40 protein-coding genes (2 of these 40 running past the window's edge) are annotated in these 57,671 nt (G+C 38.7%); 26 read left to right on the forward strand and 14 right to left on the reverse strand.

The annotated features are described in order from the left end of the window. A protein-coding gene (gene dnaJ / locus NPX99_RS00410; RefSeq protein WP_329957921.1) for a molecular chaperone DnaJ crosses the window boundary here: on the reverse strand, positions 1-421 show its beginning. The gene continues 725 nt to the left of window position 1, outside the view; the window shows 421 of its 1,146 coding nt (coding positions 1-421); the start codon lies at positions 419-421; its stop codon lies beyond the left edge, outside the window. A 159-nt stretch (positions 422-580) separates the two neighbouring features. Then, positions 581-2,473 carry a molecular chaperone DnaK gene (dnaK, locus tag NPX99_RS00415; RefSeq protein ID WP_269029793.1) on the reverse strand — a complete coding sequence of 631 codons (1,893 nt, stop codon included), beginning with the start codon at positions 2,471-2,473 and terminating at the stop codon, positions 581-583. 854 nt (positions 2,474-3,327) lie between these two features. On the opposite strand from dnaK, the gene NPX99_RS00420 reads away from it, so the two are divergent. Continuing rightward, positions 3,328-3,888 (forward strand): copper chaperone PCu(A)C, encoded by a 561-nt coding sequence (locus NPX99_RS00420; RefSeq protein ID WP_269029794.1) that lies wholly within the window; start codon positions 3,328-3,330, stop codon positions 3,886-3,888. Between the two features lie 119 nt (positions 3,889-4,007). On the opposite strand, the gene lysM is transcribed toward NPX99_RS00420, so the two are convergent. Further along, positions 4,008-4,463 (reverse strand): peptidoglycan-binding protein LysM, encoded by a 456-nt coding sequence (gene lysM, locus NPX99_RS00425; RefSeq protein WP_269029795.1) that lies wholly within the window; start codon positions 4,461-4,463, stop codon positions 4,008-4,010. 380 nt (positions 4,464-4,843) lie between these two features. Here lysM and NPX99_RS00430 point away from each other — a divergent pair, with 380 nt between their 5' ends. The 6 genes from NPX99_RS00430 (at position 4,844) to thpR (ending at position 9,829) form a co-directional block, all read left to right on the forward strand. After that, complete coding sequence (locus NPX99_RS00430) at positions 4,844-5,566, forward strand: response regulator transcription factor (protein WP_015398691.1); 723 nt, start codon at positions 4,844-4,846, stop codon at positions 5,564-5,566. A gap of 39 nt (positions 5,567-5,605) precedes the next feature. Then, the gene (locus tag NPX99_RS00435; protein ID WP_269029796.1) at positions 5,606-7,390 is read left to right on the forward strand and encodes a sensor histidine kinase; all 1,785 of its coding nucleotides are present in this window, start codon (positions 5,606-5,608) and stop codon (positions 7,388-7,390) included. A 23-nt stretch (positions 7,391-7,413) separates the two neighbouring features. Further along, a complete protein-coding gene (locus tag NPX99_RS00440; RefSeq protein ID WP_269029797.1) occupies positions 7,414-7,878 on the forward strand; it encodes an HPr kinase/phosphatase C-terminal domain-containing protein in 465 nt (154 codons plus the stop codon). A gap of 131 nt (positions 7,879-8,009) precedes the next feature. Next, a complete protein-coding gene (locus tag NPX99_RS00445; RefSeq protein ID WP_126602227.1) occupies positions 8,010-8,399 on the forward strand; it encodes a PTS sugar transporter subunit IIA in 390 nt (129 codons plus the stop codon). Positions 8,400-8,423: 24 nt separating this feature from the next. After that, positions 8,424-8,720: an HPr family phosphocarrier protein gene (locus NPX99_RS00450; protein WP_010704553.1), complete on the forward strand. Its 297-nt coding sequence runs from the start codon at positions 8,424-8,426 to the stop codon at positions 8,718-8,720. 569 nt (positions 8,721-9,289) lie between these two features. Beyond that, positions 9,290-9,829, forward strand: a complete 540-nt coding sequence (gene thpR, locus NPX99_RS00455; RefSeq protein WP_269029798.1) for an RNA 2',3'-cyclic phosphodiesterase — start codon at positions 9,290-9,292, stop codon at positions 9,827-9,829. 109 nt (positions 9,830-9,938) lie between these two features. Here the strand turns inward: thpR and grpE are convergent, their stop codons facing one another. Together grpE and hrcA are read right to left on the reverse strand one after the other, a co-directional pair. Next, a complete protein-coding gene (gene grpE / locus NPX99_RS00460; RefSeq protein WP_269029799.1) occupies positions 9,939-10,601 on the reverse strand; it encodes a nucleotide exchange factor GrpE in 663 nt (220 codons plus the stop codon). Positions 10,602-10,726: 125 nt separating this feature from the next. Further along, positions 10,727-11,797, reverse strand: coding sequence for a heat-inducible transcriptional repressor HrcA (hrcA, locus tag NPX99_RS00465; RefSeq protein ID WP_269029800.1), 1,071 nt, complete (start codon positions 11,795-11,797; stop codon positions 10,727-10,729). Between the two features lie 310 nt (positions 11,798-12,107). Here hrcA and rdgB point away from each other — a divergent pair, with 310 nt between their 5' ends. Beyond that, positions 12,108-12,755: an RdgB/HAM1 family non-canonical purine NTP pyrophosphatase gene (gene rdgB / locus NPX99_RS00470; protein ID WP_269029801.1), complete on the forward strand. Its 648-nt coding sequence runs from the start codon at positions 12,108-12,110 to the stop codon at positions 12,753-12,755. Beyond that, positions 12,752-13,951 (forward strand): radical SAM family heme chaperone HemW, encoded by a 1,200-nt coding sequence (gene hemW / locus NPX99_RS00475; RefSeq protein ID WP_269029802.1) that lies wholly within the window; start codon positions 12,752-12,754, stop codon positions 13,949-13,951. The genes rdgB and hemW overlap by 4 nt, the downstream gene beginning before the upstream one ends. A gap of 93 nt (positions 13,952-14,044) precedes the next feature. Here hemW and dapE read toward each other — a convergent pair whose 3' ends face one another. From dapE to NPX99_RS00490, 3 genes are all read right to left on the reverse strand, one after another. After that, positions 14,045-15,217, reverse strand: a complete 1,173-nt coding sequence (gene dapE / locus NPX99_RS00480) for a succinyl-diaminopimelate desuccinylase (protein ID WP_269029803.1) — start codon at positions 15,215-15,217, stop codon at positions 14,045-14,047. Positions 15,218-15,434: 217 nt separating this feature from the next. Then, the gene (locus NPX99_RS00485; protein WP_269029804.1) at positions 15,435-16,190 is read right to left on the reverse strand and encodes a M48 family metallopeptidase; all 756 of its coding nucleotides are present in this window, start codon (positions 16,188-16,190) and stop codon (positions 15,435-15,437) included. Between the two features lie 33 nt (positions 16,191-16,223). Next, positions 16,224-17,003 carry an alpha/beta hydrolase gene (locus NPX99_RS00490; protein WP_269029805.1) on the reverse strand — a complete coding sequence of 260 codons (780 nt, stop codon included), beginning with the start codon at positions 17,001-17,003 and terminating at the stop codon, positions 16,224-16,226. Between the two features lie 193 nt (positions 17,004-17,196). Here NPX99_RS00490 and infC point away from each other — a divergent pair, with 193 nt between their 5' ends. Together infC and NPX99_RS00500 are read left to right on the forward strand one after the other, a co-directional pair. After that, positions 17,197-17,715 carry a translation initiation factor IF-3 gene (gene infC / locus NPX99_RS00495; RefSeq protein WP_269029806.1) on the forward strand — a complete coding sequence of 173 codons (519 nt, stop codon included), beginning with the start codon at positions 17,197-17,199 and terminating at the stop codon, positions 17,713-17,715. Positions 17,716-17,933: 218 nt separating this feature from the next. Then, positions 17,934-19,700, forward strand: a complete 1,767-nt coding sequence (locus NPX99_RS00500; RefSeq protein ID WP_269029807.1) for an ABC transporter ATP-binding protein — start codon at positions 17,934-17,936, stop codon at positions 19,698-19,700. A 538-nt stretch (positions 19,701-20,238) separates the two neighbouring features. Here NPX99_RS00500 and NPX99_RS00505 read toward each other — a convergent pair. Next, positions 20,239-24,882 carry a translocation/assembly module TamB domain-containing protein gene (locus tag NPX99_RS00505; protein ID WP_269029808.1) on the reverse strand — a complete coding sequence of 1,548 codons (4,644 nt, stop codon included), beginning with the start codon at positions 24,880-24,882 and terminating at the stop codon, positions 20,239-20,241. Beyond that, the gene (locus tag NPX99_RS00510) at positions 24,882-26,837 is read right to left on the reverse strand and encodes an autotransporter assembly complex protein TamA (protein ID WP_269029809.1); all 1,956 of its coding nucleotides are present in this window, start codon (positions 26,835-26,837) and stop codon (positions 24,882-24,884) included. Before NPX99_RS00510 ends, NPX99_RS00505 begins: the two co-directional genes overlap by 1 nt. A gap of 428 nt (positions 26,838-27,265) precedes the next feature. Between NPX99_RS00510 and NPX99_RS00515 the strand changes: the two genes are divergently transcribed. Continuing rightward, a complete protein-coding gene (locus tag NPX99_RS00515; protein WP_269029810.1) occupies positions 27,266-28,798 on the forward strand; it encodes a YifB family Mg chelatase-like AAA ATPase in 1,533 nt (510 codons plus the stop codon). Between the two features lie 12 nt (positions 28,799-28,810). Here NPX99_RS00515 and NPX99_RS00520 read toward each other — a convergent pair whose 3' ends face one another. Further along, on the reverse strand, positions 28,811-29,695 hold the full coding sequence (locus NPX99_RS00520; RefSeq protein WP_269029811.1) for a transporter substrate-binding domain-containing protein: 885 nt from the start codon (positions 29,693-29,695) through the stop codon (positions 28,811-28,813). Between the two features lie 882 nt (positions 29,696-30,577). Between NPX99_RS00520 and gyrB the strand changes: the two genes are divergently transcribed. The 11 genes from gyrB to tsaE all read left to right on the forward strand — a co-directional run bounded on the left by gyrB (position 30,578) and on the right by tsaE (position 46,708). Further along, complete coding sequence (gene gyrB / locus NPX99_RS00525; protein ID WP_269029812.1) at positions 30,578-33,010, forward strand: DNA topoisomerase (ATP-hydrolyzing) subunit B; 2,433 nt, start codon at positions 30,578-30,580, stop codon at positions 33,008-33,010. A 120-nt stretch (positions 33,011-33,130) separates the two neighbouring features. Next, the gene (ubiE, locus tag NPX99_RS00530) at positions 33,131-33,913 is read left to right on the forward strand and encodes a bifunctional demethylmenaquinone methyltransferase/2-methoxy-6-polyprenyl-1,4-benzoquinol methylase UbiE (protein ID WP_269029813.1); all 783 of its coding nucleotides are present in this window, start codon (positions 33,131-33,133) and stop codon (positions 33,911-33,913) included. A gap of 2 nt (positions 33,914-33,915) precedes the next feature. Beyond that, positions 33,916-35,502, forward strand: coding sequence for a 2-polyprenylphenol 6-hydroxylase (gene ubiB, locus NPX99_RS00535; protein ID WP_269029814.1), 1,587 nt, complete (start codon positions 33,916-33,918; stop codon positions 35,500-35,502). Between the two features lie 62 nt (positions 35,503-35,564). Further along, positions 35,565-36,962 carry a bifunctional phosphopantothenoylcysteine decarboxylase/phosphopantothenate--cysteine ligase CoaBC gene (gene coaBC, locus NPX99_RS00540; protein ID WP_269029815.1) on the forward strand — a complete coding sequence of 466 codons (1,398 nt, stop codon included), beginning with the start codon at positions 35,565-35,567 and terminating at the stop codon, positions 36,960-36,962. Positions 36,963-37,408: 446 nt separating this feature from the next. Beyond that, a complete protein-coding gene (locus tag NPX99_RS00545) occupies positions 37,409-38,128 on the forward strand; it encodes a sulfate transporter family protein (RefSeq protein ID WP_269029816.1) in 720 nt (239 codons plus the stop codon). 555 nt (positions 38,129-38,683) lie between these two features. Beyond that, the gene (gene accD / locus NPX99_RS00550; protein WP_269029817.1) at positions 38,684-39,604 is read left to right on the forward strand and encodes an acetyl-CoA carboxylase, carboxyltransferase subunit beta; all 921 of its coding nucleotides are present in this window, start codon (positions 38,684-38,686) and stop codon (positions 39,602-39,604) included. Positions 39,605-39,608: 4 nt separating this feature from the next. After that, positions 39,609-40,928, forward strand: a complete 1,320-nt coding sequence (locus NPX99_RS00555; RefSeq protein ID WP_269029818.1) for a bifunctional folylpolyglutamate synthase/dihydrofolate synthase — start codon at positions 39,609-39,611, stop codon at positions 40,926-40,928. A 42-nt stretch (positions 40,929-40,970) separates the two neighbouring features. Further along, the gene (locus NPX99_RS00560; RefSeq protein ID WP_269030021.1) at positions 40,971-41,969 is read left to right on the forward strand and encodes a complex I NDUFA9 subunit family protein; all 999 of its coding nucleotides are present in this window, start codon (positions 40,971-40,973) and stop codon (positions 41,967-41,969) included. A gap of 305 nt (positions 41,970-42,274) precedes the next feature. Continuing rightward, on the forward strand, positions 42,275-43,672 hold the full coding sequence (ahcY, locus tag NPX99_RS00565) for an adenosylhomocysteinase (protein WP_269029819.1): 1,398 nt from the start codon (positions 42,275-42,277) through the stop codon (positions 43,670-43,672). Between the two features lie 38 nt (positions 43,673-43,710). Further along, the gene (locus NPX99_RS00570) at positions 43,711-46,176 is read left to right on the forward strand and encodes a sensor histidine kinase (RefSeq protein ID WP_269029820.1); all 2,466 of its coding nucleotides are present in this window, start codon (positions 43,711-43,713) and stop codon (positions 46,174-46,176) included. A gap of 49 nt (positions 46,177-46,225) precedes the next feature. Next, positions 46,226-46,708, forward strand: coding sequence for a tRNA (adenosine(37)-N6)-threonylcarbamoyltransferase complex ATPase subunit type 1 TsaE (gene tsaE, locus NPX99_RS08745; protein WP_329957916.1), 483 nt, complete (start codon positions 46,226-46,228; stop codon positions 46,706-46,708). 328 nt (positions 46,709-47,036) lie between these two features. On the opposite strand, the gene NPX99_RS08750 is transcribed toward tsaE, so the two are convergent. Beyond that, complete coding sequence (locus NPX99_RS08750; RefSeq protein ID WP_329957917.1) at positions 47,037-47,165, reverse strand: hypothetical protein; 129 nt, start codon at positions 47,163-47,165, stop codon at positions 47,037-47,039. Positions 47,166-47,360: 195 nt separating this feature from the next. On the opposite strand from NPX99_RS08750, the gene addB reads away from it, so the two are divergent. The 3 genes from addB to trxA all read left to right on the forward strand — a co-directional run bounded on the left by addB (position 47,361) and on the right by trxA (position 54,383). Beyond that, complete coding sequence (gene addB / locus NPX99_RS00580) at positions 47,361-50,483, forward strand: double-strand break repair protein AddB (protein ID WP_269029821.1); 3,123 nt, start codon at positions 47,361-47,363, stop codon at positions 50,481-50,483. Further along, the gene (addA, locus tag NPX99_RS00585) at positions 50,480-53,953 is read left to right on the forward strand and encodes a double-strand break repair helicase AddA (RefSeq protein ID WP_269029822.1); all 3,474 of its coding nucleotides are present in this window, start codon (positions 50,480-50,482) and stop codon (positions 53,951-53,953) included. Before addB ends, addA begins: the two co-directional genes overlap by 4 nt. 106 nt (positions 53,954-54,059) lie before the next feature. After that, positions 54,060-54,383, forward strand: coding sequence for a thioredoxin (gene trxA / locus NPX99_RS00590; protein WP_269029823.1), 324 nt, complete (start codon positions 54,060-54,062; stop codon positions 54,381-54,383). Positions 54,384-54,487: 104 nt separating this feature from the next. On the opposite strand, the gene NPX99_RS00595 is transcribed toward trxA, so the two are convergent. Next, positions 54,488-56,065, reverse strand: a complete 1,578-nt coding sequence (locus NPX99_RS00595; RefSeq protein ID WP_269029824.1) for a peptide chain release factor 3 — start codon at positions 56,063-56,065, stop codon at positions 54,488-54,490. Beyond that, positions 56,065-57,671, reverse strand: partial view of a lysine--tRNA ligase gene (locus NPX99_RS00600; RefSeq protein WP_269029825.1) — the 3' portion only. The gene runs 55 nt beyond the window's last position; only the last 1,607 of its 1,662 coding nucleotides appear in the window; its start codon lies off the right edge, out of view — the gene reads right to left on this strand; it ends in the stop codon at positions 56,065-56,067. The genes NPX99_RS00595 and NPX99_RS00600 overlap by 1 nt, the downstream gene beginning before the upstream one ends.

The following is a 57,671-nucleotide window of genomic DNA, read 5'->3' on the forward strand; positions in this document are numbered from 1 at the left end:
TCTGCGCAGTTTTTCCTGAAAATGCCTCTTCCAAGGTCACTTCCATATTATAACTCAGATCAGCACCACGCTCGCGGCCATCATTGCGCTTACGGTGCATCCCTCCCATAATTTCACCAAAAAAATCTTCAAAAATGTCAGCAAATCCACCACCCGCAGCAAAACCACCAAAGGGATTTGCTCCCTCACGGCCACTATTTTCAAAAGCCGCATGACCAAAGCGATCATAAGCTGCGCGCTTTTGAGGATCTTTGAGAACTTCATAAGCTTCACCAATTTCTTTAAATTTCCGCTCAGCCTCTTTATCCCCTGCGTTGCGATCAGGATGATATTGCATTGCTAACTTACGAAAAGCAGATTTCAACTTTTTATCATCACATTCACGAGTTACGCCAAGAATTTCATAATAATCTACTTTCATCATGTATTCCTGATAATTTTTTTGTCATCCATCTTTACGGATAAGATTTGCTTTTAATTTATATTTTTAGCAAAAAAGTTGCAACTTATCCCAAATAATAAAGCCCAGCCTTCTCTCTCGAAGGCCGGGTTTATTAAGTAATCAATGCATTTGCTTACACTATTTCTTCTTATCATTAATTTCTTCAAAATCAGCATCAACAACATCATCATCCTTTGTATCTGTTTCAGTGTTGTCTGTTGCTGTTTGTGAAGCTTCATACATAGCCTGTCCAAGCTTCATACTGACTTCTGCTAACTTCTGCATTTTTGCTGTTACTTCTTCAGTATCAGTACCATCAAGCGCAGACTTCAAATCAGATATCGCCGTTTCAATTTGTTCTTTATCTGCAGCTGATACCTTATCACCATATTCAGTCAATGACTTCTCAGTTGAATGTATAAGAGCTTCCGCTTGATTTCTAGCTTCAACACCTTCACGGCGTTTTTTGTCTTCAGCCGCATGTTCTTCTGCATCTTTTACCATTTTTTCGATGTCAGCGTCACTTAAACCACCTGATGCTTGAATACGAATTTGATGTTCTTTACCTGTCCCTTTATCTTTAGCAGATACATTGACAATACCATTCGCATCAATATCAAAAGTAACCTCAATCTGAGGCATACCACGCGGTGCTGGTGGAATACCAACAAGATCAAATTGAGCCAATAATTTGTTATCACTAGCCATTTCGCGTTCACCTTGGAAAACACGAATAGTCACGGCACTTTGATTATCATCAGCTGTTGAAAAAACTTGCGATTTTTTCGTTGGAATAGTGGTATTGCGTTCAATAAGACGTGTGAAAACCCCACCCAACGTTTCAATCCCCAAAGACAAAGGTGTCACATCCAAGAGCAACACATCTTTCACATCGCCCTGCAAGACCCCTCCTTGGATAGCAGCACCCATTGCTACAACCTCATCGGGATTAACACCTTTGTGTGGATCCTTGCCGAAAAAGTTTTGCACAACTTCTTGGATCTTGGGCATACGTGTCATACCACCCACTAAAACAACTTCGTCAATCTCACCAGCTTTTAGCCCTGCATCTTTTAATGCGGCTTTACAAGGCTCTATCGTACGTTGAACCAAATCATCAACGAGAGACTCAAACTTTGCCCGTGTTAACTTCATTGTCAAATGCTTAGGACCAGATTGATCTGCTGTAATAAATGGCAAATTGATTTCCGTTTGTTGTGAAGAAGAAAGTTCAATCTTTGCTTTTTCTGCTGCTTCTTTTAAGCGCTGCAACGCCAATTTATCATTTTTTAGATCAATCCCTTGTTCTTTCTTGAATTCATCAGCAAAGTAACCAACCAAGCGCATGTCAAAATCTTCACCGCCTAAAAAAGTATCTCCATTGGTTGACTTAACTTCAAAAACACCATCTCCAATTTCAAGCACAGAAATATCAAATGTACCACCACCGAGGTCGTAAACAGCAATGGTTTTTCCATCTTTTTTATCCAAACCATATGCTAAGGCAGCAGCTGTTGGCTCATTGATAATCCGCAAAACTTCAAGTCCAGCAATTTTACCTGCATCTTTGGTCGCTTGACGTTGTGCATCATTGAAATAGGCAGGAACAGTAATAACCGCTTGCTCAACTTTTTCACCAAGATAAGACTCCGCAGTTTCTTTCATCTTTTGCAAAATCATAGCTGAAATTTGTGACGGAGAATATTTCTTACCTGCTTCTTCTACCCATGCATCACCATTATCGCCTTTAACAATCTTATAAGGCACAAGCGCTTTATCTTTTTCAACCATGGGATCATCAAAACGGCGACCAATCAAGCGCTTAACTGCAAAAACCGTCCCTTCAGGATTCGTAACCGCTTGCCGTTTAGCAGGTTGACCAACAAGCCGTTCTCCTCCATCAGTAAAAGCAACAACAGAAGGTGTTGTTCGTGCCCCTTCTGAATTTTCTATAACCTTTGCGTTTTTGCCATCCATAACAGCGACACAAGAGTTAGTTGTCCCCAAATCAATACCTATTACTTTTGCCATATTATAATCTCCATTCAGCAAGCTACCTCAACCTTCATCAAGCATCTTTCTAAGACAGCTCCTCATAACACTTAAAAGCCTGCACCTTACTTCAAAGTTACACAAACAATAAATTGCAAGTGCAACAAGCCTTTTCTGCTCCGTATATAAGAACAGGCTCTTATTGCTACAAGAGAAGAATGAGAGAAACATCCACAAAATAAAATTTTCTTTTTAAATAAGCATTCTGCTTACACGTAAACGCCCTCTTTCAATGAAACGAACTACCGTAACATATTTTCTCATAATGCTCATAAAAATACCAACCTATAACAATCAAAAAATCAAAGATGAAGAATGGCGCACTTTTTCTTGATCTCTCATAGGTGCAAGAAATACTCACAGATTGTTTTAATATTGCTAAGACACAAATGATTTGTGATTTGTGACATAAATACCATAAATCTGCTTAGCTACACCGCTCATAGTCATCATATACTCATGTAATTAAGAGATGAGATGTTTCTTATCCCCTTATCTATAGCGGGTTTATGGGAATATTATCCATCAATTTACTCTTAAAAGCTCCGCCTCTGATCATTAATTTAATTGTTCATTTTTCTTTGGATACCATGCTTTGAATATATCCGACATAACCTTCTTTTTACCTAAATATTCATTCGAAATATATGAGGTAGCCCCTTAACCTTTTGGCTTTAAGGACACTGTCATTGTAAACCTTACTGCCTTATTCTAAAAAAGATGCCCCCTTCTCACAGGTAAATTCGTATAACTTTGGCAATTCTTTCTTTTATTTTGAACAAAAATTCTGCTAAAAATAGAGTGAAGTGAATCTCACAAAGGAGGGTAAATCAATGATAATACTTATTGTTAGAAGAATAAAGAATTTCATGTCCAGAAATCTAGCTCTTGTACAATATCCACTCAAAAAGGTTATCAAAAATGTTGTGTGTCTTCTTCTCTTTACTTTCATAGCCATGCCCGCAACCGCAACCGCTCAGCAATATAAAATTGGCGACATAGAAATTCTTCATCCTTGGACACGCGCAACACCCAGAGGTGTAAAAGTAAGCAGCGGTTATCTCTACATCATTAATCATGGCAATACTCCAGATCGTTTGATTGCTGTTTCAACAAACGGAGTACAAACAACAGAAATCCACTCTATGGTGGTCGTTAACAATATTATGAACATGGAAAAAATGCATAATGGCATTGAAATTCCAGGAAATGGCGAAATCTCGCTTAAACCCGGTGGTAATCATATTATGTTCATGGGGCTTTCACAACCATTCAAGCTAGGTGAAAAAATTGGTGCAAAACTCACTTTTGAGAAAGCGGGAACAATTAGTATTGATTTCTCTGTAAATGCACTGGGAGATAAATCACCTTCTAAATCAGATTCTATGCACTAAGCTCTTTCATCACTTTTCAATGTACAGTTCAATATGATAAGGAGTGCAAAAATTTTCTTGCACTTCTTATTATTTGTTTGGCAATATAAAATGAGTAAAAATTTAATTATTTCTCTGAATTAAACATGATCAACTTCAGGAATACGCAAAACTTGTCCAGGATAAATTTTATCGGGAGATTTTAGCATTGGTTTATTGGCTTCAAAAATTAATGTGTTTTTATCACCTTGTCCTTTACCATAAACTTCTTCAGCAATTTTCCAAAGGTTATCACCAGATTTAACCTCATAAAAGCGAGAAACTTTTGTGGACACACTCTCTGCAATCTTCAATTGGTCGATATCAACGGAAGAGATGCCCTGCGAATTTCCCACAACCAAAAGCACTTTTTCAAGAGTTTCTCTATCTGGAACCTCCCCATTTAAAATAGCTTTGCCATTTTCAACCCGAATATTCACTTTTTCTGCTCTGAGTCGAAAATCATCAAATGCAGCCTTAAAATCTTTCTCTTCTGGCGCACGATCCCCAATACCAAGTTTTTCTCCAACCGTCTTAATAAAATGAAATAATCCCATTTTAGCCTCCTTTCGTGCAGTGGAAGCAATTTTTTGTGCATATGTCACCACACTTTATTTATCTTTGCTTGTAAATAAAACAGATAGGCATGTTTTCTAAACTTCAACAATCAAAACAAATTTGTACAATTATGGGACAAAAACAACAACAAGCTTTGATAAAAAATGCCCCTATAAAAATTTTCTCTCAAGCAAAGGGATCTTAACGCACACAAAAGCATTATAAAATTGCAAAGATAAAACAAGCTTTTACCGTAAAAATAAAAGGATTTTTACTCTGCTATAATTTGTACCATATTTGTTTTGCAAAAAAAATGTGAACTCCCATATAAATAGCGTGGGTTGTTTGCTATCATAGCAATAGAAAGGTCTAAGAAGCCATGAAAGATACACCAACAGTCACGCAAACGATTGTACTTGTTGATGATGACCGCAATATTTTGACATCTTTATCTTTTGCGCTTGAGACAGAAGGTTATCGAGTTGAAAGCTATACAGATGGAGCATCTGCACTCAAAGGTCTCACACTCCATCCTCCACATTTAGCTATTTTTGATATTAAAATGCCCCGAATGGATGGAATGGAACTTTTGCGTCGTTTGCGTCAAAAATCTGATATTCCTGTTATTTTTCTTACCTCTAAAGATGATGAAATTGATGAACTCTTTGGTCTCAAAATGGGCGCTGATGATTTTATTACCAAACCTTTCTCTCAACGTCTTCTCATTGAGCGCGTGAAAGCTATTTTACGTCGTTCTAATGCACGTAATCAACCGCTTACAACAGGTACTTCTCCTACCTCTTCTCTCAAACGCGGAGATCTTGTGATGGATCAAGAACGACACACCTGTACATGGAAAGATAAACCTGTTATCCTGACTGTTACGGAATTTTTGATTCTACAAACTTTAGCACAAAGACCAGGAGTTGTGAAAAGTCGTGATGCTTTGATGGATGCTGCCTATAGTGATCAAGTCTATGTAGATGACCGTACCATTGATAGTCACATTAAACGTCTGCGTAAAAAGTTTAAACAAGTGGATGATGATTTTGCAATGATTGAAACACTTTATGGTGTAGGCTATCGTTTCCACGAAGTATGAAACTGTTTTGTTGCAAAAACGTGAACGATAATCAAATCGATGACAAAAAATACTCAACTGGAACCCCTACAAAAAACGACATCAAGAGGTACCCCTTCAGCACCATTTTCTATGTTTGTCGATTTGCATTTTAGAATACAACGTCTCCTCAGACAATTGCTGTTTTCTAGTCTTACACGTCGTATTGTTATCTTAAATATTGCTGCTCTTGCCGTTCTGGTGACAGGCATTTTATACTTTAATCAATTTCGCGATGGTTTAATTGAAGCGACGATGAAAAGTCTATGCATCCAAGGAAAAATTATTGCTGGAGCCATTGCTGCTTCGGCAACGGTAGATCCAAATTCTATTCTCATTGATCCTCAAAAACTTCTAGAATTACACGCTGGAGAGAGCGTTACACCTGAGCCTCAATCAATTGACTCGTGGGACTTTCCTATTAATCCGGAACAAGTTGCCCCTCTCTTACGACGCCTTATTAAACCTAAAACAACAAGAGCACGTATCTATGATCGTGATGCTACTTTACTTCTTGATTCGCGCGTTCTTTATTCTAGTGGTGAAGTTTTTAGCTATGATTTACCTCCACTTAAAACGAAAAAAAATATGTGGGAACATCTCACTTCGTGGCTATCAAACATATTTTATGGCAATGGTATTGCTCTTAACAGAGAACAAATCAAAAAACGCAGTATTACCTATCCAGAAGTATATCGAGCATTAAACGGATCTGTTGCGACTGCCAAAAGACGCAACAGACAAGGTCAATTAATCGTTTCGGTCGCTGTTCCTGTTCAACGTTACCGTGCAGTGGTGGGGGCACTTCTTCTTTCAACGACCGGTTCAGATATTGATAACATTGTAAAGGGGGAAAGATTAGTGATTTTTAAAGTCTTTGTCGTTGTAAGTAGCGTTCTTTTGGTACTTTCTCTCTTTTTAGCTCATACAATTGCCCATCCTCTGAGCAAACTCTCTGCTTCTGCCAACCGTGTGCGCAATGGCAATAATAAGCGCGTAGAAATTCCTGATTTTTCAATGCGTGAAGATGAAATTGGTCATCTTTCAGCCTCTATTCGTGATATGACCAACGCTCTTTATATGCGTATTGAAGCCATTGAACGTTTTGCTGCTGACGTAAGTCATGAATTAAAAAATCCACTTACCTCACTACGAAGTGCTGTTGAAACGCTTCCACTGGCTAAAAATGAAGAAGCACAGGAAAAATTGTTAGAAATTATTCAACATGATGTGCGTCGTCTTGATCGTTTGATTACTGATATTTCTGATGCCTCGCGGCTAGATGCAGAGCTTGCTCGTGAAACCGCACAGATTGTTGATATGACATCACTTTTGGAAAGTCTTGTTCGTGCTGTCCAAGAAGTATACAGAAATACACAAACTCTTGATGTAAGCCTTAATATTGTCCCACGTCCTCATGGAAAAGCCTATCTTGTTTTGGGTCATGAACTCCGTTTGGGGCAAGTCATTTCCAATCTTATTGAAAACGCACGTTCCTTTATTCCCCATGATAATGGTAAAATTTGTATAACAATGAAAAGTCAGGACTCAACCCTCATTTTAACCATTGAAGATAATGGTCCCGGTATTCGCTCAGAGAATATTGAACGCATTTTTGAACGATTCTATACTGATCGACCAAATGAAGATGCTTTTGGTCAAAATTCAGGACTTGGTCTTTCTATTAGTCGGCAAATCATAGAAGCTCATAATGGGACAATTACAGCTGAAAATATTGTTGACCATGAATTTGGAAAGAGTAAAACTGGTGCACGTTTTATCATTATGCTTCCCTTCGCTAAATAAATCTTTTATCCAAAGCAAAAGGTATGAAAACAAAAAATGAATTACTGCACGCCAATTGTCTTCAGCTGGGAGGAAAGGGACTGCTCATTATAGGCCCATCGGGATCAGGAAAATCAACTCTTACTCTTTCTTTGCTCGACCGTGCCGAATGGTCAAAACGTGACGCAAAACTTATCAGTGATGATTATACAATTCTCCGTGTAGAAAATGAAAAACTTTATGGCTATACCCCAGAAGGTTTACAAGGTGGTATTGAGATTCGCGGTGTTGGCCTGTATGCAATAGAGTTTGAAAAACAAACAGTTATCGATTGTGTTATTCGTCTTGGTTCTGAATATGAACGCTTTTCCACAAATCAAACTTTTCAATTTGCAAATCTCCATATTCCTCTTTTAAAACTTCCTAGCCTTCACGAAGCCGATTGTACAGCCATTTGCCAAGCTATTGAAGCATTCTTTTTTAGAAAAATATGGCGTAAATCTGTCTAATTTTTTTCCAAAGATAAAAAACATTATTTTTGCCTTTTTTTTGCAAATTTTTCTTGGCAGCAGGATAAAGCCTTGTAAAATATCCTTTCCGCCAATATGGTCGGATTTTTAGTTAACAGGAGTTTGTGTAAATGATTGGACTCGTGCTTGTAACGCACGGCGAGCTGGCTGTTGAATTTCTACATGCCGTAGAACATGTTGTTGGAACGCAAGAGAAATTCGCAACAATATGCGTCTATCCTGATGATGACATAGATCAGCGCCGAGGTGATATTATAGCCGCAGTTTCCTCTACAGATGCAAACCATGGCGTTATTATATTAACAGATGTGTTCGGTGGAACACCTTCAAATATGGCTATTTCTGCTGTTGAAAAAGGACGCGTTGAGATGATTGCGGGTGTTAATTTACCTATGCTTATTAAACTCATTTCTATTCGGCAATGTCCTGATATTTCATTATCAGAAGCTTTAAAAATAGCACAAGAAGCAGGGCGTAAATATATTAATGTACCAGTATGATTTTATAGCGGATAATTAACACTGATGCTTTCCAAAAACCCTCTCCCATCTAAACTAAGTCGTCATTTTAATATTTGTAATAAACGTGGGTTGCATGCACGTGCTTCTGCCAAATTTGTCCAAACTGTTGACAATTTCAATGCCACTGTTGAAGTTGAAAAAGATGGAAAAATTGTTGGTGGTTCATCAATTATGGGACTTATGATGTTAGCAGCTTCATCTGGCTGCAACCTTACCATTCGTGTTTCAGGCCCAGAAGCAACTGATGCTCTTGATGCTCTTGAAAAACTCATCAATAATAAATTTGGCGAAGAAAATTAGAATTCTCACCAAAAAGACATATGATCATCCTTGGAATGAGGAAAAACTGCCTTCCATTTTATTATAGTGGGCTTTCTTGTTTTCCTTTTCAAAATCCTAAAGTTCATATCTGTTACAGCTTTATAATCGTCATAGACGTCAACACTTGTAGCAATCCTGTTGAATGTAATATTTGCGCTTGCTTTTTTCTCAGAACTCTTTGAATCATTTGAGTATTTTTGCATATTATGGATGTATCACTTAACATGTATAGTTAAATATTTATGGAGATGTGCTTTAGAAATCTATCAGTTTTCCACTCTTAGGCTTTATTTTTAGTGTTTATAATAAAAGTACAAACTATCCTTTACTGCACATATCTTTTTGATGAAACGCACAAAAATACGACTTTTGTTGGTATCATAACCATTTTCTTAAGATAAATAAGCGTTATGAATTTAAATGTTGTCAACATTTTTTAGCCATTCTTTTTTTACAGAATTGTCTTATCCTCAAGAGTGCATGCTTGCCTCTTGTTAGCTGCCATTGTACTTATGGTGACGTTTTTTAACTGTAAGGAGATACTACCCATGCAACGCCTGTTTAGTGCTCTCCAGATTCCTCAACAAACAACAGAAGCACTCATATCATTGCAAAATGGCTTGCCAAACGCGCAGTGGATTAATCCGCAAAACTTTCATATCACTTTGTCTTTTTTTGGCGAAGTTGAGAGCTCCGTAGAAGATGCACTTATTCGTGCCTTTGATACAATAAAGCTCCCTCCTTTTGTACTACAACCAAGGGGATTTAACGTTTTTGGTTCAGAAAAAGCTCCACATTCTCTTGTTGTTCGTATTGAGCCTTGTGAAACTCTCAGCCTTTTACATAAAAAAATGCAATGCATTCGCAGCAATTTGAACTTAACACCTGATGAAAAACAATTTATCCCACATATTACTCTGGCGCGATTGCTCGATATTAAACCTGAAAATCTTCCTTCTTATTTATCTCTTCGGAGTGATTTCTCTTTTCCGCCTTTTGAAGTTAATAATTTTGTTTTATTATCATCGCCATCTCCCTCAAGTGATGCCCCTTATATTGTAGAAAAAAGTTGGATACTGAGAGGGTAAAAGGGCGTTTTAACACCCTTTAGAGCCCTTTTTGATAAAATATTTCTGAATATGATGAACAACACATACGAGCACATTATGGTACCGAAAGTGTTACTGCTGATGTGTTTTATGCTGAATCAGATTCCACAGAAGCTTCTTTCGTTCCTCCTTTAGCTACACCCACTATAGCCGGACGTAGAACACGCTCACCAATAATATAACCGGCCTGAACAACTTGCTGAACAGTGTTGTCTGGAACATCAGAGTTAGGAATTTCAAACATCGCTTGGTGAAAATGAGGATCAAATTTTTGCCCCTCTGGGTGAATTTTCTGCACCCCATGACGTTCTAGCGCTGCCATCATTGCCCGCTCAGTCATTTCTACGCCCTCCGCTAATGTCTTTAAACCCGCATCATTCTCCTTTGCCCCTTCTGGAATAGCCTCCAAAGCACGATTGAGATTATCGGAAACAGATAACATATCACGTGCAAAACTAGCAATTGAATAAACCTTCGCATCCGCTATATCACGTGCAGTACGGCGTCGAAGGTTTTCCATATCTGCAGCAAGACGCAAAATTTGATCTTTCAGCTCTTTATTTTCACCCTGTAAAGCAGCCAATGGATCAGCTAACTCATTTTCTTCCTCTTCAACCTCTGCACGAGCCTCTGCTTCACGTGTTTTTAAAAACGTATCCGCTGCTTTTTTAAGCGCATCACGATCAGCTGGATTTTTTAAATCGCAATTTTCAGATGAAGCGTCAGTAAACTTGTTTTTTTCATCAGACATAAAAATTCCATTCCTTCATAAGATTTCTTATTCCCGATATCGAAATTTTACAGACAAAAATCAAGGGGTATTTATGCATCTTCAATATAATAAACATTTATAATACAAATATTGCCTCTAATCATTTAACGCAATAATTGCGATACAAGTTGAGCTGTATAATCGACCATAGGTACAATTCTTGCATAATTAAGCCGTGTAGGACCAATAACGCCTAAAGCGCCAATGACTCGTTGTTTTGAATCACGATAAGGTGCCACCACCAAAGAAGAACCAGAAAGCGAAAACAACTTATTTTCTGAACCAATAAAAATACGAACCCCTGAACCTTCATCCGTTAAATCGAGCAGTTGCGCCATACTTTCACGCGTTTCAAGGTCATCAAAAAGATGTCGTAACCGCTCTAAATCTTCTTCAGCCCTCACATCTTCAAGCAAATTGCTACGCCCGCGAACAATAAGGTGTATTTTATGGTCAGCATCTTCCCCTCCCCACAACGCTAACCCCGTTTCAACAAGATGATGAGACAAGTGATCGAGCGCAGCCCGTGTTTCTGAACATAAACGGGCAATTTCTTCTTTAGCTTCACTCAAAGTAAGCCCCTGAATATGAGCATTGAGAAAATTCGTTGCTTCTGTCAATTGTGCATGGGTAACTCCTTCTGGTAAATGAACAATACGATTTTCAACTTCACCTTGTTGAGTCACTAAAACAGCAAGAGCATGCTCCCCATCAAGACGCACAAATTCAATATGCTTCAATGTCCCTTCATATTTTGTTGCTAAAACGAGCCCTGCCCCACGTGAGAGATCTGAAAGAACACGGCTCGCTTGGACAAGAAAATGTTCAACGGATTGCGCATGACCAGCCTCCTTAACTTGCATTTCAATACTCTCACGCTCCTCGTTTGGCAAATCACCTGCTTCCATAAACGCATCAACAAAAAATCGTAATCCTGATTGTGTTGGCATTCGCCCTGCAGAAATATGAGGTGCATAAATCAAACCAAGATGTTCAAGATCACTCATCACATTACGAATCGTTGCAGGTGATAATGTCTGTCGCAAAAGCCGCGAAAGATTTCGTGATCCTACAGGCTCACCATCATTAAGATAGGCTTCCACAATATGGCGAAAAATATCACGCGACCGTTCATCAAGATATTTTAGTTCATCATCAATAGGTTTGTGTTTCATCACAATTTTTTCACTACTTTAAAAACACTTCTTTCTTATATAAGTTTTACTAAGTTTTGGTCAAATAGTCCAAAGTAGTGGAAAAGCATATTATATATTTTACCATAAAAAAATGCTATCATCAAAAAAAGCGACCTACTATATATCTTTTTAATTATTGTCCATTCAAAATACAAAAGATTTCTTTTGCATGAACTATCGATGATATACAAAAATCATATCGCGTAAAATGTGGAAAAACTCGCATATATGTGAGCGTTTAAGCTGATTTTTAGCGCAACGTACCCTCTTTATTTCTGGAGAAATTTATATGAGAAGTATCAAATCCAAGAAACTTGTCATCGCGACACATAACGCTGGAAAATTGCATGAAATTACCACTTTGGTTGCTCCCTTCGGTTTTACAATACAATCAGCAAAAGAACTCGGATTGCCGGAACCAAAAGAAACAGGAACCACATTTGAAGAAAATGCCTACATCAAAGCCTTTGCCGCAGCAAAAAATACAGATATTCCTGCTCTCTCTGATGATTCTGGCCTAGAAATAGATGCATTAGGCGGTGCACCGGGCGTTTATACAGCTGATTGGGCGATTCAAGCCGATGGTACACGTAATTTTTCAAAAGCTATGAAAAAAATAGAAAATGAACTCCAAAAAGTTGGGGCGCAAAAAAAAATCCAACGAAAATGCCGTTTTATATCGGTTATTTGCATCGCATGGCCTGATGCTCATGCTGATTACTTCCGTGGATGCGTTGAAGGCACATTCATTTGGCCACCACGAGGAGATAAAGGTTTTGGTTTTGATCCCATTTTTTTACCAGATGGATATGAAAATACCTTTGGAGAAATGTCAACAGAGCAAAAACATGACTGGAAACTCAATGATAAAACACCTCTCTCGCATCGCGCACGTGCTTTTAAACTTTTGGCCGAAAACCTTTTGACACTCTCATGAATGAACCTTTTGGCATTTACATTCATTGGCCCTTTTGTGCAACAAAATGTCCCTATTGTGATTTCAATTCACATGTGCGCGTTCATGGTGTTGATCAACCACGTTTTGTCGCTGCCTTTGAACGCGAAATAGAAACGCAGTACCATAAAATAGGTCCACGTCGCATTACGAGTATTTTTATTGGCGGGGGAACACCTTCTCTTATGACGCCTCAGACTGTCGATACCTTGTTGCAAGCACTTGCAAAAAAATGGACTGTTGATGATAAAGTTGAAATTACATTAGAAGCTAATCCATCAAGTGTAGAAGCAGAACGTTTTCGTGGATATCGTGCAGCAGGCGTTAACCGCTTGTCCTTAGGTGTACAAGCACTCAATGACAAAGCATTGCGAAAACTTGGTCGTCTTCATAATGTGGAACAGGCTCTTTCCGCGATTGCTTTGGCACGGGAAATCTTTCCACGTTTATCCTTTGATCTCATTTATGCCCGCCCTGAACAAACGTTAGAACAATGGAAATCTGAACTGTTTCAAGCACTTGATTTAGCAGCAGATCATCTTTCTCTCTACCAACTCACTATCGAGGATGGGACCGCCTATAAACGGCTTCATGCCGCAGGAAGACTAATCCTTCCCGCTTCAGAACTCGCAGCCGACTTGTATCATCTCACCCAAGAAATAACAGCACAGCACGGACTTCTAGCCTATGAGATCTCAAATCATGCAATCCCCGGCGCTGAATCGGCGCACAATCTTCTTTATTGGCGTTATCATGAATATGCAGGCTTTGGCCCAGGAGCCCATGGTCGCTTTTTTATACACCTACCAAATAATTTTTCTGCTTCTTCAAAAGCTCCTTACTCTCAAATTGAAAACCGTGAACGTTATGTTACAATAAATGAAAAATATCCTGAACATTGGCTTAAATTAGTAGAAACGACAGGACATGGCTGTATTGAGACAGAAAAATTGACCTCATTACAACAAGCAAATGAAATGCTTCTCATGGGCTTACGCCTTTCAGAAGGTTTAGATCTTCCGCGTTATGAAACCTTAAACCCCAAAAGTTTACCAATGGAAAAGCTTATTGATTTACAACAACAAGGACTCATAGAAATGCTAGGAAATCAGCGTTTAAAGGCGACAAGCAAAGGACGTATTCTTCTTGACCACGTCATCAGCCAATTAGCAATCTAGAACCTCATGATTTTAACTCGTAACCCTGTCACTTATGACATAACATTTACTGTTTTCAATTTAAGAAGCAGGTGCTTAAAAATAAGCTTTTCTCTATGCAAAAAAATCAACAATGAAACGTTCGTAAATAGAAGTGAGGGTTTCCAATGCATCAAGAGTTACACACTCATCCGTCATATGCATCGTTTGCCCTGGTAAACCAAATTCAACCACTGGACAATAATCCTTAATAAATCGCGCATCCGAAGTTCCCCCAGAAGTAGAACATTCTGGTATATTCCCTGTTATGCTTTCAATAGCATTTGATAAAGTTGCAATGAGTTTGTCATTTTTGGTTAAAAAAACATCTCCCAAACTTGGAATCCATTCAAGCTGATAATAAGGATATTGATTACTATTATTTTTTGATTGTACTAAAGCAAGACGCTTTTCAATTTCTGTCATAAGCGTTTCTTTTATCCAAAGATCATTATAGCGTATATTAAAACGCACTATTGTTTGCGCTGGAATAACATTCACTGCACAATTACCCGTATCAATGGATGTCAATTCCAAATGACTTGGTTGAAAATTTTCTGTTCCTTGATCTAAAGCCGTTTGTGTCAACGCTTGAATAAGTTTACTTACTAAAGGTAATGGATTGGCTGCTCGCTCAGGAAAAGCGACATGACCTTGGCGCCCTTTAACTGTAATGATACCAGAAATTGATCCTCGACGACCAATCTTTATCATATCCCCAACAACCTTCACGCTTGTTGGTTCTCCTACAAGAGCCGCAGTCCATTTTTCTCCTTTTTGTTCTGCCCATTTGAGAAGTTTAACTGTACCGTTAAGTGCAGGGCCTTCTTCATCACCAGTAATTAGAAAGCTTACTGTTCCTTTAATGTATTGTTTCTCAAGGACTCGCGCCAACGCTGCAATAAAACAAGCAATCCCGCCCTTCATATCAACAGCGCCTCGTCCGTATAATTTTCTTTGATTTACGACAGCTTCAAAAGGAGGGTACGTCCAATCTTCCAACGCACCTGGTGGCACAACATCAGTATGACCCGCAAACATAAGATGCGGTCCACCCTCCCCCATCTTTGCATAAAAATTTTCAACATCTTCTGTATTTTTATCCGTAAAAACAGGGCGTTCAACACAAAACCCCATCTTCTTTAAAAATTGCTCCAAAGTTGATAAAGCACCTGCTTCATGCGGTGTAACAGAAGGGCAACGAATAAGCGCCTGTAAGAGCTGAAGTGGATTTGTAAGAACAGGCATAAATGCTTTTCCAATCTGAACTCAAGAATGATGAAAGATTATTAAGCTGAATTACAAAAAAGATAAAGCAAAAACATTGAAGACACTCAACAAGCCAAGTAGGGGAAGACAATCTTGCTGAGGCTTCAATGCGTTGCTCATCATGTGATGAAACACAATACATAATGGAAAGTGAAATAAGAAGTTCCATTGAATATTATCTTTTTCAAGTTTTTTTTCATATTTCCAACTTATCCAACTCATAGGAATGAAAATTGATCGCTTGCAACATATGACCATTTTCTTTCAACCAAGCGCGACGAGTTTTACTCCCTGGGCAAAGTTTTTCACAAAGAGCCCAAAATTTTGGTCCATGATTCATTTCAATAAGATGGGCCACCTCATGTGCAACGACATATTCAACAATTTCTTTTGGCGCCATAATAAGACGCCAAGAAAAAGAAAGGCGTCTGTCTATCGAACAAGATCCCCAACGGCTCTTGGTATCTTTATAGCAAACTGATTTCACTTTACGCTCTACTTTCTCTGCATAACATGCAACCAAGGGTGTTATAACAAGCGCAGCCTGTTTTTTTAAAACATCCGCAACACGCCTTGGCAAATATTCTAATTGACCATAAACGATAATTTGAGGTTCTTGTCCCACATCCCCTGCAATAATTTCCGTCACCCCACGTCCTTCTTTATGCCTTATAGTATGTGCAACACCTAATAAAGGAATCGTAGTCCCCTCTTTGAGATAAGAATTTTTTTGAGAAACGCACACACGCGTAAGACGCGCTTCAATCCAAGAGCGGTGTTTTTCAATAAAAGCTTGAACCGAACAAAGGCTTATCGCTGGCGGTGTTATGACACAAATCCCCTGCCCATTCGCATCAACACGTAATGTGAGACGACGCGCATGTTTATGCGTACGGACTTTTAGAGGGACAACACGATCAGAAAAAATAAAATGCTGTTCATAAATGATCATACATTATGTCTTTATTATCAATGAATATGAATCTTACTCCGCATTAATTTGTTCAATCAATGATTTCAATACCCTTTCGAGATAATCCAAATCTTGCGGACGCGAAAAACGATGATCTGCATCACGTACGAGTGTCAATGTCACATCATGTAAAGGCAAATGATTCAGTAAAGTCATTGTATGCTGATAGGGTATCTCCACATCTTCCATCCCTTGTAGAATATGAATAGGACATCCAACATCTATGCATCCCTTCATAACGCAGTTGTCTCTGCCATCTTCAATAAATACTTTTGTAAAGGGAACCGGCTCAGTATAACTAATCGCAGATCGTTCAATATTCTCTGTTTCTTCTAAAATTTTCCACCCCTTTCGACCCTGCCCTGATTCTATCAATGTTTGTGTAAAATCAGGAGCTGGTGCAATCAAAACCATGCCAGCAAGCTTCTTGTTTTTTTGTGCTAGTATCATAGCAAGCTTTAAAGCAATCCATCCCCCCATAGAGGTGCCAATCAAAATTTGTGGTCCCTTACAATAAGCTTCAAAAACCGCTAAACTTTCCTGAATCCAGCGTGACATCGTTCCTTGAAAAAAATCACCGCCTGATTCTCCATGCCCAGAATAATCAAAACGTAAGCAAGACAAATCATTCTTCTGAGCAAAACTATCAACCAACAGTGCCTTATCCCCTAACATATCGGATAGATAGCCATGAAGCCAAACTAAACCTGGAGAACGACTGCCTTCACGATAACGTACTGCGAGAGCAGTATCTTCAAATGAAAAAAATTGACACGAAATATTTTGATCCATTATTCTTGTCCTCTACAAAACAGTTTACTCATAAAAGAAAAATTTCTCTTCTCAAAATTAAACCTTAAAGTCATCATCAAATAATGAAAAAAGCACGAATTCTAGTTGTTTTTCTGTATATAATTGTATATTAATTCTATGCTGTAGATGAATCAAAATTAAAGGAGCATAAACCATTCGCAGACCATTTAAAATGACAACTACCCAGAAAGATGGGCCACGTTCAAATCAGGATATCCGAGTTCCTCGTGTTCAGCTTATCAATGATGAGGGACAGCATCAGGGAGTCGTTGCAATACAAGAGGCGCTTGCTATGGCTGCAGATGCGGGGCTTGATTTGGTTGAAATTGTACCAAATGCCGAGCCACCAGTATGTAAAATTATTGATTTGGGAAAATTAAAATACCAAACTCAGAAAAAAGCTGCTGAAACGCGTAAAAAGCAAAAGGTCATCGAAATCAAAGAGATTAAGATGCGTCCAAATGTTGATGTCCATGATTATGGTGTCAAGCTTAAAGCTATTCATCGATTTATTGGTAATGGCGATAAAGTAAAGATTACTTTGCGTTTTCGTGGTCGTGAAATGGCACACCAAGATCTTGGATTGAAACTTCTTCAGCGTGTTAAAGAAGATACAAGTGAAATTGCCAAAATCGAATCTGAACCAAAACTCGAAGGCCGCCAAATGATGATGGTCATAGCAGCTAAATGATTTCTCATTGAGATGATGTACGGAATGCAACTCATCTAGAGTTAAATGTGTGAATATGGTTTAAAAGCACCATGACACTTCCTGTGGTGCTTTTAAATAGGTAGTGTGTGTATATTAATCCCTTTTTTAAGTGACTATTCTTTTTATCAAAAAGACTAACTGTCTTTTAATAATGCTTCAATCTTGCATAAAACAACGATAGAATATAGAAGCACTTTATGGTCAAAAAACAAATTTCCGCTTTTGATAAACATCTTATCATTCGTCTTTTGCAAGAAAATTTTCATAAACATGCACGTTGGTACAGTGCAGCTGTTTTTGCAATGATCATTATTTCTTGCACAACTGCAGCGAGTGCGTGGATTATGCGTGATGTTGTCAACTCTATTGTTGAGGCGCAGAATTTTGGTATGATTGTTTTAATTTCTAGCATTATTGCTTTTATTTTTATTCTCAAAGGGATTGCAACTTTTACCCAAACTTACTTTTTAAGCAAAGCAGGTAACAGTATTGTTGCTGAACAACAACGCAAAATTTATGCACGCCTTATGGAACAAGGTGTTTCTTTTTATCACAACAACACTTCTTCTGATCTCCTTGTTCGCGTAACCCATAACGCTACAGCAGTGCGTAATATTATTGATACAATTATCACAACTTTTGTGCGTGATTTGCTCTCTGTTAGCGGCTTATTGCTGGTCATGTTTATTCAAAATTTTACGTTAATCACTATCACTTTAATAGTAGGACCACTGGCTTTTTTAGGGGTAAGAATGGCTTTAAAACGTGTTCGCAGTCTTGTGGAAAAAGAACTCCTTTCACTTGGTGAAATTATCAAAATTGTGCAAGAAAGTTCCATTGGTATTCGAGTTATCAAAGCTTTTTCATTAGAAGAACTCATGAAAAAACGGATGAATAAAGCCATTCGTGATGTTGAAAAACAAGCAAATACTATTGCAACACTTCAAGCCATTACAAATCCGATTATGGAAACGCTTGCTGGAGTTTCCATTGCAGGTATTATCTGCTTTTCTGGCTACCTTGCAACCCAACGTGCTGGTGTTCAAGGTGAATTCATGTCCTTCATTGTTGCTTTGCTTCTAGCTTATGAACCCGCAAAAAGACTAGCAAATGTGCGTGTCAAAATTGAATCTGGTTTGGTTAATATCCGCACCATGTATGAAATACTTGACCATCCCATTACGCTCATAGAACACGAAAAAGCCAAAGATCTAGATAAAACACAAGGAATTATCCGCTTTGAAGATGTTTCTTTTTCATATGCGGATAATCAAATGGTATTGAAAAACATCAATCTGGAAATAGAACCCAGAAAAATGACCGCATTGGTAGGTCCTTCAGGATCAGGAAAATCAACCCTTATTAACCTGATTATGCGCCTTTATGATCCAACAAAGGGACGAATATTGATTAATGATCAAGACATCAAATATACTACTTTCCGCTCTCTTCGAAACTTAATAGCCTATGTAGGTCAGGATACTTTTCTCTTTCAGGGAACCATTAAATATAATATTGGTCTTGGAAAAGAAGGAGCGAGTGATGATGATATTATCAAAGCAGCGAAAACAGCCAATGCGCATGACTTTATTATGAATCTACCAAATGGCTATGATACAAAGATAGGTGATAATGGCTTTAATCTTTCAGGGGGACAAAAACAACGACTCGCTATCGCCAGAGCAATGCTTCATGATAGTGAAATCCTGATTTTTGATGAAGCAACAAGCGCTTTAGATTCACACACTGAAGCACAAATTAATGAAGCCCTTCATCATCTTACCAAGGGACGTACAACAATCATTATCGCTCATCGCCTTTCAACGATTGCTCGCGCTCACAAAATTGTTGTCATAAAAAATGGAAACTTGATTGAACAAGGTACCCAAAAAGAACTAATGGAAAAAGAAAATAGTTTTTATAAAAAACTTCATAATATCCAATTCAAAAAGCAAATATCCTAAATCCTGTGTATCTAAGTAAAATTTTATAGAGGATTACATTTCTTTACAAAAAACAGAAATATTTCTATGGAGAAGGATTGCGTTAAGAGTAGAAATTGATAGAAAATTTAAAACTTCTTGAGAAAAATTTCTATAATTTGCATGAGAATAAATTTTACTTGCTGTTTTTTAAAGAAGTTTACCTCATTTTAAAAATCGAATCCTGATAATGAAAGCTTCCTCATCTTCAAGATAAGGAGCGTAGTATCTATAAATGTGGCATGTGAAAAGGAAAAGCCTTAAACTTTAAAGAACTTACCAAGAAATATGAAGCTGTGGTAATCTATACCGCTTTTATCTATACTCATCTTTGTACTGTCTATTATAGATTGTGCTGCATATATAGATAGCACTGTGAGATGGAATTGAAACAATTAGAGAGACTAAAAGAAATATACCGAACGAGCAATATAATGATATACTGCTTTTTTGAAGAATATGCACCCATTAAAGGGCATGATAAACAGAACCTAAAATGAGAACTTTAGTGCTTCAATCCTTAATAGTCTTTTTCGTAAAATATACCAACACTAGAATTCTTTTCATTCCCTATGGCACCTTTAGCTTTGAGATGTCGTGAAATATCCAAATTAATTGTTCCTTTTGTCATACCATCCGATCCTGCTTCAAAGCCTAAATAAACATTATTGTGTATATAGCGCCCAACGCGTAAACCCGTATTACCCTTTTCATCAACGATAACATCAAGATCATCAAGACCAATTTTAGCCCGTAGCGCGTTTAATAAGGATGTATTAGAAGCACCGACAAGGTCTGCTGCTGCTGCGGCAAGCTGTGCAATCTGAAATGGTGATAATTCACTAAGAGAGCGGTTAAAAATCAAACGCGCCAGAACCTCATCTTGTGGCAAATTAGGTTGCGAAGAAAAATGCACATCCAGATTATCAATCGTTCCACTTACAGTAACAGTGACACGAATATCACCAATATTATTGTTGGTCACAAAATAAACAGTAGGATCAAGGTTACCACTAAAGCTCGCTTGTCCTTGATCAAAACTGAGACGCCGTGAAAGAATATCAAAACGTCCGCGAATCATCTGAAATTCACCAACCGGATGCACATCGTGTAATGGCCCAGTCAAGTTAATGCGTCCTCCCAATTCAGTGTCTAACCCTCGCCCTCGTACAAAAAATTGATTACGTGCAGTAATACGCATATTTAGCACAGTAGATGAAGATTTTTGAGAAACATCATGGTCTTGACTAGAGCTCTTAACATCAGCACGTTCAAGTGTTTTTTGAATCGATTTGGTTAAATTCTTATTTTTAACATCTAGAAATTTAGCATTTCGAAAATGATCAGAAACAACGATTTCTGCTTTTTCAACTGTAATATCACCACCAATAACAAGGTCGCTCAAAAAATAACCCCTCATTGTCATTTTGCCTGATAATGTTGCAAAAATCATGGAACCATCATTATAATTGGCACGATTGAGATTAAATACTAAATCTGCTTGCAAATCATTAGAAATACGACCCGAAGCGGAAAGAGACCCCCCTCCAGACGAAGAAGCAAAAGCTTTTTCTATAAGGATATGGTCACCATTTAATTTGCCTTCAAGCGTTATATCGTTCAACCCTACATTTGTTTGTGAATCAAAAAAGCTACCATTGGCTATAGAAAAATGCCCTGTCAGCTGTGGTTGTGATAGTCTCCCCTGTAGAGCTGTATCAATTCTTGCTGTACCCGTTACATGTGCACCACGCTTAGCTAACAACAAATCAATAAGGCTAAGAGGCATTGTTCCTTTAACATTCAATTTGGCATCTGAACCACTTAAAGACACAGGTCCGTTTATAGAAAGATCTAATCCTTTATCTCCTGTTGCTATTATATTCTCAATATGAAAAATCGATTTTTTATAAGAACCATGGGCATTCATATTGATCGATAGAGATCCTTTATGCGTCATAGCAGTCAGGCTTTGACTAGAAAGCTCAAAATAAGCAGATGGATCCTCCATTGTTCCACCAACATCGACCTTGCCTACAATTTTTCCTTCAAGCGCTTGTCCTTCAGTAAAACTATTCATCAAACGCGCAGGAAAATCACGTAAGTTAATATGGAGATCAAGTTTGTTTTTATCTAAAGACATACTCCCCTGTGCTTGTGCTTGTACTCCTTCTCCTATTAAATTTGCATTCAAAGTCAGGTTTTGGTCTACTGTTTTACCCGTAGCAGAGAGCACAAAAGGCATGATTTTTTTATCTCGAAGCGCAATGGTTGTTAGATCTTCACCTTTTATCTCATAGGTTACATCAGGTTTTTTGAAATGACCTCGAATCATCACTTGCCCTGTTAGAGTACCTGCTGCTCCAAGATCGGATTTCCATAAATTAACTAAAGAAACAGGAAGAGCATTCATCGTAAGATGCAGATTCAAGGTATCTTGAACATTTCCCGAAAGCAGAACCGCCCCACCATTAATGGCAATTTTCAATTCATTTACTGTCATGCCATCTTTATCAAAAACAATTGTAGCGGGTTTAGACAATTTCGCGTTAAGATTTGGTTGTTTAACATCTATCGTTTCAATCTGTACTTCTCGTTTTATACCTACTGGAAGTCCTACCATCACCAAATGTCCAGAAAGCTTTGCGTTGGTATTATTAGGCAACACGGTTTGAACAGTAAAAACTGTTTGCTCATTCTTCCTATTGGCCTGAGCACTTAAACGATTAACCATTATCAAAGGCGTTTGGATATGCTCCGCATGGATAAAACCCTCAAACTGTGCCATGCCAAAAGGGTCAAAGATATCTGCTTTGACTTCCAACTTTTTAATTTTATTCTTTGCAAAGCTTAAATGGTCAACATGCGCTTTGAAATTGGCTTTCTGTTTGCCATTTTGTTTATCAAAAACAAAGTCCCCTTTTATTTTTCCGCTACTTTCCTGCAAAAATAACGCAGCAAGATCTGAAATATCATCAGCGTCAATATGTAATGCTCCCTTCACAAAATCTCCTATTTGAGAAAGGTCACCTGTTATTTTTGCGTTTCCTCCTCTTATATTGATATTTTCAAGTTTTCGAATCCGATGAGAATCCTTAAAAGAAGCAGATAAAGATAACGGCTTCTTAGCAAAAGTTCCTTCCCCCTTTACAGAACCCGTTAAAAAAGGTACCGGCAATGTATTATCCATCAGTGTTTGCATCGTAAGTGTTGTATTTTGGAGTTTTTTCCCCATTAAAAATGCTTCAGCAATCTGGGCGTGTGTGTTAAATTTTATAAGACTATTGCGTCCTCTAGCAGTACTGCGAATTGTGAGGGCACCTTTCATCCTTGAATCCAATTTAGAAAGATCAGATAGTCTAGCATATAAATCCATCTTAGCACTCTCACTTGAAAAATGACCATCTGCTTTTATGTTTGCGTATTGACTTTTCAAATCTAAACGACGAAAAATTAACCCTGTCCTGTTGCGAGCAACACCACCTGAAAGAGTAAAATTTCCCTTGAATAAATGATTGAAAGGCTCCACACCTATTTCCATGTTGTCAGTCATTCCTGATAGTTCGAGATCAAAAATGCCATCTATTAAACCAATAATTCCTTTGGCTTTAATATCTGCGCCACCAGAAAATGATTGTGCACTCAACAGATTAAAAGGAGCGAGTGCTTGGGCTTTTAAACCAAGATCACCTTTAAAAACAAAACGATCTATTTTCCCTTTTAACCAAGCAGAAAAACCCTGACTCGTAATACTAAAATCATGAACAAAAACTGGTTTTTTAGAAACAATATCTGTATCTAGATGCACATTAACTGTTTGGTCTAGACCCTCTATCAGCGTACCTTTACTGTCTTCAACTCCTCGAAGAGTTCCCTTAACCTGAATACCAACATGACGAGAAGTTGCATCATCAAGATTTTCGCTTACTCCTCCCATAACAAAAATTGCATCGCGAATATGAATATTTTTATTGCGCAAATGATGGAGCACAAGCCGTCCATTCCATGATTGTTGCCCTTCGCGGCCATAATCAATATTTAAAGCAAGATTATCCGCACGCACTGGTGCTTCTGATGCTAGTAAATGCGATGCCTCATTTTCCTTATCCAGAGTCATTTTGCCATCAACAAAAAGCCGACGTAAAAATCCATCGGCCGCTATTTCAGCATTGGCCACAACATTTATCGCTTTACCTTCAATCACCATATGATCAAGATGTGTAACGCCTTTTTCTGTCATTCTTGCCTCTGCTTTCAGCGTGACATCAGATGCAAAGAGGCTATGATATTGAGGAGGCATTAAAGAACCAAGTGTGCCCACGAGTTTAGTAGAAAGGCTGTGTCCTTCTGCAACACTTGCGAGAACAACATCACCATCTAAAATAGGATGGTGATCAACTTCTAAAGAAAGTTTGATAGCCAAATCATCAAAAGTACCGTCACCTTTAAGCGCAAACTTTAATGCAGGACGCTTTTCAATGTTAAAGATATTTGCCAGAATACCATTTTGTGGTTCATCTCCAAGAATATCAATTTTCGCTGTACGGTCGTTATCGTATATCTTCGTTAGAACAGAAAAAGATCCTAATGCATCTAAACGATGAGCCGCTAACTCAGAATCAAAAACACCGTTAGCCAAAGTGAGGTTCCCTTTTAAGGATACATCAGCAGAAAAACCTAAAAGGTCCTGTTCAAACATCACATGTTTAGCCGTAAGTGTATCAATAGAGAGAGCAAGTGGAAATTTTGGTAAAGAAAACCGCCCCGCTTCAAGAGAAGATATGAAAGAAGAATTGCTTTGTGGTTTGCGTAAAATTGTAATCTTTTCCAAAGAAAGCTGGTTAATATCCATGCGCCCTCTTAGCAATGATAAGCGATTCCAATTCATTTGAGCATTGGTAATTTTAAGCCACACACCTTTCTTATCACTCACAGTAATAGTATCGATTGATGTTTGAGAAGATAGTGCCCCGCGCACATTATGTAGCCGAACTTGGCGATTAGGCGCTGAAAGTCTACGTTCAATTAAAGAAATAAACCATGAACGATCATCCACTATCGCTTTTCTAGAGAGCAAATTGCTTTTTTGCATAAAAACAAAAACGCTTGTTACAAAAAGTAAAAAGCCAAATAAGAAAACCAATAAACGTACATTTTTTTTCATTAAAATGCTTGCCCTATACCCACATAAAAACCAATACGAGGATCACCTTTTTCCCGCTTAAGAGGAAAGGCTAAATCAACACGCAAAGGCCCTAGACCTGTCATATAGCGACCTCCAATACCAGCTCCCCATTTAATGTTTTGAGAAAAATCAAAATGCACCTTCTCCCCTACGAGACCTCCATCAAGAAAACTAACAAGCCCTATCTTATCATTTAAAGAAAAACGTAATTCTGCCGTACCCTCCACAAGTGCCCGCCCACCAAAAACAGCATCATTGTCTGTTTTAACACCAATATTACGATAGGCATAACCGCGAACAGATCCACCACCACCAGCAAAAAAGAGCGTATCCGAAGGAACTTGTGCTGTATTGCTTCCAAGAATTGTACCAAGCTTTGCCCGCGCAGCAAAAACAAAACGCTCCTTCTCATCCAGCGTCCAATAAGAACGGCCTTCTACAGTCATTTTTGCTACGAAATTATGAGAACGCATTTCATAAAAAGGCTCAAAAAACACTTCACCATATAAACCTTTAGTTGCGTTGAACTTATTATTCCGACTGTCGTAAATGACACTACTTGGTAACCCAACTGTTGTAAAATTACGGCTTCCAAAATAGATATCACGTGAATAACCATTGGAAACTTCTACAGCAACTTGACCCGATAGATGACCATTAAAGATATGCGTTATACCTAGCTTTCCTTTGATGGCTTTTGTCATGTAATTATCTAGGACATCTTGCTGAATTTTCAGTTCTGACCTAAAATCTGTATCAGGAGTAAATATACCAGGTTTTATAAATGTACCACCAAGAAGATAATCAAAATTTTTCAGATTATAAGATTCCTCTTTATTGCTCCCAATACCACTTACTTTCGTCTCAATTTTAAGGTGTTCCGCATGGCCAAAAAGATTGTTATGCATCCAATAAGCTTCAAAACCAGCACCATCTAATGTTGAATAACTACCACCTGCTCCAAAACGACGGGGTTTGCGTTCTTCCAAAACAAGCGTAAGCGGTAAACTTCCATCAGGATTAATTGTATCAGCCTCACGTATATTCACAGCACGAAAAACATTAAGGCGTGCCAGTCTTTCATTCGCTTTAGCTAACGCATCAGAATCATATTTTTGGCCTACCTTCCAGCCTGTCATCCATGCAATATAGGCTGAATCTATACGCGGCTTCTTACTCACATTACGCACTCTTAAAGGACCATAATAAGCTTCTCGTCCAGGATTAACGGAAATTCGCGCATCAATAAGGTGCGCAGCATGATCAGCAACGACTTCACTCTTAACAATTTTAGCTTTAGCATAACCTTGTCGACGCCATCCTTCAATCACCCATCTTTCTGCTTTTAAAATACTTTCGGATTTAGCAACTGTCCCAACCTTATACCCCAATTCTTCAATTGTAGGCATTCTATTGACTTTATATTTTACGGATGGAGCAATTTTATCAATGTTTGCAACGCCAAAAATATATTGTGGGCCGGAATCAATTGTAATAACAATGTCCGATTGTGCTGGGAGTTGTGTCATCGGACTCAAATCTGCAGCTTCTAAGCCATTAATCTTAATACTAATAACACCACCATAACGTCCATCAGCATAGAGAGCAGAAAGAATTGCCCGATAATCTGAACGAGCTTTCGCTAATAAACCAGAAGAACTAGATGCTTTCCCTTGATCAGCAATAAGAGAAGATACAGCCTTCACAATTTTAACACCTTCTTTTGGTGCACTCGGTGGGGAAATAACGTTAACTTTATAAAATTTTTCTGTACCACTATAGGAGGAGGAATTTGCTTTCTTTTGACCAAAAAGAGGAATGCCAAAAAGCTCAAATGCTGCAAGTGGCTGCGGAAAAGCACAGATGAAGCATAAACTTATCAACACACTGCGCATGGTTCCTGATTTTAACAAAACTCCCGTTTGGTATACCATCAAATCAGATACCTTCAATAGACTTCATATCACTTTAGTACTATAAATAACGTAGAACAAGAAAGATAAATATATCTACTGTTTATATTTCACATATTTGATTATATTTCACATATTTGATTACATCAAATAATGCTCTTTTCTTGCAATACATAATATCCCCTCCCTTAATATTCCATGAACTTCGACATTGCTGTGCAATATAAACAGCCTTATTTCCTTTCCCTACCATATTCATTTAGCTCATTATAAATGTTTTATTTCACTGCATGCAATCATGGTTAAATTTGTGCAAATTATTCTTCATCATTACACTAAAAAAGCTTGCAGAAATATATAGATCTCTTCACTCCAAAAACCATAGAGACTGCTTGATTTTTATGTAGAGATATGCTTGTCTCTTCTAAGCTAGAAGGGGGAATAAACTGATGATCGCGCGTGTTACAACTGTTGCTTTTCGCGGTCTAGACGCAGTGCCTGTTGATGTACAGGTCATGATTTCCCCTGGTAAAATAGGAATGGCTATTGTTGGATTAGCCGATAAAGCAATCGCTGAGAGCCGTGAAAGGGTACAAGCATCCCTTCACGCTTGTGGGCTCTCTCTGCCAAACAAACGTGTTACTATTAATCTTGCACCTGCTGATTTACCTAAAGAAGGATCACATTACGATTTGCCAATTGCTGTAGGCTTAATGCTGACTATGGGAATTCTTCCTCCCGAAGTCGCACAAGATTACGTTATCTTAGGCGAATTATCATTGGATGGTTCTATCACGGCTGTTAATGGCGTTTTACCAGCTGCAATGACAGCTTTAGCACTCGATAAAGGATTGATCTGTCCCCATCCATGTGGGCCTGAAGCCGCATGGGCTCATGAAGAAATGAATATTCTCGCTCCTGAAACTCTTCTTACCATGGTCAATCATTTTAAAGGAACCCAAATTCAAAAACGTCCACAACCACGCCAATATACAATTCAAACCGATCTTCCAGATCTTTGCGAAATTAAAGGACAAAAAACTGCCAAACGCGCATTAGAAGTTTGCGCCGCTGGACGGCATAATCTTTTGTTTGTAGGTCCTCCTGGCGCAGGAAAATCTATGTTAGCGCAACGCTTACCTTCTCTTTTGCCCCCTCTTGATAGTCGTGAACTTTTAGATGTTTCTCTGATTGCTTCTATCACAGGAGAAACAGTTCATAATACCATTTCACTCCATTGTCCGTTTCGTGCTCCGCATCATTCTGCTTCCATGGCAGCAATGGTCGGTGGTGGTCTTAAAGGACGACCAGGAGAAGTCTCATTGGCACATAATGGCGTTTTATTTCTCGATGAATTGCCGGAATTCTCTCCACAGGTCCTTGATTCTCTTCGCCAACCCTTAGAGAGTGGAGAATGTGTTATCGCCCGTGCTAATCACCATATCAGCTATCCTGCCCGCTTCCAACTCATCGCCGCTATGAACCCTTGTCGATGTGGTATGGCAGGAGAAAAAGACACTGTTTGTGCAAAAGGAATACGTTGTCAAATTGACTATCAATCCCGTATTTCTGGTCCTTTACTCGATCGAATTGATTTACGGATTGATGTCCCTGCACTAACAGCTATGGATCTTATGCAACCAGAACAATCAGAAAAAAGCTGTAATGTTGCAAAACGTGTTGCACAGTGTCGTATTATTCAAGAAAAACGTTTTAAAGCATTGGGTCTTGACCATATTCGTACCAACGGTGATTGTCCTGCTAAAATCATCGAACAAATTGCCGTTCCTGACCAGAACGCTACTAAACTCTTAAGAGATGTGAGTGAGAAAATGCGCCTTTCTGCACGAGCCTATCATCGCATTCTCAAAGTTGCACGCACCATTGCTGATCTCGAAGAAGCCGACAACCTATCACGTCACCATCTCGCGGAAGCTATTTCTTACCGGTTGGGTGCGGAAAGATTAACAGCACATTCTTGAAAAAAATTTTTATCAATAAAAACCAATTGGAAAATAACGTAGATAAAGTTCCGTAAGCTTGCCATCATTTTCTAATGATTTTAGAGCATAGTTCAGTACATCAATTAATTTTTCGTTCTTTTTAGCAACAGCAAGCTGCATTCCCTGCCCCAACAACTGAGGAGCTATATACGGCCCTCCAACAAAATAACAGCACGCAGCTGATTTTGCATCATTTAGCCATAATGATAAAGCAAAACCATCATCAAAAATAAGATCAATTTTATGATCTTGAAGCGCTTGATAAAGCTCTGCTCTGTCTTTAAATCCTTGCCATTTAGCTTTAGGAAAATAACTATGGAACAGCTTTTCGTGAGCACTCTTAAACAATAATCCACTGTTTAAATATGTTAGTTTATCGCTGATTGGTCCAGCGAAATCTACAAGTTGAGACGCAATAAATTGAGATGCAACAAATCGAGCCGGAAAACGTAAATAAGACCTTGTAAAAAAAAGATCTTTACGTGTTTTGATTGTTTCTTTTAAACCTGCAATGATAACTTCTGCATCACCATTTTTAACATGATCTACGAGCTCTTCCCAAGGAACAACTTCTATCTCACAGATTTTTTCAAGGTTTAATTTTGAGCAAATAGCGCGCAATAAATCGATGTGATAACCTGCAAGATACCCTGTTTTGTCAAGAAAGTTAAAAGGAGGAAAATCAAAAGTTGTTACAAAACGCAAACGAATGATATCTGTCGTATCAGGCTGTAGAAAATGTTCATGCGCACCAAAAAAAGAGGGAAGCCCTGCTGTTGTTTCAGCTTCTACGAAAGAGGAAAATAAAAATCCCCATGTTACGAATAAAACTCCAATGAGAACATTGAATCCATATATAAGCTTTTTTATTGGCAAAACTTTTCCCCCATTTTCAAAGTGATAATACAATTCTTCTCAGGTATAATATCTAATGCACTTCACTGAAATATCTGTTCCTTTATGGATTAAAAGTGCTGTTATTCTCCAAAAACTGTCAAAAATAACAGGTTCTCTCTCATTTTCAAAACAGATGGGAAGATGTTTTCTCGAAAAATCCTTCACGCAAATGCACAAAGGGAAACTCTTGGTGAAAAAGAGATTTTTTAGCCTGAAATGTCAATAAACAACTGAACTCTTCTTGATTTTATTTTCTTCTAAGTATCTTGGTTAAACTAAAAATACTTCTGGTGTTTTTTATAAACGCAAAATTTTTCTTTTAAGAAAGCGCATCCTGTTTTTTTATTAGACTATTATTAGACAACAAGCTGTACATATTTTTGATCTACCAGATAGCTTTATCTAAATCCCTTGCATGCCCAAAAATGATGTGAAAAAACACCCCCGTTTTTAAACATTACGTCAAAACGACACAAAAATAACATAGTTCTATCAAATTACGCACTTCTACATCGCAGAAGGCGTGTTCGCATAAAAATCGTGCTTTATGCCCCCTTACGAAAAAGCACTATCGTCTCACGCTTGGTGTCATCACAAAATCCAAGTGATTATTGGTTCCGATGAGAGACATAAATACCCTATAGCAAATAAACTTCCTGAAATCAATTTTTCCTATTTTCAGCCTCTGATATATAATACAATGTGTTTAATCATTTTTTCCTTGTGAACCAACAGATGTTGAATATCAATCTGATATACGATAAATATCTGATATGGTTATTCCATAGATAACTGGACAGAATGTTAAACTTCAAAAAAGTTGGTAAATATTGCAAATTGAATAGAGGAATGGATTAACTTATGAGTGATGAAACAACCTCACCAATACAGATTGGTGACTATGATGCCGCTTCCATCAAAGTTCTCAAAGGTCTTGATGCTGTACGCAAACGTCCTGGTATGTATATCGGTGATACAGATGATGGTTCAGGCTTGCACCATATGGTCTATGAGGTTGTGGACAATGCTATTGACGAAGCTTTAGCCGGTCATGCTACCCTTGTAAATGTCACACTTCATGCTGATGGTTCTTGCTCTGTTCGCGATAATGGGCGCGGAATTCCAACAGATATTCATCCGACAGAGGGCATTTCAGCAGCTGAAGTTATCATGACTCAGCTCCATGCAGGAGGAAAATTTGACCAAAATTCTTATAAAGTTTCAGGCGGTTTACACGGCGTTGGTGTCTCTGTTGTAAATGCATTATCTGTTTGGCTTAAATTGCAAATCAAACGCAATGGTAAAATTCATCAAATGTCATTTACCCACGGGGTTGCTGATTCTCCGTTAAGCATTATTGGCGATTGTGATACAGAAAGTGGAACAGAAATCAGATTTTTACCAAGCTCTGAAACCTTTACGATGGTTGAATTTGATTTTGAAACTTTAGAACGTCGTTTGCGCGAACTCGCTTTTTTAAATTCTGGTATCCATATTCTTCTCGTTGACGAACGTCATGCTGATATTCAATCTGTTGAGCTCCATTACGAAGGTGGGTTAGTTGAATTCGTCAAATATATTGACCAAACAAAAAAAGCATTGTTAGATACCCCTATTTACATTGCAAATGAAAAGGATGGGATGAGCGTTGACGTTGCCCTCTGGTGGAATGATTCCTATCATGAGAAGGTCTTATGCTTTACAAATAATATTCCGCAGCGTGATGGTGGAACTCACTTAATAGGTTTTCGTAGCGCCTTAACACGCCAAATTAATGGTTATGCTGAATCTTCAGGGATTGCAAAAAAAGAAAAAGTGAACTTAACTGGTGATGATTGTCGTGAAGGACTTACAGCTATTCTTTCCGTCAAAGTTCCTGATCCCAAATTTTCTTCTCAGACAAAAGACAAGTTGGTTTCTTCTGAAGTGCGCCCTATTGTTGAAAATTTAGTGAATGAAGGTCTTTCCGCATGGCTGGAAGAACACCCGAATGAAGCAAAGTTGCTTATTGGTAAAGTGGTAGAAGCTGCAACAGCTCGTGAAGCTGCACGTAAAGCACGTGAACTCACAAGACGAAAAGGCGCTCTTGATATTACTTCTCTACCGGGAAAGCTTGCCGATTGCCAAGAACGTGATCCAGCAAAATCAGAAATTTTTATCGTTGAGGGGGATTCTGCTGGTGGTTCAGCAAAAAGTGGACGGTCCCGTCAAAATCAAGCGATTTTACCTCTGCGGGGTAAAATCCTTAACGTCGAACGAGCACGATTCGATCGAATGCTTTCATCAGATATGATTGGAACCCTTATCACTGCTCTTGGAACTTCCATTGGTAAAGATGAATTTTCACCAGATAAATTGCGTTATCATAAAATCATCATTATGACAGATGCTGATGTTGATGGTGCACATATTCGCACACTTCTGCTTACCTTCTTTTTCAGACAAATGCCTGAATTGATTGAACGGGGGCATCTTTATATCGCTCAACCACCCCTTTATAAAGTATCGCGGGGAAAGTCTTCCCAATATATTAAAAATGAGATGGCATTCGAGGAATTTTTAATCAATGCTGGATTGGAAGAAGCAACTCTAGAATTGTCAACAGGTGAAATGCGCGCTGGTGCTGATTTGCGCCAACTCGCTGAAGATGCTCGTATGTTACGCCAACTTTTAAATGGTCTTCACACACGCTATGATCGCACAGTTGTGGAACAAGCAGCAATTGTTGGGGCTTTTAATCTTGAAACCTTTGCAACACCAGAAAAAGCACAAAAAACAGCCGATAAAGTTGCAAACCGCCTTGATTTAATCGCTGATGACATAGAACGTGGTTGGAGTGGGCAATACAGACCAGATGGAAGTTTATGTTTTGAACGGATTTTACGCGGCGTTAAAGATGTTATTACTTTGGATGCAGGACTGATCAATTCAACTGATGCGCGTCAAATCGATCGTGTCTCTAAAAGTTTTATAGAAATATATAGCCCTCCACCACTCCTACACCGAAAAGATAAATCAGAACGCATTTTGGGGCCTATGAGTTTATTGGAAAGTATTTTTACAAACGGTAAAAAAGGTATCACTCTCCAACGTTATAAAGGTCTTGGAGAAATGAACGCTGAGCAGCTTTGGGAAACAACCCTTGATCCTGAGGCGCGCTCCCTTTTACAAGTTAAAATCAATGATGCAACCGATGCTGATTCACTCTTTTCTCGTTTAATGGGCGATGAAGTTGAACCGAGACGAATTTTTATTCAAGATAATGCTTTGAGCGTTGCCAATCTTGATATCTAAAGGTACTCTTCTGTTTCTAGCTGTATAAACATCGCAGTTTTATAAGATATTTTTCGTATTTGAATATTCCTTCTACACTTCATCTACGATAAAAAAGAAAAACGAAGGAAAGTCATACACATGACAGCTGAAACAGAACGTGTTGGAACAAAGGGTGGTATGGAAAGCTCTTTCGGCTTTACAAAAGTTGATGAAGAGCAAAAGCAGTCTATGGTTGATGGTGTATTTCACTCCGTCGCTGAAAACTATGATAAGATGAATGATATCTTATCATTAGGACTACATCGTGTGTGGAAAAACTCTATGGTTGCATGGCTTTCTCCACCAGCGCTTGCCAATTGGAAGGTGCTTGATGTGGCTGGAGGTACTGGTGATATCGCTTTCCGAATCCTTAATGCTTCACGCCAAAAAGCACATGTTACAGTACTTGATATTAATGGTTCAATGCTCAGTATCGGCAAAAAGCGTGCAGAAAAAAATGGCCTCGCTCCTCTGATTGATTTTGTTGAAGCCAATGCTGAATGTCTCCCCTTTGAAGATCAAAGCTTCGATGCTTACACTATTGCCTTTGGAATTCGCAATGTGCCTCACATTGATAAAGCTCTTAGAGAAGCTTTTCGTGTTTTAAAATCCGGTGGACGCTTTTTATGTTTAGAGTTTTCAAATGTTGAAATGCCTTGGCTTGATAAACTTTATGACCTTTGGTCTTTCCATGCTATCCCTAAGCTTGGTCAAGTCATTGCAAATGATGGTGACGCTTATCGTTACTTGGTTGAATCTATTCGTAAATTTCCTAAACAAGATGACTTTGCCTCTATGATCAAGAAAGCCGGTTTTTCGCGCATATCATACCGCAATCTTACAGGTGCAATCGCAGCGCTACATTCAGGTTGGAAAATTTAAAAATGGTGCAAATTTCTACTTATTTCCAATTGATGCGCACGGGATGGGTTTTAGCACGCGAAGGTGTTTTGAGTGCCCTGCCTCACGATGATCTTCAAGGATTTCCAGCATTATGTCATCGTATCGCAGGTATGTTAGCGCGGCGAAAAACAAAACAAAAGCGAAGGTCTGAAAATCTTTCCTATGCCATTAATAAACTCGGTCCTTCTTACATAAAGCTTGGTCAATTTCTTGCTACCAGACCTGATATTGTTGGACATGACATTGCAGAAGATTTGGCGCAACTACAAGATCGTGTGCAAACATTTTCTTGTACTGCTGCTATTGCTCAAATTGAAAGTTCGCTCGGTCGATCTATCAATGATCTCTTTGTAAACTTTTATTCCCCCATTGCTGCCGCTTCTATTGCTCAAGTTCATGTAGCTGAATACAATGATGAAGCTGGCCATAGAAAAAAATGTGCTGTTAAAGTCATCCGTCCTAATATCAGAACACGTTTTGCTAGAGACCTTAGAAGCTTCTATCTTGTTGCCCATTTACAAGAACGTTATATACCAGCTTCTCGGCGGCTGCGCCCTGTTTGTGTTGTTGATACTTTGGCACAAACAACACGAATTGAGATGGACTTACGATTAGAAGCCGCTGCCATATCAGAAATGGCTGAAAACATTAAACATGATACAGGATTTCGCGTTCCCAAAATCGACTGGGAGCGGACAGGACGCAATGTTCTCACAATGGAGTGGGTCGATGGTATAAGAATATCTGAAATTTCTGCCCTCAAAGAAGCTGGTTTTAATTTACAAGCGCTTGCAATTACGCTTATTCAATCTTTCCTTCGCCATACATTGCGTGATGGTTTTTTTCACGCAGATATGCACCCTGGTAATTTATTTGTAGATTCAAAAGGATGTATTGTTGCTGTTGATTTAGGAATTACAGGACGGCTAGGTAAAAAAGAAAAGCATTTCCTTGCTGAAATCCTTTATGGCTTTATTACCCGCGACTACCATCGGGTAGCACGCGCTCATTTTGAAGCAGGATATGTGCCCCCACACCATAATATTGAAAGCTTTGCCCAAGCCAATCGCGCTATTGGAGAACCAATTCATGGACAATCCGCGCAAAGCATTTCTATGGCAAAATTGCTTACACTGTTGTTTGAAGTCACTGAGCTTTTCGATATGCAAACACGCCCTGAACTTTTACTTCTACAAAAAACTATGGTTGTCGTTGAAGGTGTAGCGCGCACATTGGACCCTCATTTTAATATGTGGAAAGCCTCTGAACCCGTTGTTAGAGAATGGATTAGCAAAAATTTAGGACCCATTGGAATTGCAAAAGACTTCAATGAAGGGGCACAAACACTCCTTTCTCTGGCACGCAAAGCACCGCAATTGATACAAAATCTCCAACGGATGGAAGAAGACCTCAACCAAATGGTAAAAACCGGATTTCATCTTTCACCGACCACTCTTAAACAACTTGCTCGTGAGCAAAGTCGTATCAACCGTTGTGGTCGTTATAGTCTGTTCATTATTGCGTTTTGTTGCGTTTGCCTTACTTTCTACTTTTTTTATCTTTTCTAATCTACTCACTATGCTATAAAATATGAAATCATTGAAATCAATTTATTTCTTGGAAATATTTTATGGCTAGTATTACTATTCGCAACCTCTCTCCTGAAATCAAAGAAGCTTTACGCATACGTGCTGCAAAAAATGGCATTTCTATGGAAGAAGAAGCCCGCCGTATTTTAAGTAACCCTATCACGCAATCTATATCCCCCTCTCAAGTAAGTACCATTGAAGAGCAATCATTGCAATCAAAATCACTGCTTCTTATTATTGGTGGGAGTATTGCAGCCTATAAAGCCCTTGATCTCATTCGTCGATTGCAAGAACGTGGAGCATGTTTAAACATTATTATGACAAAAGCGGCGCAAAAATTTATTACGCCTTTAGCCGCTGAAGCTCTCAGTGGTCATACGGTCTATAGCGATTTATTTTCACGTGAAGAGGAACATGATATTGGGCATATTCGCTTGGCACGCGATGCTGATCTTATTATTTTAGCGCCTGCCACAGCCAATCGCATTGCCAAAATAGCCAATGGTATAGGAGATGACCTAGCTGATTGTGTGCTTTTAGCGGCACGCTGTCCACTCTTAATTGCACCCGCCATGAATCCTGCAATGTGGACCCATCCAGCAACTGTTCGTAATGTTGCAAAGTTACGTACAGATGGCGTTCATATCATCGGACCAGAAGTTGGTGAAATGGCTGAACGCAATGAAACAGGTTGTGGACGCATGAGTGATCCCCTCACGATTGTCGCCGCAGCAGAAACTCTTTTAGGCGTGCAAGAAAAACCCCTTGTTGGTCGCCATTTTATTGTTACTTCTGGTCCTACCCATGAACCCATTGATCCAGTACGTTATCTTGCTAATCGTTCATCTGGAAAACAAGGCCATGCCATTGCAACAGCTCTTGCATATTTAGGCGCCAAAGTAACGCTTATTTGTGGACCGGTTAACCTTACCGCACCACCAGGAGTCAAAACTCTTCATGTTGAAACAGCATGTCAAATGTTACAAGCTGTTCAAGATTCATTGCCTGCTGATGGTGCTATTTTTGTCGCCGCCGTTTGCGATTGGCGCTGCCAAACACAATCTATACACAAAATCAAAAAGCATGATCATCAAACACCTCCATCCTTACAACTAGCTGAAAATCCTGATATTTTGGCAACCATTGGACATGCTCCAAATCGCCCACCTCTGGTCATTGGATTTGCTGCTGAAACCTCTGATATCATTGCCAATGCGCAAAAAAAATGTATCGAAAAAGGAGCAAATTTCATTCTTGCCAATGATGTTTCTCTTCACGCTGATGGTACAAGCATCATGGGCGCTGACACAAATCAAGTTTGTTTTGTTAGTAAAGACATTGTTGAACAATGGCCGCATATGAGTAAACAACAAGTCGCTCAAAAATTAGCAAAGGTTATTATATCATTCTTCGAGTCTTATAACCCTACTCGTCAATGAGGAAGAAGCTCTTTATTTCAAATGAAAATAAAAATTTCGCAAAAATGAATCGATGATGAAAAATGCAATACCAAGCAAAAAATGAAGCGTACGCATCAAAATACGACAAGCTATTTCTACGTTAATCCTATTGATTGAATAATCCCCTTTGTACAAAGAGTGAGCTTCTCCATATTCGAAAGAAACGAAAATCCTTACCTATTTTAGCCTTTTATAACACAGATAGTCTTGGCGGTTTTACTGCCATTCACTCTTGTTGCTTCTTTCATGAACCTGACAAAAAATTCTATCGGGATTTTTCTACTATGTATAAAGAATAAAAATATTTTTTCTTAACTGTTTACCCTTAAGCAACAACATTATAAGCTCTATGAAACAAGTTCCTATATAAAGCACATTTCACTCTCTCTTGTTTTCACTTTTTTTCTCTTATTTACTTGGTTATTATGATTTTTACTTCCGCCTATCGCGCTTTACAACGTCTTCTGACCCCAGAATATCGCATTATGATCTTAAAAGCTTTGGGGATTACTTTTGTTGTACTCATTATTTTATGGCTATGTGTACACCAGCTTTTTGTGTCCTATTTTTGGCCTTGGATTGCTCATTTTTTTCCCGGATTACCCAGTTGGGCTGGATGGTTGGGATTGGGCATGATTATCATTTTCAATCTTGGTTTAGCTTTGCTGATGGCTTTTTTGATTGCCCCAATTACCGCTATGATTGGTAGTTTTTTCATTGATGCTGCTGCCGAAATTATTGAAAAAGAAGATTATCCAAACGAGCCTATTGGACACGCACTACCGTTTGGACGTTCTCTCATTCTCTCTTTGAAATTTGTTCTTTTAAGCCTTCTCGGCAATGGAATCGCTTTTCTTTTGTTTTTCGTTCCAGGTATTAATTTGATCGCCTTTTATGTTATTAATGGCTACTTGCTTGGTCGTGAATATTTTGTGTTTGCCGCTTACCGTTTTCGAACTGAACATGAAGCGCATGCTTTTTTACGGGTTCATTACTTGACGGTTTTTGGGGCAGGATTATTGATCGCGCTTTTTGTTTCGATTCCTATCCTTAACTTAGCAGCACCACTTTTCGCAGCCGCCTTTATGACACACTTACACAAGGTGCTTTCCCAAAAGACCACCGTATGCATTACACAAAAATAACGATGCTTATTCACTTAAAAGCTACAAAGTATATGAATAAAAGAGAGTTTAAAAGAGACTCACTCTTTTAAAGAACGGCTTTCATTTCTCTCATCAAAGGAACCCTTTTAAAAAAATCTTGCTCTGGTACTGGTACTTCGTTAACATAGCACTGTCATGTCCATTGTTTTTATGGACTGTTATAGTCTTTATAATTCTAAGGTTTCTTTGCTTCAAAACCGTTGATATTCATGATGAATCGGATATTCATTTTCATCAGAAGCAAATGAAAAGCCAACCAGTGCAGGGAACAGGTTTTGATATCAAAGCAAGTGAACAAATAACATAAGTTATTAAATTACTGAGAGATTTGTTGTAAGGATACTCCTTATGCAGGTGATTGCTATGACACGGACAAAAAAATTAAAGGATAATAGAATTAGAAATATATGTATACTTGTAAAAATATGAATAGAGATTCTTTTATTCAACTGTAAAGTGGATCTCATAATTTCAATCCTAGTATTCTTTCAAATCGTGTAAAAAGTATATAATATTTAAAGAGAGGCTATAAAGATGAACTGGATTACAAATTATGTTCGTCCTAAAATTAACTCTATATTGGGGCGCCGTGAAATTCCAGATAATCTATGGATTAAAGATCCCACCAGTGGTGAAATGGTCTTTCATAAAGATCTGGAAATGAATCAATATGTCATTCCCAATTCTGGTTATCACATGCGTATCAGCGCTAAAGATCGTCTCATGCATTTTTTTGATGATGGCATTTATACGCCTCTTGAAAATCCAAAAGTCGTAACAGACCCTTTAAAGTTTCGCGATGAAAAACGCTATATTGACCGATTAAAAGATTATCGTTCTAAACTTGGAGTTGATGACAATATTTTAAGTGCACATGGTACTATCGAAGGCTTACCAATTATAGCTACCGTTCAAGACTTTGCTTTTATGGGGGGATCCCTTGGCATGGCTTCAGGAGAAGCTATCATTAAAGCTTTTGAGACTGCTATTGCCAAAAAATGTCCTTTAGTTCTTTTTGCTGCTTCTGGCGGTGCACGCATGCAAGAAGGAACACTTTCATTAATGCAAATGCCCCGTACAACAGTCGCAATTGAAATGCTGAAAGAAGCAAAACTTCCCTATATTGTTGTTCTGACCAATCCAACTACAGGTGGTGTTACTGCTTCTTACGCCATGCTTGGCGATATTCACATTGCTGAACCTGGCGCTATGATTGGTTTTGCAGGACCACGCGTGATTCAACAAACCATACGTGAAACTTTACCTGAAGGTTTTCAAAGTAGTGAATATCTGCTCGAACATGGTATGATTGATATGGTTGTCTCGCGTTTAGAAATGAAAACGACCATTGCACGCCTTTTACGCTTGATGATGAAATGTCCTGTAGCTGTGCATCCTTCCCATCCATCTCCCACAGATTCTCAGATATCGCTTTCTCATACAGAAGCTGCTTAATCTCATGGAAAAAAGCCAAGTACAAGGGATGATAGATGAGTTATTAAAAAACTATCCGAAAAAATTTGATCTTTCTCTAGAGCGTATTCTTCGCCTTTTAGAACGACTTGGCAATCCGCATTTAAAACTTGCACCTGTTATTCACATTGCTGGAACAAATGGCAAGGGATCTGCTAGTGCAATTTGTCGTGCTCTTTTAGAAAGTGCCGGCTATCGCGTTCATGTCTATAGCTCACCTCATCTTGTTAATTGGAATGAACGCTGCAGGCTAGGTCAAAAAGGAAGAGGTAAACTTGTTACAGAGAACCAATTAGCTGAGACAATTCGTGAAATTATAAAAGTGAATCGCCAAGAACCGATTACTATTTTTGAAATTTTCACAGCAGCAGCTTTTATGCTGTTTAGTACACATCCAGCTGATGTCGTGATTCTAGAAGTTGGGTTAGGAGGGCGTTTTGATGCCACCAATGTCATTCATAAGCCAGCTGTATCGCTTATTATGCCCATCGATTATGATCATGAAGCTTTTCTTGGAAACACAATTGCACAAATCGCTTTTCAAAAAGGGGGAATTATTAAACCAGCGGTTTCAGTGGTTATTGGTCAACAAAGTCACGAAGAAACTCTTTCACTTTTAACAACCCTTGCGGATAAAAATAAAGCACCTTCTTCCCTCTTTGATCAAGATTATCAAAGCTATACAGAACATGGACGTATGGTTTTCCAAAACAATCAAGGCCTCATGGATCTTCCACTTCCTAACCTCGTTGGCGCTCATCAAATTGCCAATGCCGGAGCTTCTCTTGAAGCACTTTATCAAGCGGGTTTTCAACTTTCAGAACAAGCCATAAGTCACGCCTTACAAAATATTTATTGGCCAGCACGGATGCAACATCTTACGCATGGTTTTTTGATTGATCAACTCTCTCCTAGCATTGATTTATGGTTAGATGGTGGACATAACCCTGCTGCTGGAAAAGTTATAGCAGCAGAACTTACCCAATGGAGAAAAAAAACAAACCGTCCTATTGTTATGATTGCTGGCATGCTTAACACTAAAGATGCTGTTGGTTATTTTCGCCCTCTCGCCAATCTCGTAGATAAAATCTATACAATTCCATTAACAAACAACACTGCTGGTATTTGTCCAAAAAATTTAGCACAATCTGCTCAAAAAGTAGGGCTCTTTGCCAGCCCTCAAGCCCATTTGCAAGATGTTCTACAGAAAATTAATACAGAGCATAATAATGCAATTGTCCTTATTGGTGGTTCCCTTTACCTTGCCGGTGATATTTTACGTGACAATAAAACACCACCATGTTAGGAATTGGTAATCCATAGAGTTTTAAAGATAGACATTTTGACCATGCAACTTGATTGTGCACTTTATCAACATCCTAAACTTATTACTGTTTTTGGCGGATCTGGTTTTGTAGGTCGACACATCGTTGAGGCTCTAACCAAACGGGGTTATCGCGTTCGCATCGCTGTTCGTTGTCCACAAAAAGCTTATTATATGCTACAAATAGGAGAAGTAGGACAAACCCAAATGCTTAAAACTGATATCAAGCACCGTGCCTCTGTTGCACGGGCATTGCTTGGAGCAGAGGGTGCAGTATTTCTTCCTGGTAGTTTAGTACAAGCAAATCAGTCAAGCTTTCAAAAAACACAAATTGATGGCACACAAAATGTCTCTGAATTAACAGCTGAAGCTGGTATTCCACTTCTCTATATGTCAGCGCTTGTAGCCAATGAAAACGCTTCATTTCTTTATGCACGCGTTAAGTCTATGTGTGAGAAAATCGTTCAAAGCAAGCATCCGCAAGCAATTATTATGCGCCCCTCTGTTATCTTTGGACCAGAAGATTGTTTTTTCAATACCTTAGCAAATTTTTCCCGTTTTTTACCGATTATGCCTCTTTTTGGAGGGGGGCAAAGCAAATTGCAACCCGTATATGTTGGTGACATTGCTGAATTTGTCGTGCGCGCTTTAGAAGGACAAGTTCTCTCTGGAAAAAGCTATGATCTTGGGGGACCTCAGATTGTTACATTCCAAAATACCCTTGAAAATGTACTAAAAATTGTTCATCGTAAGAAAACAATTCTCTCCATGCCTCTTTCTGCAGGTTTATTAATTGGGAGTGTTTTTGGAACTATCGGAAAATTACCTCTCTTACCAACACTCCTTACAGCTCATCAAATACGCTTCCTGCAAGTGGATAACATTGTTTCTCAAGAAGCTATAGAAAATGGATATACTTTAGAAGGAGCAGGAATTTCTCCTAAAACAATGACTGCTCTCTTGTCAAGTTATCTCTGGCGTTTTCGTCCACAAGGTCAATTCTCAAAAAATTTGCCAGCTTAGCACATATTCTCGCAAGAATGAGTCAAACTCTTGATTTGTAGTGATTCATTTTTCCTCTCTTGAAATTAGAAGATTGAATAAAGTCCTATTTCTCATTTTAATCTTTTGCATTCAAAATTCTAAAAAAATTATGAGTCCTTTCCTATTTTCTAGGAATACTATTATTTGGAATTTATGGAGATTAAAAAAAATTTTTCCACATAAAGAAGTCTTTCTATTGGCTTGCATTTTTTTTTAATTTCTCCTACCGTCTTTTTCAATTTCTCCTACCCTCTGGGGATAAATAATTTTAAAGGAATTAAAGAATGGCAACTTCAGATTATGTTGTCAAAGATATTGCGCTTGCTGCCTATGGGCGTAAAGAACTTGATATCGCCGAAACAGAAATGCCTGGTTTAATGGCTTGTCGTAAGGAATTTTTTTCCAGCCAACCTTTGCGTGGAGCACGTATTTCTGGTTCATTGCACATGACGATTCAAACAGCTGTTTTGATTGAAACGTTGAAAGCACTTGGCGCCGATATACGATGGAGTTCTAGCAATATTTTTTCTACACAAGACCACGCCGCGGCAGCTATTGCAGCCACGGGTATCCCTGTTTTCGCAGTTAAAGGCGAAACTCTTGAAGAATATTGGGCTTATATAGATGCCATTTTCCAATGGACTGACGGCAATCCTTCCAATCTTATCTTAGATGATGGAGCCGATGCTACAAACTATATTTTGATGGGATGCCTTGCAGAAGCAAACAAAGATATTCTCTCTCAGCCCGAAACAGAAGAAGAAGAATTTTTTTTCAAACAAATTCAAAAACGTATGACTGTCACACCAGGATTTTTTACACGCCAACGCGCAGCAATCAAAGGTGTTAGTGAGGAAACGACAACAGGAGTACACCGTCTTCATCAATTACGAAAGCAAGGGCTTCTGCCTTTTCCTGCCATTAATGTCAATGATAGTGTCACAAAATCAAAATTTGATAATAAATATGGATGTAGAGAATCATTAGTAGATGGTATCAGGCGCGCAACAGATGTAATGATCGCTGGGAAAATAGCTATTGTCTGTGGTTATGGCGATGTGGGTAAAGGTTCCGCAGCCGCTCTTTCAGGTGCTGGAGCACGCGTTAAAGTGACAGAAATTGACCCAATCTGCGCCCTTCAAGCAGCTATGGATGGCTATGAAGTTGTTCATTTAGATGATGCCGCATCCAGTGCTGATATTATTATCACAACAACAGGCAATAAAGATATTGTTCGTTTAGACCATATGCAGCAAGTGAAAGATATGTGTATCCTTGGAAATATTGGTCATTTTAATAATGAAATCCAAGTCTCCGCTCTTCGAAACTTGCCATGGACAAATATTAAACCGCAAGTTGATATGATTACTTTTCCTGATGGAAAACGTATTATCTTGCTCTCTGAAGGGCGTTTGCTTAATCTTGGAAATGCAACAGGACATCCCTCTTTTGTCATGTCGGCATCATTTACCAACCAAGTTTTAGCGCAAATTGAACTCTTTAACCGTTGTGAACACTACAAAAATGAAGTCACTGTTTTACCTAAACACCTCGATGAGAAAGTTGCACGCCTTCACCTTGAACGACTAGGAATAAAATTAACTGTTTTATCAGAAGAACAAGCAGCATATATTGGAGTTACACCACAAGGACCTTATAAACCAGATCATTATCGTTACTAAAATGTTTCCTAGGGTTAAAAGAAAAAGGAAAAAGTGCCGTGCTCCGCTTTGGTGATTATACCCCCAAAGAAAAAGCTTACAAAATGACTCGAATTTATACACATATTTTTTGCCTTTTTACCATTTTTTTCCCAGCAGACGTTGTTGCTCAGTCATTAGAAGCCCATTTACCCTTTGTGTTCACTTTACTAGAGGGTCCATGGCTTCTTCTAGCATTGTGTGGAGGAGTTTCTTGTGCTTCACTTCTCACCTGTATAGCAGTTACTATACGTGTGAAAAAAGCTTCACAAAAGCCTTTACAGGCTCTTCAAGCAGATTTTTCTGAAAAACTTAAATATTATGAATGGCTCCTAGAAGAAACAAAGCAATTGCTTCTTATTTGGGAAAATCCAACGGTTTCTCCTCGTATGATTGGTAATATTCCCATATTACAAAAAACAGGAATTGTGCAGCAAGATTTTCAGCATTTTGAGCTTTGGCTTGAAGAAAATTCCTTGCGAGAACTTAACTATGCATTAACGCAATTGCGTTGTAAGTCTCATCCTTTTGAACTTTCCGTTACTACTAAAAACAATGTGCTGTTACAAGTGACAGGGGTCATCGCTGGAACAGTAGCTATTGCGCGTTTTCAAGACATCTCAACACAGCAGAGTGAAAATGCGCATTTGCAGAAAGATATCGCTAAAATCCTTATAGAACTAAGAATGCAGCGCAATCTGCTTGATTGTATTCAAGAACCCGTATGGATACGAGATTGTGAAGGAAAAGTTTGTTTTGTTAATCGCGCCTTTAGAGAAATAACAGGTTTTCGAGAAGGCCATCATGAAGTAGATGATCTTTTCAAGGACACACCACACCACAAAACAGATGAAATAGAAACGATTTTTCAAGAGCATGTTCATACCGTCATTGATGGAGAACGGCACCGTTTTCATCTTACACGGCTTACAACAGCTGAAGGAATGGCCGCTTTTGCGCATGATGACAGCGCATATGAAAATCTTGCTCATGAACTAAAACGTGTGTTGCAAAACCATTGTGAAACACTTGACCAAATCTCAACAGCTGTATCTATTTTTGATACCAACCAAAAATTAAAATTCTGCAACCATGCTTTTAAAATTTTATGGCCTTTGGAGAGTTCTTTTTTAGAAAGTGAACCAAGCCATACATTGCTTCTTGAACGTTTGCGAGAAAAAGGACTCATTGCTGAACATCCCGATTGGCGTGCGTGGAAAGAAGAACTTTTTAAAGCCTACCGGCAAACTGAATCGAATCAACAAATTTGGAATCTTCCAGATGGACGCACAGTACGCGTTATTTCTAGCCCTCACCCTCAAGGAGGTGTGACTTGGCTTTATGAAAATCTCACAGAAAAAATTGATCTCGAACGACGCTATAATACACTCATTAAAATACAAGGCGAAACACTTGATAAGCTTTCAGAAGGCGTGGTCGTTTTTGGCAGTGATGGGCGTCTTCGTTTATCAAATCCAGCCTTATCAAAATTATGGTCTCTCCCGTATAATTTATTGGTAGAAGGTACCCATATTACACAATTACAAAGCCATTGTTCAACCTTAACCGTGGGGAAAGAATGGAACGAATTTACCAAATTTATTACAGGTTTTGATGAAAAACGCGATACATATTCAGGCCGTATGGACCTCATAAATGGAACGATTATTGACTATACATTGGTCCCACTTCCCAATGGGCAAACAATGCTCACATTCGTTAATGTTACAGACAGTGTCCATGTCGCGCGTGCTCTTCAAGAAAAAAATGAAGCCTTAGAAAGTGCTGATCGTTTGCGTAATGAATTTGTCCAACATGTTTCCTATGAATTACGTACACCTCTTACCAATATTATTGGATTTTCTGATATTTTACGTGATCAAATTTTTGGCTCTGTCAATGAACGCCAAACGCAATATCTCGGGTATATTCACTCAGAATCAGGTACTCTTTTGAATATTGTTAATGATATTCTTGACCTTGCAACCCTTGATGCGGGTATCATGGAGCTTGACATACAATCGGTTAATATTGCTGATGCTATGGTGCAAGCAGTAGCACGCGTAGAAGAGCGTCTTAATGGACGTTATATTACGCTCTCACAACAAATTTCTCCTTCTTTAAATTTTATTTTTGCTGATGCAACGCGTTTACATCAAATCTTTGTTAATGTTCTTAGTAATGCTATTAATTTTGCAACAGAGGCAAGCACGATTGAATTTTGTGCAGATGAGCAAGATGATCACATTGTTTTCAGTGTCCACAATGAGGGATCTGATATTCCAGAAGATGTCCTTGAACGCGTTTTTAAACGTTTTTCTTCCCATTCACACCATGGTGGACGTGCAGGAGCAGGACTTGGTCTATCCCTTGTTAAAAGCTTCGTTGAGCTTCATGGTGGACATGTTGAAATTCTCACCGGAACAGGACAAGGAACAACGGTTAAATGTTTTTTCCCAATTTCCAAAGGAGATAAAGTTTTTTAATCCCAGCGATCTTATTATAATTTTTTCATCTATTTCACGGAAATTTTCAATGCATTTTAGTTTTTTTCTTGAGAATGAAGAAGCAACTCAAATTTTCGCGCACGATCTAGCCCTTGCTTTAAAACCTGGTGATCTTGTCACACTACAAGGTGATCTTGGAACAGGAAAATCAACCATCGCACGTAAAATTATCCACACACTTGCTAACGACGATACTTTAGATGTTCCAAGCCCTACCTTCACACTTGCTCAAAGCTATCAACTTCCACAATTTGAAATTATCCATGCTGATCTTTATCGCCTTTCCATGGCAGAAGAAATTGACGAATTAGGACTTCAAGAAGCGCGTAAGCAAAATATTTTACTCGTCGAATGGCCAGAAAAAGGTGAAGATCTTTTAGGACCAGCTACTTTTGCTCTCACTTTACAATATAAGGATCATGGGCGTCATGTGACACTTACATCAGCACAACATTCTACTGAGCGCCTACAGCGATCTTTTGCAAATTCGCGCATTTTTAAAAATTTATAACCGCGGTCATGTTTATCGCCATTTTTTGGCTCATGATGCTTGTACATATACTTAAAAGCTTCTCAATGATGAAAATCGTCATAAAGACTTCATTGATGTACAAATTATGCAAACAGATTCCTTTCCCATGCAACGATGACATAATCTTACAAAAGGTATCCGTCAATTTGTAGGGATTAACCAGCTTATTTTAGACAATAGTTTTAGACAATGGATTTTCTGCCTTCTATATCTTTGTCAAAGATTGAGAAAAAAGTCTTATTGATTTTAGAAGATTTCTGGCGTGAAAGACTTGCTGATAAAATCGGTAAGCCTTTGAGAGAGCACTCTATTGCTTGTAGCGAATTGCTGGCTGTCTTTCACCAAAAACCTTGGCCTTCAAAAAAGCAATTTGCAAAATTTTTACTTCAAATTTCCTGCTATTATTGCCAAGCATTACAGTATATGTGGTTATCATTCATCCAATATTCCTTGGCTTATATATAAAGAAGGAATTGCCCGCATTGATTTTCTTGATTTTCAAGATAGTTAAAAAAATCCACTGCACAAATAGAGCTTTTTAGTTTTTCCCTGCATGAAAATTGTATACAGTAGAAATCATGCAAATAATTCATAAAATAGAATATTTTCCACATATCCCAAATGAGATTACATGACCTATAAACCACGTGTCTTTTCTATTTCTACGGGAACTCCTTTTCTACCGCATTTTGTTGATGCACTCCTTTCTGGTGCACTTATTGATAACTTTGCGCCAAATGGGGATATCCAAATGGCTCTTGCCGATACCCTCATTTATGTGCCAACACGTCGTGCTGCCCGCGCTTTACGTACAGCCTTTGTTGAAAGAAGCAATATAAAATCAAGCTTTTTGCCAACTATTCGTCCTTTGGGAGATCTGGACGAAGAAAATTTCCTTTTTGCAGAAAACCATACCAACACTCTCAATCCTCCCATTGGAGAAAGTGAACGTCTTCTGCTTTTAGCGCGCCTCATTCGCCCTTGGCGTGAAAACTTACCGGCCCATTTGCGTGCCATGTTTGGTACAGAAGAAGTGCTTATTCCTGCTCACACTGCCGATGCAATTTGGCTTGCTCAAGATTTAGCAAAGTTGATAGATGAAATTGAAACAGAAGCAGCAGATTGGTCAAAACTGAATGAAATTGTTCCTGATATGGTAGCCGAATGGTGGCAAATAACACTCGATTTTCTTACCATTGTTACACAAAACTGGCCACAAATTTTGACAGAAAGACAACGAAGCAATCCTGTTGAATGGCGTAATCAAACTCTCAAAATGCATGCAGAAACTTTACACCATACACAATCTCATAAACCTATCCTTGCAGCTGGTGTGTCAGGTTCTATTCCCGCAGTTTCTTATCTTTTAAAAGTCATTGCTTCTCTACCCAAAGGAGCTGTTGTTCTTCCGGGGCTTGATCTTCATATGGATGAAGAACAATGGGAGGCGTTAGGTACAACCAATAAAGAAAAGGCAATTTATCATTCTTTTGATCATACAGCGAATATTTTTAGCCATCCTCAATATCATTTTAAAAAACTTCTCTCTTTCATGAAATGTCACCGCATTCATGTTCGTGAAATTGGTCAACAAAGTGCCATAAAGAAAAAACATACAGCGCTTTTATCAGAAGTATTCCGACCAGCTTCTACAACAGATAAGTGGGTACAGATTGTCCGTGATGATTATGAAAACCTTTGTGCAGATTGGTCATTCATTGAAGCTATCAACGAGCGCGAAGAAGCTCTTGCTATCGCTGTTGCTTTACGCAATGCCATTGAAAAACCTCAGAAAACCGCCGCTCTCATTACAAATGACCGTAATTTAGCGCGCCGTGTTGCCGCTGAATTACAGCGTTTTGGAATTGAAGCAAATGATTCAGGAGGAATACCACTTGCACAAACATTGCCTGCAACTCTGTTACGGCTTCTTTTAGAAAATGTGTTTCAACCTCATGATCCAATTGCTTTTCTTTCTCTTCTCAAACACCCACTCACAACACTTGAACAAAACCGTCATCGCTTACGCGAAATGGCAGAAAATTTTGAACTTTTTGTTCTGCGAGGAAACACGAGCCGTATCAATTTTTGCGAATGCAACCAATTTCTCGAAAAGTGGATAGAAACACATTTCCAAAATACTTCTGAAATCAATGCCCTTGATCAACAGAAATGCGAAGAAGCACAGCTCCTTTGTCATCTTTTGCGTCAAGCTATTGAACCCTTAGCATCTCTCATGAAACAAGAGAAAGAATGCACGATCAATGAAGCTGCAATAGCAACAGTTGAGGTTTTTGAAAATTTTGGGCGCGATGAAAACAATTCTCTTGAACATCTTTATCAACATGAAGCAGGACAAGCTTTAGCAACTTTTTTGCGTGAATTGGTCAGCGATCAATCAGAATTAACATTTCCCCTTTGCGAATGGCCTGCCATATTTTCAGCTCTTATAGCACCCCGTTCTGTAACACCTTCCCCCGGAGGGCATCCACGTTTATTCATTTGGGGTACTTTGGAATCACGCTTGCAAACGGTTGATACGGTGGTTATCGGCGGACTTAATGAAGGATCATGGCCCATAGCAACCCGCAATGATGCTTTTTTATCGCGGCCAATGAAAATGATGTTAACTCTTGAACCACCAGAACAGCGTATTGGTCTTTCCGCGCATGATTTTCAATGGGCTATGGGAATGAATAAAGTCGTGATGAGTCGAGCGATAAGGGTTAATCATGCTCCTTCACTTCCTTCACGCTGGTTACAACGTTTAGAAACAGTGATAGGAAAACAGGTTTGGAAACAAATCCGTGCCCGAGGAGAAAATTTTCTCCATTGGGCAAAAATGCTCGATAGTACAAATATGATCGCTTGTGCAGAGCGCCCTTGCCCTGTACCACCTCTTAATATGCGTCCACGCCATTTTTCAGTCACTGAAATAGCAACTTTGCGGTATGATCCTTATGCCATCTATGCAAAAAAAATCTTGCGCTTAAAACCGCTTAAAGCGCTTCTCTATCATCCTAGTGCTTCTGAGCGCGGAATGCTTTATCATGCTATTCTTGCTGCTTTTGGTACACAAATAAAGAATCTAAATGCCGCAAATGCATTGGATGCCCTGCTCACTCTTGGACGACAAGAATTTGATAAGTTCAATTTACCTGCCGATGTTGAAACAATCTGGTGGACAAATTTTGAAAACCTTGCTCCTTTCATTCTTCAGTGGGAACAAAGTCTAGAGCCCCGAGAACGACATACTGAAGTCGCATCACAAAAAATACCGATAGGTACAACAGGTGTAACTCTTTCAGGACGCGCTGATCGTATTGATGTTTTGCCAGAAAAAATGGTGGAAATTCTTGATTTTAAAACCAGTACGCCTCCCTCCTCAAAACAAGTTCGTCATTTGTTATTTCCACAATTGGCACTGGAAGCAGCTTTGCTCATGCAAGGAGCCTTTACAGATTTTCAAAATCTTACCCCCTCAAATCTCTTTTACATTCCCCTCAATGGAAAAGGGGAAATCACTCCTAAATCAATTTTTTCAAAGAAAAGGGAAAAAGAGCACCAAAATGTCATTAGTCTCAGTGAAAAAGCATGGGAGCATCTTATCACATTAATGGAGTATTATAAAAATCCACAGCAAGGTTATCTTTCACACGCAGTCCCTTTCAAAAAAGACTATGAAGGTGATTATGACCATCTGGCACGCTTATGGGAATGGTCTCATGGTTTTCATAAAGGAAATCAATCATGACCCTTTTTTCTATTCCTGAAGCAGCCCTTGATGCACAAAAAACAGCAACACACCCCCAAAAAAACGTATGGGTTTCTGCAAATGCAGGCTCTGGAAAAACGCACGTTTTAAGCGAACGTGTTATCCGTTTGCTTTTAAATGGTACTCCTCCAGCACGTATTTTATGCCTCACTTATACGAGAGCCGCTGCCGCTGTTATGCAATCGCGAATTTTTCGCACACTTTCTAATTGGAACGAACTTGATGATGAACAGTTGCACAAAACCTTATCGCAACTTGAAAATAAACCCATCAATGCGCAAAAATTAACTTATGCACGACAACTCTTCGCTCGTGCCCTCGAAACACCGGGTGGCTTAAAAATCCAAACTATTCATGCCTTTTGTGAATCTCTTTTACATCAATTCATGCTAGAAGCCAATATTGCAGGGCATTTCGAACTCATAGATGATATCAACCGAAAAAAATTATTACAAGAAGCCCGCTGCCAACTTTTGAAGCATAATGATGCACAACCCGCTTTGAAACAACTGCTTAAGGTTATCAGTGAACACAGTTTTAACCAATTGCTGTACGAAGCAACTGAAAAGCAACATAAACTATCTGGTTTTTTATCCTCTCTTCTCTCTGAAAATGGAGAAGAAAAGTTACGTGCGCTTTTTGATTTAGCGCCCGATGACACAAACCAGCAACTACTGGAAAAAATTCAACAGACCGCTCGCCTGCCTCTTTATGCTCTTACACATTGCAAAACCCACGGCAACCAGAATCTTAAGGATATGGTTGCGAAATTTTCCCAATTAGCAGAGACTTCTGATGAAACAAAGATTATCAACATTATTTCCGATATTTATTTCAGAACGACAGATTCCCCCCGTAATTTCTCACGTTTAACTCGTAAAACAACAGATGAAATTTGGCCCTTTGTTCAAAAAGAAATAGAAGATAAACAAAGCAAACTTGCTGTTCTTTTAAAAAAATATCAATGCGTAAAAATCCTCGGACTCAATATGGCTGCTTTTCAGCTGTGTGCCATCTATCTCAAAATTTATGCAAATTTAAAAAAAGCCAATGGTTTTTTAAATTTTGATGATCTCATTGAGCGTACACTCCATTTGTTACAACGAAAAGGTGCTAGCCAATGGGTACACTATAAACTTGATCTTGGTCTTGATCATATTTTGCTTGATGAAGCACAAGATACCAACCCTGATCAATGGAAAATTATTCAACTTTTAGCGCAAGAATTTTTCACAGGTCACGGTCAACGTACAAACACCCGTACTCTTTTTGCTGTTGGAGATGAAAAACAATCTATTTATTCTTTTCAAGGCGCTGCTCCAGAAAATTTTGCTGCAAATGGGAGAATGATCCAAAAAAAAGCAGAACAAGCGAAGCAGAAATTTGAAAAAATACAACTGAATTATTCTTTTCGCTCTACTGCTGATGTCCTTAAAAGTGTCGATCTTGTTTTTGAAACACCAGAGAATTACAAAGGGCTTTCAGCAGAAAATGCCAAAACAGTGCACGAAGCTATTCGTATTCACAGCCCTGGTGAAGTTATTTTATGGGATGCATTTTCCAAAGAAACTCATGAATTTCCTGACGATTGGCATTTAACTGTTGATCAGTTAGATACACCGGAAGTACATCTAGCGGAAAAAATTGCTGAAACCATCGCAAACTGGTTACAGAAAGGAGAAATGCTTCCAGCAAAAGGGCGCTTAATGCGTGCAAATGATATCATGGTTTTGGTTCGCAAGCGTGATGAATTTGTCTCTGCACTTTCTCGTGCACTTAAACAACATAATATTCCCGTAGCGGGAGCAGACCGTTTACAGCTTACCAACCATATTAGTGTGCGTGATTTGATGGCACTTGCACGTTTTGTCTTGCAACCACAAGATGATTTATCTCTTGCTTGTGTTTTAAAAAGTCCTCTTTTTTCGCTTAGTGAAGAAGAACTTTATCAGATTGCAGCACACCGTACAGGCTCTCTTTGGCAAAACCTTTGTACGCATGCATCATCGCATATTTCTTTTAAACATGCTTTTGAAACCTTAAGCCACTATCGCACTCTTGTGGATAAAATACCGGTTTTTGAATTCTATAGCCATATTTTGAACAATGATAAGGGACGGCAAAAAATTCTAGCCCGCTTAGGATCTGAAGCAAATGACGTGCTCGATGCTTTTATAGATTACACACTCACCATTCAAAAAACAGGCTTACCAGGATTGCAAGCTTTTTTGGAAACATTAAGTGTAAGCGACCCAGAAATTAAACGTGAGTTTGATCAAAACCACGAAGAAGTCCGTATTATGACGGTTCATGCTGCTAAAGGATTGGAAGCTGCTGTTGTTTTTCTCGTCGATCCAGGAAGTGCTATTTGGCATTCTCAACATGCACCACATCTTCTGAAAATTCCCTTAAACAACAAACAATTAAGCAACCAACAAGCTTTTATCTGGTGTCCTAACGCAAAATTTAGTACCCCCCCCTCTGAAAAAGCACTTTCACATTTAAAAGAACGTGCAGAAGAAGAATATAAACGCCTTCTTTATGTAGGTATGACACGCGCTGAAGATCGATTATTTATTTGTGGATATAAAAGTGAGAAATCCTCCTCTCATACATGGCTACAATTGGTAAAAAAAGCCCTTGAACCACACGCCGTGCCAATAAAAGGTCCTGCAGAAGATATTGCAGCTTGGCGTTATTGCATCACATCTTCTTCTGCCCCTATAAATCAAGAAGTATCCTGTACTGATAGCTTGGTACTCCTACCTTTGCCGGATTTTTTCTTTCATAAAGTACCCATAGAACCAGCCCTGCCCAAACCATTAAGCCCCTCTGTTGCTAGTCTCTCTATTGAAGTTGATAATGAGGTTTTTTCCAATACAAAACAGTTTAGCATTTCACCTGTTTTAGGAGGAATAAATACTAACAGGGCTTTTTCCATCGAATATGGGACTATTGTGCATCGATTACTGCAATATCTACCCAATTATCCTCTCGAAAAACGTCGCGATTATGCCCAACACTATCTCAATACAAAAGCCTCTCATTGGCATGAATCTCAAAGAGAAAAAGCACTTCTTCATGTTTGGCAAATTTTAGAGCACTCCTACCTCAAACCCCTCTTTTCCGTTGATTCACGTGCTGAAATCTCCCTTATGGGTATTGTAAAAATTCGTGGTAAAGAACAATCAGTTTCCGGTCAAATTGATCGTCTATACATCACACAAGAGAGCATTATCTTTGCTGATTTTAAAACTGGAACGCCACCAGAAAGTGAAGCTGATATCGCTCCGCGCTATTTGTTGCAAATGGCTCTTTATCGAAAATTACTACAGACTATTTATCCAGAAAAAAATGTTCAAGCTCTTCTTGTCTATAGTAAAGAAATAAAAATTTTTAAACTTCTTCCAGAAAAACTCGAGGCGCTTCTTGATGAAATTGCTTCATAAAATAAAAAAACTTTTTCCATAAAGGACCTTATAATTTATTTTTTCAATAACTTGATATGAATTGTTATCGTACCGATGTATAGAAGTAGATATAAAGGATAAATTTATGACATGTATAAAAGTTGATAAAAGCAATTTCGAAAATGAAGTTCTGACCTCTTCCACCCCTGTTGTGGTTGATTTTTGGGCTGAATGGTGTGGCCCTTGCAAAATGATCGCTCCAATTTTGGATGAAATTGCAATGGAAATGCAAAATCAAGTTAAAATTGCCAAAGTGAATATTGATGAAAATCCGGAACTTGCTACCCAATATGGAGTACGTTCAATTCCTACCTTATTGATGTTTAAAAACGGAAATGTTTCATCAAATATGGTTGGAGCTGCTTCTAAGGGACGTGTTTCTGAATGGATCAAAGAAGGGCTTGGTTAAATCTGCCTATAATAGGTCTTGCTATAAAGGAGAGGAGCTTCACCTCTCCCTTTTTCGGAGGATTTTATTAAAATAACTGCTTTTTCAATAATAAAAGTTGCTGTTTATTCAGAGAAAATTTGATAATCTTTAAAAGCTGAAAATTTTATTTTCGGTGCCCGTTCCGCTTCATAATTCAATGAGAAGTGATTTTCTGCCAAAAAGACTGCATCACCATCCAAATCATGAGCTATAGCAGAACGGTGATTGATAAGAAATTTTTGTAATTCGTGTTTATCCTCTGAAGAAATCCAACGGCACACGCTAAAGCGTGCCGATTCAAAATTCACTGGCAAACCATACTCTATTTTCAGTCGTTCCTTTAAAACATCAATTTGCAAAGCACCAATTACGCCAATAAGAGAGGGTGATCCATCATCGGGAATAAAGAGTTGCACAACCCCTTCTTCAGCCATTTGCTGTAAGGCGTCTTTCAGTTTTTTTGCTTTCATTGGATCGCCCAAACAAACACGACGTAAAATCTCTGGCGCAAAATTAGGGACGCCCTTAAAAAGGATATCTTCTCCTTCAGTCAAAGTATCACCAATCCGCAAAGTTCCATGATTGGGAATTCCTACAATATCACCAGCATAAGCTTGATCTGCAATTTGCCGCGAGCGTGCAAAGAAAAATTGTGGAGCAGAAAGTGTCATCGATTTTCCTGTTCGTACCAACTTTGTCTTCATACCACGCTCAAGTGTCCCCGAACAGACCCGAAAGAATGCAATACGGTCACGGTGATTGGGGTCCATATTTGCCTGAATCTTAAAAACAAATCCCGTCATTTTAGATTCCATGGCCATGACATTGCGTTGATCTGCACTCTGATCACGAGGACTTTGACCAAAATCAATAAGCGCATTGATTAAATCACGAACACCAAAATTACGTAAAGCCGAACCAAAATAAACCGGAGTCATATGTCCTTCACGGAAAGCTTGAAGATCAAAATTTTTGCAAGCATTTCGCGCAAGCTCTACGCTTTCGATAAAAGATAAACGTTGATTTTCTGGAAGCAAATTTGCAATCTCATCCGGTCCAGAAACCATCTGTTGTATGCGCTCATCATCTTTTTGACGAAAACGATTATGATGAAGATCAAATGTTCCAACAAAATCTTTACCCGTACCGATTGGCCATGTTATTGGTGCGGTATCAAGTGCGAGTTTTTCCTCAATTTCATCTAAAAGTTCTATAGGATCACGTGCTTCACGATCCATTTTGTTGATAAAAGTAACAATAGGAATATCCCGCATCCGACACACCTCAAACAATTTCAGTGTTCTAGGCTCAATTCCGCGTGCACCATCTAGCACCATGATAGCACTATCAACAGCTGTGAGAGTACGATAAGTATCGTCTGCAAAATCCTCATGTCCTGGAGTATCTAACAAATTAAAGATATGATCTTCATATTCAAACGTCATCACCGATGTTACAACTGAAATACCACGATCACGTTCAATATTCATCCAATCAGAGCGGGTTTGAATACGGTCTTTTTTTGCTTTCACCTCACCAGCAAGCTGAATAGCTCCGCCAAATAATAATAGCTTTTCTGTTAGCGTTGTTTTCCCCGCATCTGGATGAGCGATAATCGCAAAGGTACGACGTCGTTTTACTTCTTGCGCTCTCTTTTCCATTATTCCCCCACAGGTCGTGCAAGTGCTTCAGCAATCAATGCACGCATTTCTTTAATCCCATACAGCGCAATAAAGGACCCCCATCGTGGTCCTCGTTCTTGTCCTAAAAGCACTTCATACAACATTTGAAAAAAGACATTTGAAACACCTGGGCCCCCTTCAGGACTTTTTTTGCTGTGGTCTTGATAGCGTTCCGTTAAACGTGCAACATCAAGAAGCGCATTTTGAAGTGTGTTTCCATCAGCATTTTCAGGTAAAGTGGCTAATTTTACATCTATTTGTGTTAATGTGGTTCGTTCACTGTTATCTGGTGTTCGAAATTTTTTATTTGGTTTAACAAAAAGCTCAAAATACTTCAGAGCAAATTGTACCAAGAGGTCAAGTTCCGGATAAGTTTGTGCATTTGCACCATTAGCATAACGAGAAATAAACCCCCAAAGAACCTCTTTATTTTCCGCATTTGAAGCACTTACTAAATTCAAAAGCATAGCAAAGGATACAGGCAAATCAACCTGCGGAGGAAAACCATTATGGATGTGCCATACAGGATTATTAAGCCGCTCTTGCCATCCTTGACGACCATAGGCTGAAAGATGTGCATAATATTCATCAACGGCTTTTGGAATGACATCAAAATAAAGCCGTTTAGCTGTTTTGGGCTTTGAAAACATATAGAGCCCAAGACTCTCCGTTGGTGCATAAGTTAACCACTCATCAATGGTTAAACCATTTCCTTTGGATTTAGAAATTTTTTGACCCTTATCATCTAAAAAGAGCTCATAGTTAAAGCCTTCTGGCGGATTTCCACCAAGCACTTTGCAAATTTTAGAAGAGAGATTGGTAGAATCAATCAGATCTTTTCCCGCCATTTCATAATCAACACCGAGCGCTTTCCAACGCATTGCCCAATCTACCTTCCATTGGCATTTGACTTTTCCCCCTGTGACTTCCGTCTCAATGGTTTCTCCTGTTTCAGGCTCAATATAGGTAACCGTGCCTTTTTCAACATTACGAGCAATCATCGGAACCTGTAATACTTTTCCAGAGAATGGAGAAATGGGTAAAAAGAGTGAATAGGTCGCGCGTCGTTCTTCACCCAATGTTGGCAAAACAATTGTCATCACCTTATCATAACAGGCAAGTATCTTTAAAAGTGTTTCATCAAAATGACCAGAACTATAATAATCTGTCGCACTGGCAAATTCATAATCAAAACCAAAACGATCAAGAAAAGCACGTAAACGCGCATTATTTGCTGCCCCAAAAGAGGGGTAAATATCCCCAAAAGGATCTGGTATACAACTGAGCGGTCGACCAAGATAATTTTCCATCTTCTCGCGATCAGGTACATTATCAGGAACTTTGCGTAAACCATCCATATCATCAGAAAAACAAAGCAGTTTTGTTTTAACTTTATTCTCTGTGAGAATATGAAAAGCATGACGCACCATGGTTGTACGTGCTACTTCTCCAAAGGTGCCAATATGCGGCAAACCAGAAGGACCATAGCCTGTTTCAAATATCACACTCTCTGGGTAACCTGTTTTTTCATACCGTTTGATAATTTTACGTGCTTCTTCAAACGGCCAAGCTTTCGATTGAACCG

Source organism: Bartonella sp. 220B (assembly GCF_026930205.1).
Lineage (GTDB): Bacteria > Pseudomonadota > Alphaproteobacteria > Rhizobiales > Rhizobiaceae > Bartonella.

Bases quoted from the DNA above. Each gene is read 5' to 3' on its own strand.
- dnaK (WP_269029793.1), bottom strand. From the start codon at position 2,473: ATGGCAAAAGTAATAGGTATTGATTTGGGGACAACTAACTCTTGTGTC.
- NPX99_RS00420 (WP_269029794.1), top strand. From the start codon at position 3,328: ATGATAATACTTATTGTTAGAAGAATAAAGAATTTCATGTCCAGAAAT.
- lysM (WP_269029795.1), bottom strand. From the start codon at position 4,463: ATGGGATTATTTCATTTTATTAAGACGGTTGGAGAAAAACTTGGTATT.
- NPX99_RS00430 (WP_015398691.1), top strand. From the start codon at position 4,844: ATGAAAGATACACCAACAGTCACGCAAACGATTGTACTTGTTGATGAT.
- NPX99_RS00435 (WP_269029796.1), top strand. From the start codon at position 5,606: ATGACAAAAAATACTCAACTGGAACCCCTACAAAAAACGACATCAAGA.
- NPX99_RS00440 (WP_269029797.1), top strand. From the start codon at position 7,414: ATGAAAACAAAAAATGAATTACTGCACGCCAATTGTCTTCAGCTGGGA.
- NPX99_RS00445 (WP_126602227.1), top strand. From the start codon at position 8,010: ATGATTGGACTCGTGCTTGTAACGCACGGCGAGCTGGCTGTTGAATTT.
- NPX99_RS00450 (WP_010704553.1), top strand. From the start codon at position 8,424: ATGCTTTCCAAAAACCCTCTCCCATCTAAACTAAGTCGTCATTTTAAT.
- thpR (WP_269029798.1), top strand. From the start codon at position 9,290: ATGCAACGCCTGTTTAGTGCTCTCCAGATTCCTCAACAAACAACAGAA.
- grpE (WP_269029799.1), bottom strand. From the start codon at position 10,601: ATGTCTGATGAAAAAAACAAGTTTACTGACGCTTCATCTGAAAATTGC.
- hrcA (WP_269029800.1), bottom strand. From the start codon at position 11,797: ATGAAACACAAACCTATTGATGATGAACTAAAATATCTTGATGAACGG.
- rdgB (WP_269029801.1), top strand. From the start codon at position 12,108: ATGAGAAGTATCAAATCCAAGAAACTTGTCATCGCGACACATAACGCT.
- hemW (WP_269029802.1), top strand. From the start codon at position 12,752: ATGAATGAACCTTTTGGCATTTACATTCATTGGCCCTTTTGTGCAACA.
- dapE (WP_269029803.1), bottom strand. From the start codon at position 15,217: ATGCCTGTTCTTACAAATCCACTTCAGCTCTTACAGGCGCTTATTCGT.
- NPX99_RS00485 (WP_269029804.1), bottom strand. From the start codon at position 16,190: ATGATCATTTATGAACAGCATTTTATTTTTTCTGATCGTGTTGTCCCT.
- NPX99_RS00490 (WP_269029805.1), bottom strand. From the start codon at position 17,003: ATGGATCAAAATATTTCGTGTCAATTTTTTTCATTTGAAGATACTGCT.
- infC (WP_269029806.1), top strand. From the start codon at position 17,197: ATGACAACTACCCAGAAAGATGGGCCACGTTCAAATCAGGATATCCGA.
- NPX99_RS00500 (WP_269029807.1), top strand. From the start codon at position 17,934: ATGGTCAAAAAACAAATTTCCGCTTTTGATAAACATCTTATCATTCGT.
- NPX99_RS00505 (WP_269029808.1), bottom strand. From the start codon at position 24,882: ATGAAAAAAAATGTACGTTTATTGGTTTTCTTATTTGGCTTTTTACTT.
- NPX99_RS00510 (WP_269029809.1), bottom strand. From the start codon at position 26,837: ATGGTATACCAAACGGGAGTTTTGTTAAAATCAGGAACCATGCGCAGT.
- NPX99_RS00515 (WP_269029810.1), top strand. From the start codon at position 27,266: ATGATCGCGCGTGTTACAACTGTTGCTTTTCGCGGTCTAGACGCAGTG.
- gyrB (WP_269029812.1), top strand. From the start codon at position 30,578: ATGAGTGATGAAACAACCTCACCAATACAGATTGGTGACTATGATGCC.
- ubiE (WP_269029813.1), top strand. From the start codon at position 33,131: ATGACAGCTGAAACAGAACGTGTTGGAACAAAGGGTGGTATGGAAAGC.
- ubiB (WP_269029814.1), top strand. From the start codon at position 33,916: ATGGTGCAAATTTCTACTTATTTCCAATTGATGCGCACGGGATGGGTT.
- coaBC (WP_269029815.1), top strand. From the start codon at position 35,565: ATGGCTAGTATTACTATTCGCAACCTCTCTCCTGAAATCAAAGAAGCT.
- NPX99_RS00545 (WP_269029816.1), top strand. From the start codon at position 37,409: ATGATTTTTACTTCCGCCTATCGCGCTTTACAACGTCTTCTGACCCCA.
- accD (WP_269029817.1), top strand. From the start codon at position 38,684: ATGAACTGGATTACAAATTATGTTCGTCCTAAAATTAACTCTATATTG.
- NPX99_RS00555 (WP_269029818.1), top strand. From the start codon at position 39,609: ATGGAAAAAAGCCAAGTACAAGGGATGATAGATGAGTTATTAAAAAAC.
- NPX99_RS00560 (WP_269030021.1), top strand. From the start codon at position 40,971: ATGCAACTTGATTGTGCACTTTATCAACATCCTAAACTTATTACTGTT.
- ahcY (WP_269029819.1), top strand. From the start codon at position 42,275: ATGGCAACTTCAGATTATGTTGTCAAAGATATTGCGCTTGCTGCCTAT.
- tsaE (WP_329957916.1), top strand. From the start codon at position 46,226: ATGCATTTTAGTTTTTTTCTTGAGAATGAAGAAGCAACTCAAATTTTC.
- NPX99_RS08750 (WP_329957917.1), bottom strand. From the start codon at position 47,165: ATGATAACCACATATACTGTAATGCTTGGCAATAATAGCAGGAAATTT.
- addB (WP_269029821.1), top strand. From the start codon at position 47,361: ATGACCTATAAACCACGTGTCTTTTCTATTTCTACGGGAACTCCTTTT.
- addA (WP_269029822.1), top strand. From the start codon at position 50,480: ATGACCCTTTTTTCTATTCCTGAAGCAGCCCTTGATGCACAAAAAACA.
- trxA (WP_269029823.1), top strand. From the start codon at position 54,060: ATGACATGTATAAAAGTTGATAAAAGCAATTTCGAAAATGAAGTTCTG.
- NPX99_RS00595 (WP_269029824.1), bottom strand. From the start codon at position 56,065: ATGGAAAAGAGAGCGCAAGAAGTAAAACGACGTCGTACCTTTGCGATT.